This window comes from Pseudomonas sp. SJZ078, from assembly GCF_007828255.1.
In the GTDB taxonomy this organism is placed as follows: domain Bacteria; phylum Pseudomonadota; class Gammaproteobacteria; order Pseudomonadales; family Pseudomonadaceae; genus Aquipseudomonas.
Map to the genome: position 1 here is coordinate 55,696 of NZ_VIUG01000015.1, position 57,671 is coordinate 113,366.

At 61.0% G+C, this 57,671-nt stretch carries 48 protein-coding genes and 2 pseudogenes (2 of these 50 only partly in view); 25 read left to right on the top strand and 25 right to left on the bottom strand.

Going from position 1 to position 57,671, the window contains the following annotated elements:
• A protein-coding gene (locus tag FBY02_RS15180) for a hypothetical protein (protein ID WP_144928853.1) crosses the window boundary here: on the top strand, nt 1-182 show its 3' end. It extends 259 nt beyond the left edge of the window; only the last 182 of its 441 coding nucleotides appear in the window; its start codon lies off the left edge, out of view; the stop codon is at nt 180-182.
• A gap of 473 nt (nt 183-655) precedes the next feature.
• Here FBY02_RS15180 and ntrC read toward each other — a convergent pair whose 3' ends face one another.
• The 6 genes from ntrC to glnA all read right to left on the bottom strand — a co-directional run bounded on the left by ntrC (nt 656) and on the right by glnA (nt 6,830).
• Nucleotides 656-2,092 (bottom strand): nitrogen regulation protein NR(I), encoded by a 1,437-nt coding sequence (ntrC, locus tag FBY02_RS15185; RefSeq protein WP_047699810.1) that lies wholly within the window; start codon nt 2,090-2,092, stop codon nt 656-658.
• Entirely contained in the window at nt 2,089-3,174 is a 1,086-nt protein-coding gene (glnL, locus tag FBY02_RS15190) for a nitrogen regulation protein NR(II) (protein ID WP_024778068.1), read from the bottom strand. The genes ntrC and glnL overlap by 4 nt, the downstream gene beginning before the upstream one ends.
• 256 nt (nt 3,175-3,430) lie before the next feature.
• A complete protein-coding gene (locus tag FBY02_RS15195) occupies nt 3,431-4,051 on the bottom strand; it encodes a DUF4124 domain-containing protein (protein WP_144928855.1) in 621 nt (206 codons plus the stop codon).
• The gene (locus FBY02_RS15200) at nt 4,048-4,563 is read right to left on the bottom strand and encodes a DUF4124 domain-containing protein (protein ID WP_144928857.1); all 516 of its coding nucleotides are present in this window, start codon (nt 4,561-4,563) and stop codon (nt 4,048-4,050) included. Before FBY02_RS15200 ends, FBY02_RS15195 begins: the two co-directional genes overlap by 4 nt.
• 189 nt (nt 4,564-4,752) lie before the next feature.
• Entirely contained in the window at nt 4,753-5,307 is a 555-nt protein-coding gene (locus FBY02_RS15205; RefSeq protein WP_144928859.1) for a chorismate mutase, read from the bottom strand.
• 116 nt (nt 5,308-5,423) lie between these two features.
• The gene (gene glnA, locus FBY02_RS15210; RefSeq protein ID WP_053147846.1) at nt 5,424-6,830 is read right to left on the bottom strand and encodes a glutamate--ammonia ligase; all 1,407 of its coding nucleotides are present in this window, start codon (nt 6,828-6,830) and stop codon (nt 5,424-5,426) included.
• Nucleotides 6,831-7,161: 331 nt separating this feature from the next.
• On the opposite strand from glnA, the gene thiI reads away from it, so the two are divergent.
• Entirely contained in the window at nt 7,162-8,616 is a 1,455-nt protein-coding gene (gene thiI / locus FBY02_RS15220) for a tRNA uracil 4-sulfurtransferase ThiI (RefSeq protein WP_144928861.1), read from the top strand.
• 138 nt (nt 8,617-8,754) lie between these two features.
• Nucleotides 8,755-10,575 (top strand): translational GTPase TypA, encoded by a 1,821-nt coding sequence (gene typA / locus FBY02_RS15225; protein WP_144928863.1) that lies wholly within the window; start codon nt 8,755-8,757, stop codon nt 10,573-10,575.
• A 171-nt stretch (nt 10,576-10,746) separates the two neighbouring features.
• Here typA and FBY02_RS15230 read toward each other — a convergent pair whose 3' ends face one another.
• Nucleotides 10,747-11,184: a YkgJ family cysteine cluster protein gene (locus FBY02_RS15230; protein ID WP_144928865.1), complete on the bottom strand. Its 438-nt coding sequence runs from the start codon at nt 11,182-11,184 to the stop codon at nt 10,747-10,749.
• Nucleotides 11,185-11,438: 254 nt separating this feature from the next.
• On the opposite strand from FBY02_RS15230, the gene FBY02_RS15235 reads away from it, so the two are divergent.
• From FBY02_RS15235 to FBY02_RS15260, 5 genes are all read left to right on the top strand, one after another.
• The gene (locus tag FBY02_RS15235; RefSeq protein ID WP_144928867.1) at nt 11,439-13,889 is read left to right on the top strand and encodes a glycogen/starch/alpha-glucan phosphorylase; all 2,451 of its coding nucleotides are present in this window, start codon (nt 11,439-11,441) and stop codon (nt 13,887-13,889) included.
• A gap of 280 nt (nt 13,890-14,169) precedes the next feature.
• Complete coding sequence (locus tag FBY02_RS15245) at nt 14,170-17,796, top strand: DUF2339 domain-containing protein (protein WP_144928871.1); 3,627 nt, start codon at nt 14,170-14,172, stop codon at nt 17,794-17,796.
• Nucleotides 17,793-19,163, top strand: coding sequence for a DUF3999 domain-containing protein (locus FBY02_RS15250; RefSeq protein WP_144928873.1), 1,371 nt, complete (start codon nt 17,793-17,795; stop codon nt 19,161-19,163). Before FBY02_RS15245 ends, FBY02_RS15250 begins: the two co-directional genes overlap by 4 nt.
• Before the next feature lie 213 nt (nt 19,164-19,376).
• Nucleotides 19,377-20,387 carry a class 1 fructose-bisphosphatase gene (locus tag FBY02_RS15255; RefSeq protein WP_144928875.1) on the top strand — a complete coding sequence of 337 codons (1,011 nt, stop codon included), beginning with the start codon at nt 19,377-19,379 and terminating at the stop codon, nt 20,385-20,387.
• A gap of 3 nt (nt 20,388-20,390) precedes the next feature.
• Nucleotides 20,391-20,987 (top strand): DUF924 family protein, encoded by a 597-nt coding sequence (locus FBY02_RS15260; RefSeq protein ID WP_144928877.1) that lies wholly within the window; start codon nt 20,391-20,393, stop codon nt 20,985-20,987.
• Between the two features lie 7 nt (nt 20,988-20,994).
• On the opposite strand, the gene FBY02_RS15265 is transcribed toward FBY02_RS15260, so the two are convergent.
• The 3 genes from FBY02_RS15265 to FBY02_RS15275 all read right to left on the bottom strand — a co-directional run bounded on the left by FBY02_RS15265 (nt 20,995) and on the right by FBY02_RS15275 (nt 23,622).
• On the bottom strand, nt 20,995-21,327 hold the full coding sequence (locus FBY02_RS15265; protein ID WP_144928879.1) for a type II toxin-antitoxin system RelE/ParE family toxin: 333 nt from the start codon (nt 21,325-21,327) through the stop codon (nt 20,995-20,997).
• Nucleotides 21,324-21,596, bottom strand: a complete 273-nt coding sequence (locus tag FBY02_RS15270; RefSeq protein WP_053147824.1) for a type II toxin-antitoxin system Phd/YefM family antitoxin — start codon at nt 21,594-21,596, stop codon at nt 21,324-21,326. The genes FBY02_RS15265 and FBY02_RS15270 overlap by 4 nt, the downstream gene beginning before the upstream one ends.
• A gap of 133 nt (nt 21,597-21,729) precedes the next feature.
• A complete protein-coding gene (locus FBY02_RS15275) occupies nt 21,730-23,622 on the bottom strand; it encodes a methyl-accepting chemotaxis protein (RefSeq protein WP_218570571.1) in 1,893 nt (630 codons plus the stop codon).
• Nucleotides 23,623-23,905: 283 nt separating this feature from the next.
• On the opposite strand from FBY02_RS15275, the gene bamE reads away from it, so the two are divergent.
• On the top strand, nt 23,906-24,160 hold the full coding sequence (gene bamE / locus FBY02_RS15280) for an outer membrane protein assembly factor BamE (RefSeq protein WP_047699781.1): 255 nt from the start codon (nt 23,906-23,908) through the stop codon (nt 24,158-24,160).
• A gap of 31 nt (nt 24,161-24,191) precedes the next feature.
• Nucleotides 24,192-24,761 carry a lipocalin family protein gene (locus tag FBY02_RS15285; RefSeq protein WP_144928883.1) on the top strand — a complete coding sequence of 190 codons (570 nt, stop codon included), beginning with the start codon at nt 24,192-24,194 and terminating at the stop codon, nt 24,759-24,761.
• Nucleotides 24,762-24,884: 123 nt separating this feature from the next.
• On the opposite strand, the gene FBY02_RS15290 is transcribed toward FBY02_RS15285, so the two are convergent.
• Complete coding sequence (locus tag FBY02_RS15290; RefSeq protein ID WP_144928885.1) at nt 24,885-26,249, bottom strand: formimidoylglutamate deiminase; 1,365 nt, start codon at nt 26,247-26,249, stop codon at nt 24,885-24,887.
• A gap of 105 nt (nt 26,250-26,354) precedes the next feature.
• Here FBY02_RS15290 and hutC point away from each other — a divergent pair, with 105 nt between their 5' ends.
• From hutC to hutG, 11 genes are all read left to right on the top strand, one after another.
• On the top strand, nt 26,355-27,104 hold the full coding sequence (gene hutC / locus FBY02_RS15295) for a histidine utilization repressor (RefSeq protein ID WP_047699776.1): 750 nt from the start codon (nt 26,355-26,357) through the stop codon (nt 27,102-27,104).
• Nucleotides 27,104-27,673, top strand: coding sequence for a HutD family protein (locus FBY02_RS15300; protein WP_144928951.1), 570 nt, complete (start codon nt 27,104-27,106; stop codon nt 27,671-27,673). Before hutC ends, FBY02_RS15300 begins: the two co-directional genes overlap by 1 nt.
• Nucleotides 27,674-28,146: 473 nt before the next feature.
• Complete coding sequence (gene hutU, locus FBY02_RS15305; RefSeq protein WP_047699772.1) at nt 28,147-29,835, top strand: urocanate hydratase; 1,689 nt, start codon at nt 28,147-28,149, stop codon at nt 29,833-29,835.
• Nucleotides 29,836-29,998: 163 nt separating this feature from the next.
• The gene (locus FBY02_RS15310; RefSeq protein WP_144928887.1) at nt 29,999-31,465 is read left to right on the top strand and encodes a cytosine permease; all 1,467 of its coding nucleotides are present in this window, start codon (nt 29,999-30,001) and stop codon (nt 31,463-31,465) included.
• 69 nt (nt 31,466-31,534) lie between these two features.
• Nucleotides 31,535-32,503: an ABC transporter substrate-binding protein gene (locus FBY02_RS15315; RefSeq protein ID WP_144928889.1), complete on the top strand. Its 969-nt coding sequence runs from the start codon at nt 31,535-31,537 to the stop codon at nt 32,501-32,503.
• A 70-nt stretch (nt 32,504-32,573) separates the two neighbouring features.
• Nucleotides 32,574-33,425 (top strand): proline/glycine betaine ABC transporter permease, encoded by an 852-nt coding sequence (locus FBY02_RS15320; RefSeq protein WP_144928891.1) that lies wholly within the window; start codon nt 32,574-32,576, stop codon nt 33,423-33,425.
• On the top strand, nt 33,422-34,252 hold the full coding sequence (locus tag FBY02_RS15325) for a glycine betaine/L-proline ABC transporter ATP-binding protein (RefSeq protein ID WP_052126355.1): 831 nt from the start codon (nt 33,422-33,424) through the stop codon (nt 34,250-34,252). The genes FBY02_RS15320 and FBY02_RS15325 overlap by 4 nt, the downstream gene beginning before the upstream one ends.
• A 140-nt stretch (nt 34,253-34,392) precedes the next feature.
• A complete protein-coding gene (hutH, locus tag FBY02_RS15330) occupies nt 34,393-35,916 on the top strand; it encodes a histidine ammonia-lyase (RefSeq protein WP_144928893.1) in 1,524 nt (507 codons plus the stop codon).
• Nucleotides 35,917-36,046: 130 nt separating this feature from the next.
• Entirely contained in the window at nt 36,047-37,579 is a 1,533-nt protein-coding gene (gene hutH, locus FBY02_RS15335) for a histidine ammonia-lyase (protein WP_144928895.1), read from the top strand.
• Between the two features lie 100 nt (nt 37,580-37,679).
• The gene (gene hutI, locus FBY02_RS15340) at nt 37,680-38,882 is read left to right on the top strand and encodes an imidazolonepropionase (protein WP_144928897.1); all 1,203 of its coding nucleotides are present in this window, start codon (nt 37,680-37,682) and stop codon (nt 38,880-38,882) included.
• 11 nt (nt 38,883-38,893) lie between these two features.
• Complete coding sequence (hutG, locus tag FBY02_RS15345; RefSeq protein WP_144928899.1) at nt 38,894-39,697, top strand: N-formylglutamate deformylase; 804 nt, start codon at nt 38,894-38,896, stop codon at nt 39,695-39,697.
• A 5-nt stretch (nt 39,698-39,702) separates the two neighbouring features.
• On the opposite strand, the gene FBY02_RS15350 is transcribed toward hutG, so the two are convergent.
• On the bottom strand, nt 39,703-40,206 hold the full coding sequence (locus tag FBY02_RS15350) for a hypothetical protein (protein ID WP_144928901.1): 504 nt from the start codon (nt 40,204-40,206) through the stop codon (nt 39,703-39,705).
• A 300-nt stretch (nt 40,207-40,506) separates the two neighbouring features.
• Between FBY02_RS15350 and pip the strand changes: the two genes are divergently transcribed.
• The 4 genes from pip (at nt 40,507) to mdoH (ending at nt 46,568) form a co-directional block, all read left to right on the top strand.
• The gene (gene pip / locus FBY02_RS15355; protein ID WP_139646454.1) at nt 40,507-41,478 is read left to right on the top strand and encodes a prolyl aminopeptidase; all 972 of its coding nucleotides are present in this window, start codon (nt 40,507-40,509) and stop codon (nt 41,476-41,478) included.
• Complete coding sequence (dtd, locus tag FBY02_RS15360; protein ID WP_047699757.1) at nt 41,475-41,912, top strand: D-aminoacyl-tRNA deacylase; 438 nt, start codon at nt 41,475-41,477, stop codon at nt 41,910-41,912. Before pip ends, dtd begins: the two co-directional genes overlap by 4 nt.
• Before the next feature lie 320 nt (nt 41,913-42,232).
• A complete protein-coding gene (locus FBY02_RS15365; protein ID WP_144928903.1) occupies nt 42,233-44,005 on the top strand; it encodes a glucan biosynthesis protein G in 1,773 nt (590 codons plus the stop codon).
• Nucleotides 43,998-46,568, top strand: coding sequence for a glucans biosynthesis glucosyltransferase MdoH (gene mdoH / locus FBY02_RS15370; RefSeq protein ID WP_144928905.1), 2,571 nt, complete (start codon nt 43,998-44,000; stop codon nt 46,566-46,568). Before FBY02_RS15365 ends, mdoH begins: the two co-directional genes overlap by 8 nt.
• A 204-nt stretch (nt 46,569-46,772) precedes the next feature.
• Here the strand turns inward: mdoH and FBY02_RS15375 are convergent, their stop codons facing one another.
• The 13 genes and pseudogenes from FBY02_RS15375 to FBY02_RS15430 all read right to left on the bottom strand — a co-directional run.
• On the bottom strand, nt 46,773-47,144 hold the full coding sequence (locus FBY02_RS15375) for a DUF6124 family protein (RefSeq protein WP_144928907.1): 372 nt from the start codon (nt 47,142-47,144) through the stop codon (nt 46,773-46,775).
• 612 nt (nt 47,145-47,756) lie between these two features.
• A complete protein-coding gene (locus FBY02_RS15380; protein WP_144928909.1) occupies nt 47,757-48,206 on the bottom strand; it encodes a hypothetical protein in 450 nt (149 codons plus the stop codon).
• Between the two features lie 457 nt (nt 48,207-48,663).
• A complete protein-coding gene (locus FBY02_RS28780) occupies nt 48,664-49,527 on the bottom strand; it encodes a methyl-accepting chemotaxis protein (RefSeq protein ID WP_371921423.1) in 864 nt (287 codons plus the stop codon).
• Nucleotides 49,519-50,718, bottom strand: a pseudogene (locus FBY02_RS28785) (methyl-accepting chemotaxis protein); the annotation flags it as partial. The gene FBY02_RS28780 and the pseudogene FBY02_RS28785, both read right to left, overlap by 9 nt.
• A 74-nt stretch (nt 50,719-50,792) precedes the next feature.
• Nucleotides 50,793-52,709 (bottom strand): methyl-accepting chemotaxis protein, encoded by a 1,917-nt coding sequence (locus tag FBY02_RS15390; protein ID WP_144928913.1) that lies wholly within the window; start codon nt 52,707-52,709, stop codon nt 50,793-50,795.
• Between the two features lie 89 nt (nt 52,710-52,798).
• Nucleotides 52,799-53,506 (bottom strand): 16S rRNA (uracil(1498)-N(3))-methyltransferase, encoded by a 708-nt coding sequence (locus tag FBY02_RS15395; protein WP_144928915.1) that lies wholly within the window; start codon nt 53,504-53,506, stop codon nt 52,799-52,801.
• On the bottom strand, nt 53,503-54,297 hold the full coding sequence (tatC, locus tag FBY02_RS15400) for a twin-arginine translocase subunit TatC (RefSeq protein ID WP_144928917.1): 795 nt from the start codon (nt 54,295-54,297) through the stop codon (nt 53,503-53,505). Before tatC ends, FBY02_RS15395 begins: the two co-directional genes overlap by 4 nt.
• Nucleotides 54,294-54,710: a Sec-independent protein translocase protein TatB gene (gene tatB, locus FBY02_RS15405; protein ID WP_144928919.1), complete on the bottom strand. Its 417-nt coding sequence runs from the start codon at nt 54,708-54,710 to the stop codon at nt 54,294-54,296. The genes tatC and tatB overlap by 4 nt, the downstream gene beginning before the upstream one ends.
• A gap of 10 nt (nt 54,711-54,720) precedes the next feature.
• Entirely contained in the window at nt 54,721-55,008 is a 288-nt protein-coding gene (locus tag FBY02_RS15410; protein ID WP_144928921.1) for a twin-arginine translocase TatA/TatE family subunit, read from the bottom strand.
• A 24-nt stretch (nt 55,009-55,032) separates the two neighbouring features.
• Nucleotides 55,033-55,365, bottom strand: coding sequence for a phosphoribosyl-ATP diphosphatase (locus FBY02_RS15415; RefSeq protein WP_047699744.1), 333 nt, complete (start codon nt 55,363-55,365; stop codon nt 55,033-55,035).
• Nucleotides 55,358-55,756: a phosphoribosyl-AMP cyclohydrolase gene (gene hisI, locus FBY02_RS15420; protein WP_144928923.1), complete on the bottom strand. Its 399-nt coding sequence runs from the start codon at nt 55,754-55,756 to the stop codon at nt 55,358-55,360. The genes FBY02_RS15415 and hisI overlap by 8 nt, the downstream gene beginning before the upstream one ends.
• Before the next feature lie 81 nt (nt 55,757-55,837).
• Complete coding sequence (gene ubiB, locus FBY02_RS15425; RefSeq protein WP_144928925.1) at nt 55,838-57,442, bottom strand: ubiquinone biosynthesis regulatory protein kinase UbiB; 1,605 nt, start codon at nt 57,440-57,442, stop codon at nt 55,838-55,840.
• Nucleotides 57,439-57,671, bottom strand: a pseudogene (locus FBY02_RS15430) (SCP2 domain-containing protein) (it continues 392 nt past the right edge of the window). The gene ubiB and the pseudogene FBY02_RS15430 overlap by 4 nt, the downstream one beginning before the upstream one ends.

Consider the following 57,671-nt stretch of genomic DNA (forward strand, 5'->3'; position numbering starts at 1 on the left):
CCGAAGGCTCGGCGCAGAAGGGACAGTTGAAACTCAACGGCAAGGACGTGAACTGGCGGGTGCGCTTGAGTGACAAGGGGTTGCTGCTGACGCTGGTGGCGGCGCGTCCGTTGCGGGGTGAGTGGACCGGCAGCGAGGCGGATGACCGCTGGCGGTTGGAGGTCCGTCTCCAGGAGCAATAAAAGAGGGAAACCTTGACCTGCCTGTATCAAGGCCCCCAAAACGGTGGGCTCGATGAGCCCGGATAAAATGGGGAATCCCCGGCCTGCCTGTACCAAGGTCCCCGAAACTGGGTAGTGATTGGGTTATTGCAGGGGGCGTGCCAATTTTAAATGGCTTGTCACGAAAAACTTTCTGATGTCGCGCAAGGCCCCGTATTCCGGGGCTTTTCGCTTCTCTGGTACAGATTTTTTGTGGTGGCTCGATTGGTTTGGGCCTGAATGAAACGCGCAGTTGCGGTTCGTGGTGCATTGGTGTGGTGCACGGGACTCCAGGGTTTCAACCGGCGCGCTCATGTGGCTGGCGCTGCAGCTTTACTTGTGGGAGCGGGCTTGCCCGCGTATGCGTCATGTCAGCCAACATCAAATTGACTGATATGCCGCTTTCGCGAGCAAGCCCGCTCCCACATGGGTTTTACGCCGGGGTGAAAGGCAATTCAGCCCTCGTCGCTCTCATCATCATCCCCGCCATCGACCTTCATCCCCAATTCCTTGATCTTGCGGGTCAAGGTATTGCGACCCCAGCCCAGCAGCACGGCGGCGTCGCGGCGGCGGCCGGCGGTGTGCTTGAGAGCGGTTTCGATCATGATGCGTTCGAAGCTCGGCACGGCGCTGTCCAGCAGGCTCGACTGGCCACGGGCCAAGGCCTGGTCGGCCCACTGGCGCAGGGCCTGTTCCCAGTTGGTCACCGGGGCCGAATCCTGGGGCAGGCTCAGCAATTCCGGTGGCAGGTCGCCGATATGCACCTCTCGTCCCGAGGCCATGACGGTGATCCAGCGGCAGGTGTTCTCCAGTTGGCGCACGTTGCCGGGCCACGGCAGGTTCTTGAGGTATTCCTCGGTCTCGCTCTTGAGCAGCTTGGGCTCCACCGCCAGTTCCTGAGCGGCACGGCTGAGGAAATGCCTGGCCAGGGTCGGGATGTCTTCGCGACGATCCGCCAGGCGCGGGATATGAATACGGATCACGTTCAGGCGGTGGAACAGGTCTTCCCGGAATTTGCCGGCGTGTACCAGGGTTTCCAGGTTCTGGTGGGTCGCGGCGATGATGCGTACATCGACCTTGACCGGGGTATGGCCGCCCACCCGATAGAACTCGCCGTCCGCCAACACGCGCAACAAACGGGTCTGGGTGTCGGCCGGCATGTCGCCGATCTCGTCGAGGAACAACGTGCCGCCGTCGGCCTGTTCGAAGCGCCCGCGTCGCAGGTTGGCTGCGCCGGTGAATGCGCCTTTCTCGTGACCGAACAGTTCGGACTCCATCAGGTCCTTGGGAATCGCGGCCATGTTCAGCGCAATGAATGGCGACGCTGCCCGTGGACTATGGCGATGCAGGGCATGGGCCACCAGCTCTTTACCGGTGCCGGATTCGCCATTGATCAACACAGTGATATTGGAATGGCTCAGGCGTCCGATGGCGCGAAACACTTCCTGCATCGCCGGCGCTTCGCCGATGATCTCCGGTGTGCGGGCCAGGGCCGGCACTTCTTCCAGGCCCTGTTGTTCCTGGGCGTGCTGGTTGGCGCGCTTGACCAGCGACACCGCTTCATCGACATCGAACGGCTTGGGCAGGTATTCGAAGGCGCCGCCCTGATAGGACGCCACGGCGCTGTCCAGGTCGGAGTGGGCGGTCATGATGATCACCGGCAGCCGGGGATGCTGCTCGCGAATCCGCGCCAGCAGGTCCAGGCCGCTGGCGCCGGGCATGCGGATGTCGGAGATGATGACGTCCGGTTGCTGACGGGCCAGGCGGCTCATCACGCCATCGGCGCTGTCGAAGCTCTGGGTGGTCATGCCTTCCTGTTGCAAGGCTTTTTCCAGGACCCAGCGGATAGAACGGTCGTCATCGACGATCCACACGGTTTCACTACGGCTCATGTCGATGTGGCTCCTTGTTCCAGTGGCAGGAAGATCGAAAAGGTGGTGTGGCCGGGGTGGCTCTCACACTCGATCAGGCCCTGATGCTGACTGATGATGTTCTGGGTAATGGCCAGCCCCAGCCCGGTACCGTCCGGACGGCCGCTGACCATGGGAAAGAAGATGGTTTCCTGCAATTCCGTGGGGATGCCCGGGCCGTTGTCGATGATCTCGATCTTGGTCACCAGGCGATGGCGTACATGGCCGATGGTGAACTGGCGCAAGGCGCGAGTGCGCAGGCTGATGCGGCCCAGGCGCAGCTCGTTCTGGCTGCCGATGGCCTGCATCGCGTTGCGCACGATGTTCAATACGGCCTGGATCATCTGTTCGCGATCGATCAGGACATCGGGAATGCTTGGATCGTAGTCGCGCACCAAGGTGATGCAGCCCTGGCTTTCGGCTTCCACGAGGCTGCCGACGCGCTCCAGTACCTCGTGGACGTTGCATAGAGCCAGGGACGGCAGCTTGTTGGAGCCGAGCATGCGATCCACGAGGTTTCGCAGGCGGTCGGCTTCCTCGATGATGACGTTGGTGTAGTCCTTGAGGCTTTCTTCGGGCAGCTCCCGGGCCAGCAATTGCGCAGCGCCACGGATGCCGCCGAGGGGATTCTTGATTTCATGGGCCAAGCCACGCACCAGCATCTTGCTGGTTTCCTGCTTGGACAATTGCGCCTCTTCCTTGGTGATGCGTAGCAGGCGATCACGAGGGTGGACCTCCAGCAGCAACAGGGTGGCGCCGTTGCTCAGGATCGGGGTTACCGCGTAGTCGACCGTCAGCGTCTGGCCGGTCAGGGCGGTGAGCATCGCTTCACGCTTGGTGAACGGATGAGCCTGCTCCACAGCCTGGCGCAAGGAGTTGAGTGCCTCGGCGGATTCGGTGAACAGCTCGCTGATGAACTGTCCATGGCTGCGCTGGCCGCTGACGGCCAGGAGCATCTCCGCCGCCGGGTTCATGTACTCGAGGCGCAGTTCGGCGTCGAGCAGAATGGTCGCGGTGGTGAGGTTGTCGAGTAGCAAACGGTGTAGTGCGTCGCTGATGGTCATCGGGACCTCTTTTGAAGCGTGGCAATTCGGGGCCGGTCCCAAATTGCGCGCGCGATGTAACGCGCTGATAGAAGGAAAATGCAAAAACCAAACCAAGGCTCCGAAAAGAAGCGTTTAGAGCCTGAAAAGGGCTTCTTTCGCCCGATTGCGTGGCGTTCTGCCAGTTTTTCCGGGTACTTTCGAACCAAAATGGGTTCGCGCCTTGGGTAGAGGTGCAACGATGTGCACCAATATAGTGCGATACCAGGGCGGGGCGTTAGAAGAACGGCAGGATGCTGCTTTCTTCTTCGGGTTTGTCAGCGAGAGGGCATTCGGGGCGCTGGCCGTAGTCAGCCGTGGCGCAAGGCTTGATGCGGCGCTTCTGTGCCAGGGAAATGCGTTGCATGTGGAAGGGCTGGTTGGCGGTGCGTTCGACGATGCGGTCTTGCTCGTCGAGGATTTCTACCGCCAATTGGTGAGTGCCTCGATCGATGTTACTCAAGGCAAACACTGGGCTTGGTCCTGGTTCGCCAGTGGGCCGACCGTCGAGCAGCAGGCGGTAGCGATGACCCTTTTTCAGCCCCGGCTCACTGGTGGCGGTGACGATCAATTCCCCCGCTGTGCTGCGTATCGTCGCGTCCGGTTCCGGGATCAGCAGCCGGAGCATCTCATAATGAAACAGGGGTTTTGGCTGGGCTTCGGCGGTTGGCGCCGCGGTTGCAGCCGCAGGCGGCGTGGACATCCGGTTGCCGGGTGGCAGCTGGACTTTTTTCGCATTGCCGGGGCGCGGTTGATCAGTGAAGACCCGATTGCCCTGGGCGTCGACATAGGTATAGACCTGCGCCATCGCCGGCAAGGCGGCCAGCGACAGGCACAGCGCAAGCACCCGGCGGCTCATGGCTGGTGCACCCGCTGCACGGTAAACGTAACGGTTTCGCTCTGTTGCACAAGGTTTTCCCCATCGATGACCTGAACCGCCAGGCGATGCTCGCCCCGGTCGATGTTAACCAGCTGCAGGCGCGGCACGTTGGAGGGCTGGCCGTAGGGCTGGTCGTCCAGCAGCAGGCGGAACTGATGAGGGCTTTGCAGGCGCGGTTGCGTCCGAACGCCGACGGTGAAGGTGCCATTGTTGGCGCGCAGGGCTTGCTCGGTGGGAATGTCCGTCAGTTCGAGTGTTTCGTAAGCCTTGCGCGGCGCTTCACTGTTGGCGGGAGCTGTCGGCGCATCCGGGCGGGTTGGAGACTGGCGTTCGATGCTGTTGAGCGGCGGCAATTCCACGGTCTGGGCCGGTACGCCTTGGGGCGGCTGGTTGCTATAGGCGGTGTTGCCGTCGGCGTCGGTGTATTTGTAGATCTGGGCTGCTGCGGGCAGCGCCAGTAGCAACAAAACGCCAGGAAAGACACGACCCATAAAAATCGACCGGAAACTGAAAGTGTTGAATGCAGCATAGGACACGGCGGCGATTGGCCCAACCCCAAACGTCCCCACACTGGAATCCCTGTGGGAGCCTGCTCGCGATGGCGACCGCTCAGCAACATGGCTATTGCCTGACACACCGCTATCGCGAGCAGCCTCTCCCACAAGGGGATGTGTATTGCCTCAGTTTTTGGCTATGCACAGCTCTGCAGTCGCCCGGATCAGGGCAAGCCGGTGCACCGGGTGCTGTTTGTTGTTGTGGGTGGCCTGGGCCAGCCATGTCGGGCATTGTGGGTCGGTACGGTAGGGGGTGAAATCGGCCAGTTGTTGCAACAGGCGCTTTTGCAGTCGATCAAGTTGCGGGCGGATTTGTCCCACCAGGTCTGGACGCGGCAGGTCCGGGGCCTTGCCTGCCAGGGCCCAGTCGGACAGGTCGATGTACTGCACCAGTTTGTTGGCTTCTATCTGGGCGCTGAAAAACGCTTCAACGGTTTCACCAGACAACTTGTAGACCGGCGCCTGGGCGACGGCGGCGGCAATGACTTCACGCTCGCGCTGGCGGTCTTCTACCGGTTTATGGCTGTCCCATTTGCTCAGCGCCACTTGATCGGCAAGGGCTATGCGTTCGCCAATGGCGTTCAGCAAAGGCGTCAGAGCGTCGGGAGCCGGTGTGGCTTGGGCGTTGGAGGCCAACAGCGCGACCGAAAGGGCAAGGCCAGATGTGAAGCGCAAGTTCATGGACAGTCTCTTCTTCGGGAGGGGCGGCAGTCATCATGCAGTAACCTGCGCCCATGAAAAAGGCCTCCCGAAGGAGGCCTCTGTTGTTTCACGCCGCGTGTACGAGCGCTACTGGATCAGCAGCTGTAGTACAGCTCATATTCCAGTGGGTGTACGAAGGTGCGAACCTTGATTTCTTCTTCGCTTTTCAGTGCGATGTAGGCGTCGATGAAGTCATCGCTGAATACGCCGCCCTTGGTCAGGAACGCACGGCCCTTGTCCAGCTCTTCCAGGGCTTCTTTCAGGCTGCCGCAAACCTGCGGGATTTCCTTGGCCTCTTCAGGCGGCAGGTCATACAGGTTCTTGTCGGCGGCATCGCCAGGGTGGATCTTGTTCTGGATACCGTCCAGACCGGCCATCATCAGTGCGGCGAAGGCCAGGTATGGGTTGGCAGCCGGATCCGGGAAGCGGGCTTCGATACGGCGGGCTTTAGGGCTGTTCACGTAAGGAATACGGATCGAGGCGGAACGGTTGCGAGCCGAGTAGGCCAGCATCACCGGCGCTTCGAAGCCTGGGACCAGACGCTTGTAGGAGTTGGTCGACGGGTTGGTGAAGCCGTTCAGGGCCTTACCGTGCTTGATGATACCGCCGATGAAGTACAGGGCGGTGTCCGACAGGCCGGCATAGCCTTCGCCTGCGAAAGTGTTCTTGCCGTCCTTGGAGATCGACATGTGAACGTGCATGCCCGAACCGTTGTCGCCGTACAGGGGCTTCGGCATGAAGGTCGCGGTGCGGCCATAGGCATCGGCAACGTTGTGCACGACATACTTCAGGGTCTGCACTTCGTCAGCCTTCTTGACCAGCGTGTTGAACTTCACGCCGATTTCGTTCTGGCCGGCAGTCGCCACTTCGTGGTGGTGAACTTCCACGGTCTGGCCCATTTCTTCCAGTGCGTTGCACATGGAGGTACGGATCTCGTGGTCGAAGTCGAACGGTGGTACTGGGAAGTAGCCGCCTTTCACGCCTGGACGGTGGCCCTTGTTACCACCTTCCACGTCCTGGTCGGACATCCACGAACCTTGTTCGGAGAAGATCTTGAACATGGAGCCGGAGATGTCGGACTTGAACTTGACCGAATCGAAGATGAAGAATTCAGGCTCAGGACCGAAGAAAGCGGTGTCACCGATGCCGGTGGACTTCAGGTATTCCTCGGCGCGGTGGGCGATGGCGCGTGGGTCGCGGTCATAGCCTTGCATGGTGGATGGTTCGATGATGTCGCAGACCAGGATCAGGGTCGGCTCTTCGGTGAACGGATCCAGGACGGCGGTTTCGTCGTCCGGCATCAGGATCATGTCGGATGCTTCGATGCCTTTCCAGCCAGAGATGGAGGAACCGTCGAACATCTTGCCGATTTCGAAGAAATCGTCATCCAGGGCATCACGGGCCGGCATGGTTACGTGATGTTGAGTGCCTTTGGTGTCAGTGAAGCGCAGATCAATCCACTTGACGTCATGATCTTTGATGAGTTGAACCGACTTCGACATATGTCCTCCGGGTGGCTTCGGGCGGGGTAATGGTTTGCCCGTAGATATGAGTGATGCCGGCGCGAATACTCTGCCATGGCAACCTGCCTCACAAGGGAGCAAATTGCATGCCAGTGCCCCAGCTTGGGTTTTTTGCACCAAACCCACGCCTTTTGAAGGCTTGAACGGTAGATTGTCAGACAGTCGCGCACTGTAATGTAGCGTATTGGCCGGCGTGAGACCTGTTTTGGTGCACTGAAAACCAGGCACACATTAATTGGTCAAACCTTGAGCAATTTCCGCTATAATCCGCGCCCCCCTTTTTTCGGCTGGCCGTTCGCGCGCTGTTTTCATGAAACTAATCGTAAAAGTCTTCCCCGAAATCACCATCAAGAGCCGCCCGGTCCGGACGCGTTTCATCCGGCAGTTGGCCAAGAACATCCGTGCCGTGCTCCGTGATCTGGACCCGGTCGTGGTGGTGAATGGCGTGTGGGACAATCTCGAGCTGGAAACCCGCGTCAGCGAACCCAGGATTCTGAAGGAGATGACCGAGCGGCTGACCTGTATGCCGGGCATCGCGCATTTCCTGCAGGTGGATGAATATCCGCTGGGGGATTTCGACGACATCGTCGCTAAGTGCAAGCTGCATTATGGCGATGCGTTGGCCGGCAAGATTTTCTCGGTACGTTGCAAGCGTGCGGGCAAGCATCCGTTCAGTTCGATGGACGTGGACCGCTACGTCGGCAGCCAACTGCGCCGGCAGTGTGGCGCCGCTGGTATTTCGTTGAAAAACCCGCAGGTCGAAGTGCGCATCGAAATTCGCGACCAACGGTTGTTCGTCATCCACAGCCAGCACAACGGCATCGGCGGGTATCCGCTGGGGGCCCTGGAGCAGACACTGGTGCTGATGTCTGGCGGCTTCGACTCCACGGTCGCGGCCTACCAGATCATGCGGCGCGGCCTGATGAGCCATTTCTGCTTCTTCAACCTCGGCGGGCGTGCCCATGAACTGGGCGTGATGGAAGTGGCGCACTTCATCTGGAAGAAGTACGGCAGCTCGCAACGCGTGTTATTTGTGAGTGTGCCGTTCGAAGAAGTCCTGGGGGAAATCCTCGGCAAAGTCGATGACAGTCATATGGGCGTCATTTTGAAGCGTATGATGTTGCGTGCCGCTTCCAGCATCGCCGACCGCCTGCACATCGATGCGCTGGTCACCGGCGAGGCGATCTCCCAGGTATCGAGCCAGACACTGCCGAACCTGTCGGTCATCGACTGCGTCACCGAAAAGCTCGTGCTGCGTCCGCTGATCGCCAGCCACAAGCAGGACATCATCGACACGGCCAACGCGATTGGCACTGCCGAATTTGCCCGGCACATGCCCGAATACTGCGGCGTCATCTCGGTCAACCCGAAGACCGCCGCCAAGCGCGGACGCGTGGAGCACGAAGAGAAAGAATTCGATATGGCGGTGCTCGAGCGTGCGCTCGAAAACGCCAGGCTGGTGCCGATCGATCGGGTGATCGACGAATTGGGCCAGGACATCAAGGTTGAAGAAGTCGGCGAAGCGCTGGCCGGTCAGATCATCATCGACATCCGTCACCCGGACGACGCTGAAGACGACCCGTTGAGCGTCGCCGGTATCGAGGTACAAACGATGCCGTTCTATGCAGTGAACGCGCGTTTCAAGGAACTGGACCCTACTCGCCAGTACCTGCTGTATTGCGACAAAGGCGTGATGAGTCGCCTGCATGTCCACCATCTGCTCAGTGAGGGGCATGCCAATGTGCGCGTTTATCGACCGAGCTAAGTGCCCGGGGCTGTTTGCCTGTGGCCTGCGTCACCGGCCCCCCGACGCCGTCGACAAGCTGTAGCGGCTTTGTCGGACTCAACGTAAATCGCTGCCACGACCTGTCAGCACACCGAATCCTCTGATCGAGATACACAAGTGATCGAAAATCTACGCAACATCGCCATCATTGCCCACGTTGACCATGGTAAAACCACCCTGGTAGACAAACTCTTGCGTCAATCCGGCACCCTGGAGCGCAACGAGCTCAACGACGAGCGCGTGATGGACTCCAACGACCAGGAAAAAGAGCGTGGTATTACCATCCTGGCGAAAAACACCGCCATCAACTGGAACGGCTACCACATCAACATCGTGGATACCCCGGGCCACGCCGACTTCGGTGGTGAAGTAGAGCGCGTGATGTCGATGGTCGACTCCGTGCTGCTGCTGGTCGACGCCCAGGACGGCCCTATGCCGCAAACCCGCTTCGTGACCAAGAAAGCGTTCGAAGCCGGCCTCAAGCCGATCGTCGTGATCAACAAGGTCGACCGTCCGGGCGCGCGTCCTGACTGGGTTCTGGACCAGATCTTCGACCTGTTCGACAACCTCGGTGCCACCGACGAACAACTGGACTTCCAGGTCGTCTACGCCTCGGCCCTGAACGGCATTGCCGGTCTGGACCACACCGACATGGCTGAAGACATGACCCCGCTGTACCAGTCGATCGTCGACAACGTACCCGCACCGGCCGTTGACCGTGACGGTCCGTTCCAGATGCAGATCTCGGCCCTGGACTACAACAGCTTCCTGGGTGTGATCGGTGTTGGCCGTATCGCCCGTGGTCGCGTCAAGCCGAACACCCCGGTCGTCGCCATCGACGTCGACGGCAAGAAACGCAACGGCCGTATCCTGAAGCTGATGGGGCACCACGGTCTGCACCGTGTGGACGTCGAAGAAGCGGCTGCCGGCGACATCGTCTGCATCAGCGGCTTCGAAGAGCTGTTCATCTCCGACACCCTGTGCGACCCGAACGTTGTCGAGGCGATGAAGCCACTGACCGTCGACGAACCGACTGTTTCCATGACCTTCCAGGTCAACGACTCGCCATTCTGCGGTAAGGAAGGCAAGTTCGTGACCTCCCGTAACATCAAGGAGCGTCTGGACAAGGAGCTGCTGTACAACGTGGCACTGCGCGTTGAAGAAGGCGACTCGGCCGACAAGTTCAAGGTCTCCGGCCGTGGTGAGCTGCACCTTTCGGTACTGATCGAAACCATGCGTCGCGAAGGCTTCGAAATGGCGGTAGGTCGTCCGGAAGTGATCATCCGTGTCGTCGACGGCGTGAAGCAGGAACCGTTCGAGAACGTCACCATCGACATCCCTGAAGAATCCCAGGGCAAGGTCATGGAAGAAATGGGCCTGCGTAAGGGCGACCTGACCAACATGTCCCCGGATGGCAAAGGGCGTGTGCGCCTGGAGTACAACATCCCGGCTCGTGGCCTGATCGGTTTCCGTAACCAGTTCCTGACCCTGACCAACGGTGCTGGCATCCTGACCTCGATCTTCGATCGCTACGACACCATGAAATCCGGCCACATGTCCGGCCGTCAGAACGGCGTCCTGGTATCGGTAGAAACCGGCAAGGCGCTGACCTACTCCCTGGAAACCCTCCAGGCGCGTGGCAAGCTGTTCGTCGAGCACGGCCAGGAAATCTACAACGGTCAGATCGTAGGTCTGAACAGCCGTGACAACGACCTGGGCGTCAACCCTACCAAGGGCAAGAAGCTCGACAACATGCGTGCTTCGGGTAAAGACGAAACCATCGCCCTGGTTCCACCTGTTCGCTTCACCCTGGAACAGGCACTGGAGTTCATCCAGGACGACGAATTGTGCGAAGTGACTCCGAAGTCGATTCGCCTGCGCAAGAAGATCCTGGACGAAGGCGAGCGTACCCGCGCTGCCAAGAAAGCCAAGGCTTGATCGTTTAGCCCCGGCTGAATGAAAAACGCCCCCGGTCGTGAGACCGGGGGCGTTTTTTTATGCATGGAGTTTATGCAGTGACCGGCAGGCCGCTTTCGCGAGCAAGCCCGCTCCCACAGGCTCAGCGCTGTCCTTGTGGGAGGCGAAAACGGTAGGTCAGGCGCTAAATAGTCAAAACCGATCCAACGTCCGCGGATTACGCTCGCGCTCCACTTCCTTGGGCTTGTACGCACAGTATCCCGGCCGTGGCCCGACCCGTGGATGATTGCGGCAGGTGTCCGGGCGTTTCTCGTAAATGGTGCACAGCCGGCTCTTGCGGTCCAGATAAAGGCAATTGTTGTTGCTCATGCGCTGGAGCGTGAAGATCTCCGACTTCTGGTTGTAACGCTCGACGATCCCTTCCTTTTGCAGGCGCTTGGCGATGTTTTTCGGCGGGTCGCCCAGTTCGAACTCGTCGACGATGCCGATCCGGATCAGGTCCTTGATCTTGACCTCGACCGGGAGCGTGCAGCAGCTCGACACGCAGGAACCGCACATCGGGGCGGAGTACTTGGCCCAGGTATCGAGTCGGTCGATCTCCGCGGCGGCGATCAGGTTGGGCTTCATCATTCTAGGTATACCGGCATGCATCAGGGCGCGCGATCATACCGGGACTGGTGAAATTTTGAACGACCATCCGCCGGTTTTTTTTCGCTCCGGCAAACCCCCTCCTTGGGCGGCATGGCCCCTGCATTCATTCATCCATTGGCAATTTCCTGGCGGCAATTCTCCGGCATCGGGGGAAAACCACCGAACCAAGAGCCTTCGCCGTCTGTCAGACCGTCTAGGCTCAGACAATTCCATGCTCGTTCGAGGTCTTATTCATGACTCAAGAACCACTTGTTCGCGAAGCTGAAGTGGCCGCATTTCGCGACGCTGTGTTGACCAAACTCACTTATGCCGTCGGCAAGGACCCGGATCATGCGTTTGATCACGATTGGTTCGAAGCCATTGCCCTTGCAGCCCGCGACCACATGGTCGAACACTGGATGGATCACACGCGACAGATCTATCGCAAGGGCCAGAAGCGGGTCTACTACCTCTCCCTGGAATTCCTCATCGGGCGCTTGCTCTACGACAGCCTGAGCAACCTCGGCCTGCTGGACACCGCCCGCGAAGCCCTGACCGAACTGGGCGTCGACCTGGAGCGCATCCGCTTGCTCGAGCCTGACGCGGCGCTGGGCAACGGCGGCCTCGGTCGGTTGGCGGCGTGCTTCATGGAGAGCATGTCCACTCTGGGCATCGCCGGCCACGGCTACGGCATTCGTTACGAGCACGGCCTGTTTCGTCAGGCGATCGTCGATGGCTGGCAACAGGAGCAGACCGAGCACTGGCTGGATTTCGGCAACCCCTGGGAGTTCGAGCGGCCGGAGGTGGTCTACCCGATCGGCTTCGGCGGTAGTGTCGAGACTGTCACCGACGACACCGGCAAGACCCGTCAGGTCTGGTCCCCGGCTGAAACCGTGCGGGCCATTGCCTATGACACCCCAGTGGTGGGCTGGCGGGGTGCCAGTGTGAACACCTTGCGCCTATGGCGTGCGCGAGCCGTGGAAGACCTGCATCTGGAGCGCTTCAATGCCGGCGACCACCTCGGTGCCGTGGCCGAGGTAGCCCGGGCCGAAAGTATTTCCCGTGTGCTCTACCCGGCCGATAGCACCGAAGCCGGCCAGGAACTGCGCCTGCGCCAGGAATATTTCTTCGTTGCCGCCTCGTTGCAGGACCTGCTGCGCCGCCATCGCAACATGCATACCTCGGTCCTGACCCTGGGCGATCACGCGGCGATCCAGCTCAACGACACCCACCCGTCCATCGCCGTGGCCGAGCTGATGCGTCAACTGGTGGACGTCTACGACGTGGCCTGGGACGCCGCCTGGCAGATCACCCAAGACACGCTGTCGTACACCAACCATACGTTGCTGCCCGAAGCCCTGGAAACCTGGCCAGTTGGCTTGATGGAACGCATGCTGCCGCGGCATATGCAGATCATCTATCTGATCAACGCTCAGCACATCGATTCGCTGCGGGCCAAGGGGGTACACGACTTCGACGTGCTGCGCTCGGTGTCGCTGATCGAAGAAGACAACGGCCGCCGGGTGCGCATGGGCAACCTCGCGTTCCTCGGCTCCCATAGCGTCAACGGCGTTTCCGGGTTGCACACGCAGCTGATGCGCAGCACGGTGTTCTCGGAACTGCACAAGCTCTACCCGGAGCGGATCAACAACAAGACCAACGGCGTCACCTTCCGCCGCTGGTTGTTCCAGGCCAACTCGGAATTGACCTCGATGATGGTCGATGCCCTGGGCCCGAGCGTGCTCGACAACCCTGAGGAACGCCTGATCGAGCTGGAGCCGTTCGCCGACAAGCAGGCATTTCGCAAACTGTTCGCCGAGCAGCGCCTGCACAGCAAGAAGGCCCTGGCCTACCTGATCCATGAGCGTTTGGGCATTGCCGTGAACCCGGCGGCGATGTTCGACGTGCAGGTCAAGCGGATCCATGAGTACAAGCGCCAGCTGCTCAACCTGATGCACACCGTGGCGCTGTACCAGGCGATTCGCGCCGAGCCGGAGGTGGACTGGGTGCCGCGGGTGAAGATCTTCGCCGGCAAAGCCGCCGCCAGCTATCACCAGGCCAAGCTGATCATCAAGCTGACCAACGACATCGCCCGGGTGGTGAACAACGACCCGACCGTGCGCGGCCTGCTCAAAGTGGTGTTCCTGCCCAACTACAACGTCAGCCTGGCCGAAAGCATCATCCCGGCGGCAGACCTGTCGGAGCAGATCTCCACGGCCGGTTTCGAAGCGTCGGGCACCAGCAACATGAAGTTCGGCCTCAACGGCGCGTTGACCATCGGCACCATGGACGGCGCCAACGTGGAAATGCATGAGCGGGTGGGAGGTGAGCACATGTTCATCTTCGGCCTGACGGCCGAACAGGTGGAAGCGCGCAAGCGCAACGGTGAATTCAGCGCCGCGCCGGACATCGCCGCGTCCCATCGCCTCAGCGATGTGTTGCAGGCGATCCGTGGCGGGGTATTCTCCCCGGACGATCCGATGCGCTACACCGGCCTGGTGGATGCGCTGGTGGACTATGACCGCTTCCTGGTCTGCGCCGATTTCGACGCCTACTGGAATGCCCAGGCCAAGGTCGAGGAGCGTTGGCACGATTCCAAGCAGTGGTGGCGGTCGGCAGTACTCAACACTGCACGCATGGGCTGGTTCTCCTCTGACCGGACCATCCGCGAATATGCCACCGACATCTGGAAAGCTCTGGAATAGCATCTGTAAGAAATGTGAGCGAAGCCCAACGGCAAGTGGGCTTCGTCGATATACTGAGCGCCAGTTTCGCCGGGCTCCGATGCCATGGCTCAGTCAAAAGTACCCCCTGTGGGAGCGAGCCTGCTCGCGACAACGGTCTGTCAGTTAACGGAAATGTCGACTGATAGGGCGCTATCGCAAGCAGGCTCGCTCCCTCAGGGTGTGGGGTTGTTCCGCTAGACTGAGCCATACACCGCATCACCCGGTTATGCCCGCAATGGGCCGCTCAGGGATATCAACCATGCAATGGATTTTGACGCTGTTGGGCCTGGCAATCGGCTGGGTGGTGGATGAGTCATTCGCCGATGCGCTGATAGGCGCATTGTCGGGGCTCGGCATCGCTCTGGTCTTGCGGCTGCGCCGTCTCGGGGCCCAGGCCAGCAAACAGCAGAGTCTGCTGGAGGCGACCCAGCAAAACCTGCTGACGCTGGAGGCACGTCTTGCCGTGCTTGAGAGCGGCACGGTGTCCGCGCCGGTGTCTGCCCCCGCACCCGAGATCGTAGTGGCCCAGGCCCCGCAGCCCGAAGCTCGCAGCGAAGCAGCACCAGAGCCCGAACTGGATTTGGTCTGGGAGCTACCGCCTGACCTGGCGCCGGCCCCGGCGATGGTCACGCAAGCCAGTCAACCGCTACCCGACGACATCTGGACCCCTGCACCAGCCACCTCCCGCCGCGAGGCCCGCGCAGCCGAGCCGCTGGAGCCGATTGTCACGCCGCCTGCCCCTCGCGGCCCCGGCTTCATCGAGCGTGCCGTGGCCGTTGCGCGCAACTGGCTGTTCGGTGGCAATACCGTATTGCGGGTTGGCGTGTTGCTGTTGTTTCTCGGCCTGGCGTTTCTATTGCGCTATGCCACCGAAGGCATGGTGGTGCCGATCGAACTGCGTTACGCCGGTGTTGCGGCCAGTGCGTTGGGCCTGCTGGGCCTGGGCTGGTGGCTGCGCCAACGCAACAACAGTTATGCGCTGATGCTCCAGGGCACCGGTATCGCCGTGTTGTATCTGACGGTGTTCGCCGCCATGCGCCTGCACCCGCTGCTCGATGCGAAGGCCGCGTTGGGGTTGCTGGTGGCGGTCACGGTGTTCTCGGCGATCCTGGCGGTGACCCAGAACGCCCTGGGGCTGGCGGCTGCCGCGGCCCTGGGCGGCTTTGCCGCGCCGATCCTGACCTCTACCGGCAGCGGTAACCATGTCGCGCTGTTCAGCTATTTCATCCTGCTCAATACCGGCATCCTCGCGATCGCCTGGTTCAAGGCCTGGCGCCTGCTCAACCTGATCGGTTTTGTCGGCACCTTCGGCATCGGTATCGCCTGGGGCCTGCGGTCATATACACCGGCACTGTTTTTCAGTACCGAGCCGTTCCTGATCGTCTTCTTCCTCATGTACTTGGCGATTGGCTTGTTGTTCACCCGGCGCAAACTGCTGGAGATGAGCGACGGCCCCGAGGATGACAGCCGTGAAGCGCTGCTGCGCTGGTCGGCGCGCAAGGGTGATTATGTGGACGGCACAATGCTGTTCGGTCCGCCGTTGGTGGGCTTCGGCTTGCAGCTCACGCTGGTGATGTTCCTGGATCTGGCCGCGGCGTTCAGTGCCCTGGTCCTGGGCATGATCTACATGGGCCTGGCCCGTGTGTTGATGAAGGGGCGCGCCCTGTTGCTGGCCGAAACCTGCCTGGCGCTGGGGGTGATTTTTACCAGCCTGGCGATTCCCCTGGGCCTCGATGCCCGTTGGACCACGGCCGCATGGGCGGTGGAAGGCGCGGGGATTTTCTGGCTGGGCCTGCGTCAGCAGCGACCATTGGCGCGTGCGTTTGCTTTGTTGCTGCAGCTGGGCGCGGCGCGGGCTTTCTTCGGTGAATTGCAGATCGGCCAAAGCAGCCTGCTTCAGGGCGCTCCATTGGGTGCGTTGATGCTTGGCGGGGCCTTGCTGTTCAGCTTCTATCAATTGCGCAAGGCGCCGCCCGAGCACACCGCGAGCTGGGAGCGCCAGGTGCTACCGGCGCTGGCTGTGTTGGGCCTGGGCTCGCTCTATCTGCTGGCGCCGCTGTTTTTCTTCACCCACGGTACCGCTATCGCCTGGGCGCTGGCCGGCCTGGCGACGCTGTTCGTCGGCCTGCGCCTGCAATCTCGCGCCTTCCTGTTCACGGCGTTCGGCGTGCAGCTGCTGGGGGGCGCGCTGTTCTTGATGCGCTTGCGCGGCGCTGAAGGGGATTCGGCGGCGGTGTTCGCTGCCGGCTGGAGCGGCTTGCTCAGTGCTTCGTTGATCGGCCTGGCATTGATTGGCGGCATGTTGCTGGCCGCTCGCGACGAGATGGTGCGCAACGACGTTCGGTTGCTGCGCGGTTTGTCGGTGGTATTGCTGGCGGGGCTGGCGTTGATCAACCTCGCTGTGTTGTTCGTCCTGCCCTGGCAAACGGCGAGCGGCGTGTGGGCCGCCAGTGGCCTGTTGATCATCTGGTTGAGCCTGTACCTGAAACAACGCATGAGCTTCGTGTTCGGCCTGCTCCTGCAATTGCTGGGCGGTGCGGCATTCCTGGTGGCGGGGCCGGCCTTGCTGGGCCCGCTCGACGGCGAGGGGCTGCGGCCCCTGGCCCACAGTGGTTTCTGGACGCCGATGGTGCTGGGGCTGGCGGCGCTGGTGGGTGCGTGGCGACTGCAGCGAGGCCATCCGGCGGCGGTATTCGAGGCCCTGGGCCTGCAGCGTTTGTCCGAGCTGCTGCTGATCTGGGGCGCCGGTTGGTGGGCACTGACCTGGGTCAGCGAAGTGCTGCGCTTCGCACCGGTCCATCTGCAGGGCAGCTTGTTGCTGATTGTCGCGGCGCTCAGTGTCGCGGCGTGGACGATTTTGGCGCTGCGTTTGCGGTGGCCGGCGCTGGGATTGCTGTGCACCTTGCTGATTCCTGCGGGGGGCTGTGTGCTGGTCGCGACCTGGCACAGCCGTTACCACCCGGCGGCGGATTTCGGCTGGCTGGCCTGGCTGATCCTGTTCGGTGTGCATTTCCTGTCGCTCAAGCGCTTGGCTTCGATGCTCCCGGATCCGGTCCGCAGCACCGCCCATGTGCTCGGTTGTTGGTTGTTGATCGGCGTGTTGGCGTTGGAGCTGCGTTATGGCCTGCTACTGTTGTCCGAGCAATACAACGCCTGGCGTTGGCTGGGTTGGGCGATCCTGCCGAGCCTGTACCTGGTGCTGATGGCTGCGCCGCGGGCCTGGCCGTGGCCTGTGTCGGACCAGCCGCGGGAGTACCGCGTCTACGCGGCGGCGCCCCTGGCCGTGTTGATGCTGGGGTGGTTCTGGCTGGCCAACACCTTCAGCAATGGCGTCGCCGAGCCGCTGCCGTATGTGCCGCTGCTCAACCCGTTGGAGCTGGGCTTGCTGTTTGCCTTGTTCGGTGTCTACGTATGGGCGCGCAGTGCGGTGACGCAGTTGGCGATCCGTTGGGCCCATGCCGAACACGTCGCCCAGTTGGTCGCCGGGGTCTCGCTGTTCTCGTTCTTCACCGCCCTGGTGATGCGCAGCGCCCACCATTGGCTGGACGTGCCGTTCGAACTCGATGCGCTGCTCGAATCCATGTTCGTGCAGGCCGGGTTGTCCCTGGTCTGGACCTTGATCGCCCTGGGTCTGATGATCGGCGGACACCTGCGGCATCGCCGCGAGGTATGGCTGATCGGTGCCGCGCTGATTGCCGTGGTGGTGGCCAAGCTGTTCTTTGTCGAATTGAGTAACCGCGGTGGCCTGGCGCGGATCGTGTCGTTTATCGGCGTGGGTGTATTGCTGCTGGTGGTGGGCTACTTCGCACCGCTGCCGCCCAAACGTCCGGAAACGGTTGCGGAGGCCGAACCGTCGATGCCTGTCAGTGAGGGAGTGTCATCTTGAGTCGCAAGTTGAGTCGGATCGGCCTGGGAGTGGTCGGGTTGTGGGTGGCATTGTCGGCTACGGCCCAGGAGAAACCGACGGACTTCGCCCACCAGGTGCCGTTGACCTTGAGTGGTGAAGGACCGTGGTATCGTCTGCCATTGCCGCTGGAGGTCCAGCTGCAGGCGCGGCAGACCGACCTGAGCGACCTGCGGGTCTTCAACGCGGCCGGGCAGCCCCAGGCGTATGCGCTGGTCCGCGAGACAGCGCAGAGCCGGGAACAGCGCACCGTCACCGACGTGAAATGGTTCCCGTTGTACAACGCGGCCGATGACAACGAGCGCGCCCCTAGCGTGCGGGTGCAGTCGAACGCCAACGGCACACTGGTGGAAGTCCAGCCGGCCAGTCGGCTCGAGGCAGGTGAGGAAGAACTGCGCGGCTGGCTGCTGGACGCCAGTGCGATCAAGGCCCCCTTGCAGCAGTTGATCCTCGACTGGACCAGCGAGCGCGACGGCTTCCAGCGTTTTACCATCGAAGCCAGCGACGACCTGCAGAACTGGCAGGCGTGGGGCGAAGGCCAGGTGGCACGCCTGACCTTCGCCGATGAGCGGGTCGAGCAGCATGAAGTCAGCCTGCCGGGACAGTCGGCGCGTTACCTGCGGTTGTTGTGGGATTCGCCGTCTTCCGCGCCGGTGCTGACTTCAGCCCAATTGCAGAGCGCCAGCCGCGAAAGCCTGCCGTTGCCGCTGGCCTGGTCGCAACCATTGGCCGGCAGCACCACGAAGGCCGGCGAATACACCTGGCAGTTGCCCATGGGGTTGAATCTCGAAGAAGTGCAGGTGGAACTGAGCCAGGCCAACAGCCTGGCGCCGGTGACCCTGGCCGGCCGACGTGAGAGCAGTCATCCGTGGCAACCGATGGGCAGTGGTTTGTTGTATCGGCTCACTCAGAATGGTCAGGATGTGGTGCAGAACCAATTGCAGTTGTCCGGTCAGACCGTTCAGCAATTGAAGTTGACGGTGGACGAGCGCGGCGGTGGCCTTGGTACCGAAGCGCCGTCCCTGCGCTTTGCAGTGCGTCCGACCCAAGTGGTGTTCCTCGCGCGTGGCGAAGGGCCCTACAGCCTGGCGCTGGGCAGCGCGACGGTGAAGGCGGCCAGCCTGCCGCTGACGACGCTGGTGCCCGATTACCGTCCATCGCGCCTGGCGACCCTGGGGGCGGCGACAGTGAATGGGCCTACGACTTCAACACCGGCGGCCGAAACCGCGCCGGCCGTCGTCGGGACCAACTGGAAAAAAATCGGTCTGTGGGCGGTGCTGGTGCTCAGCGTGTTGTTCCTTGGCTCGATGGCATTCAGCCTGCTGCGCAAGCCGCCGGTCAAATCCTGAAAGCGGGTGCTTTGCACCCATCGCGAGCAGGCTCGCTCCCACATTGGATTGTGTTTCCCCTGACAGAATCCGATCAAGTGTGGGAGCGAGCCTGCTCGCGATGACGCCACTCTGTGAACTCAATCCTCCATTCCCCGTCTCATAGGAGGAATTAAGTCCCGACACGCGCTAAACTGCGCTGGTTTTTCCGTCCCCTATTCTTCGGAGCCGTCCATGTCTCGCGTTACCTTGAGTCGCTATTTGATTGAGCAGACCCGCAGCAACAATACCCCTGCCGATCTGCGCTTTTTGATCGAAGTGGTAGCGCGTGCCTGCAAGGAAATCAGCCACGCCGTATCCAAAGGCGCGCTGGGTGGTGTCCTGGGCAGCATGGGCACCGAAAACGTGCAAGGCGAAGTGCAGAAGAAACTCGACGTGATCTCCAACGAGATCCTGCTCGAAGCCAACGAATGGGGCGGTCACCTGGCCGGCATGGCGTCCGAGGAAATGGACAATGCCTACCAGATCCCGGGCAAATACCCCAAGGGTGCCTACCTGCTGGTATTCGACCCCCTGGACGGTTCGTCGAACATCGATATCAACGCCCCGGTCGGCACCATCTTCTCGGTATTGCGTTGCCCGAACGAGTACCTGAGCCAGAACGAAGCCCTGAACGAAAAGGCCTTCCTGCAGCCAGGCACCCAGCAAGTGGCCGCCGGCTATGCCATCTACGGTCCGCAGACCATGCTGGTGCTGACCTTGGGCGACGGCGTCAAGGGCTTCACCCTGGACCGTGAAATGGGCAGCTTCGTGCTGACCCACGAGAACATCACCATTCCTGAAACCACCCAGGAATTCGCCATCAACATGTCCAACCAGCGCCACTGGGAAGCCCCGGTACAGCGCTATGTCAGCGAGTTGCTGGCTGGTGAAGAAGGCCCGTTGAAAAAGAACTACAACATGCGCTGGGTGGCCGCGATGGTTGCCGACGTCCACCGCATCCTGAACCGCGGCGGCCTGTTCATGTACCCACGCGACAGCCGCGAGCCGACCAAGCCGGGCAAACTGCGCCTGATGTACGAAGCCAACCCGATGTCGTTCCTGGTGGAACAGGCCGGCGGCGCTTCCACCGATGGTCACCAGCGCATCCTCGACATCAAGCCTGAAGGTCTGCACCAGCGCGTGGCGGTGTTCCTCGGTTCGAAGGAAGAAGTGGCGCGCGCCACGGCCTATCACAAGGAATAAATCATGGCCGAGCCTTGGCAGCTGTTGCTTGATTGGTGGTTCGGTTCAGCCGAGACGCCGGACGAAATAGCGGCTGAAAAGAACAAGCTGTGGTTCGGCAAACACCATGATCGTCAGGCGCGTGAGCGTTTTGGCGATCAGGTCGATCAGGCACTGGCCGGTGGATTGACCGACTGGGCGCAGCACCCGGAAGGTTGGCTGGCCCTGGTGATACTGCTCGACCAGTTCCCGCGGATGATCTTTCGCGACACACCCAAGGCCTTCTCCGGCGATCTCCGCGCCCAAGCGTTGGTGGCCCAGGGGCTGGCGGCGGGTTTCGACCGGCAGCTCAAACCCATCCAGCGCGTATTCATCTACCTGGTGCTCGAGCACTGCGAAAACCTCGCCGTGCAGAACGAGGCCGTGTCCCGGTTTATCGACCTGGTGCGAGAGCAGCCGGAAGCGGATCGGGCGGTGTTCGAAAGCAACCTGGACTATGCCGAACGGCATCAGAAAATCATTGCCCGGTTTGGACGGTTTCCCCATCGCAACGGGGTGTTGGGGCGCGAGTCTACGGCTGAGGAAGTGGAGTTTTTGAACAGGCCTGGGTCGCGTTTTTAGTGGCTGTTTATTGATTGCCTCGAAGCAACCGTTTCATGAGTAGCGCGGGCAGGCTTTTGCGGCTATCGGCAATGATGTGGATGTAGATCGTTTTGCCTCGCACTTCATAAATGATCCTGTTCATTCCTGACAGGACCTGCCGATACTGCCCAAGATTCAGCTTTTCTATTTCGTCTGGGATCGACCCCGCGTAAGGGAGTGTCGCCAAATGACGAATCGCAACCTTAAGACTGGTATGGGTGCTTTGCCAGGTCTGAACAGAAAATCGTTCGATCAGATAAGTGCGCAGTTCTTTGAGATCGGTCTCAGCCGATTGGAGGATTACGATCTTCAAACTCATCGTTCGTCGGCCGCGTCCAGTTCTGCGAAGACATCTTCGACATCTCGGTACTTACCTTCCTCGATTTCCTTATTACCCATAGCCAACAGCTTTAATAGCGCCATGGTGTCTTCTTGCTCTTCGAAGCTTTTCACATCCATGACCACGAGCTTGGCTTCGCCATTTTGAGTGATGACTAATGGCTCCCTGGTTTCTGTGATGCTCTTTACGACTTCGGCGGTATGGCTTTTCAAATAGCTGATAGGTTTGATTTGGGATGACAGCTTCATGATGGGACCTCTCAAAACTGAGTGGACTGAGTTTAGTCCTAATTCAGTCCTGCGTCAGGTCGTGTTGACTAAACGGTCCCCAGCGGGATAGGTCCTACCGCGAGCCGGCTCGCGATAGGACCTATCCCGGCGATTAAATCCGGAAGCTGCCCACCAATTGTTTCAACCGCGCCGCCTGCTGTTCAAGGTCGGTACAGGCCCGCAACGTGGCTTGCAGGTTTTCTACGCCTTCCTGGTTCAGCGTGTTGATTTCATTGATGTCGACGTTGATCGACTCCACCACGGCGGTCTGCTCTTCGGTGGCGGTGGCCACGGACTGGTTCATGCCGTCGATCTCGCCGATGCGCTGGGTCACGCTGCCCAGGCGCTCGCCGGCCTGGTTGGCGATGCCGACGCTGCTTTCACTCTGGCGCTGGCTGTCGGTCATGGTCAGCACCGCTTCCCGTGCGCCGACTTGCAACTCTTCGATCATTTTCTGCACTTGCTGCGCCGAATCCTGGGTACGGTGGGCCAGGTTGCGCACTTCATCGGCCACCACGGCAAATCCGCGCCCGGCTTCACCTGCGCGGGCTGCTTCGATGGCTGCGTTGAGGGCGAGCAGGTTGGTCTGCTGGGAAATGCTGGTGATGACTTCGAGGATCTGGCCGATGTTCACCGTGTTGCTGTTCAGGGTTTCGATATTGCCGCACGAATCGCTGATCTTGGCCGACAGCTGCTGCATGGCAGCGATGGTTTTATCCACCACCTGCTGACCGTCTTCGGCCAGATTACGGGCTTCGCTGGAGTGTTGCGAGGCGAGGGCGGCGTTCTGGGCGATTTCCTGGGCAGCGGCGCCGAGCTGATTGATGGCCGCCGCTACGCTGCTGGTGCGTGAGGCTTGCTGGTCGGAATTGAACATCGACGAGTTGGAGGCGCTGACCACGCGCAGCGCCACTTCGTTGACCTGGCCGGTGGCCGAGGCCACTTCTCGGATCGAGGTGTGGATGCGCTCGACGAAACGGTTGAAGGACGTACCCAGGGCGCCGAATTCATCCTGGCCGTGAATGGTCAGGCGGCGGGTCAGGTCGCCTTCGCCTTCGGCGATGTCATGCATCGCACGGCCCATGGTCAACAGCGGTTGCATCAGCACGCGGATCAACATGCCCAGCAGGGCAATGATGAAGACCACGGCAATGGCCATGGCGATCAGCGCCGAGGTACGGAACTCGCTGAGCATGGCCAGCGCAGTGTCCTTGTCGAGCACCAGTGCCACGTACCAGTCTGCGCCCGGCACGCCATTGACCCGGGTAAAGGAGATGAACTGGGTCTTGCCGTCGAGTTCGACTTCCTTCATGCCCGGGCTGACTTGAGGGGCACCGTTTGGGTAGGCCTCGGCCAGGGTCTTGAGGATGCGGTTGCTGTCGGGATGGATCAGGATCTTGCCATCGGCGCTGACGATGAACGCATGGCCGTGGCCACCGAAGTTCAGCGAGTTGATGATGGCGCTGACGCTCGACAGGTCGATGTCCGCACCCGCCACGCCGATCATCTGGCCCTGACGTTGTACCGGGGTCGCGACGGTAATTACCAGTTTGCCCGACGAGGCGGCAATATAGGGTTCGGTGACAATGGTCTGCTGCGCGCTGTTGGCGGCCTTATACCAGCCACGGGCGCGGGGGTCGTAGTCGGGGGCGCGATTACCGGCCGGCACCGAGAACATCACGCCGTCGACGCCACCGAAGTAGCTGAGCTGGAAGTTGCCGGTATAGGCGGGCAGGTCGATGGCCCGCTTGAGGCTGGCAGCGCTGTTGCCGTCGATGGCGACCTGCTGGGCCAGCGATTGCAGTAACTGGATACGCCCTTCGACCCACGTCTGAATGTTGCGGCTGGTCAGGTTGCCGAGTTCCTGCATGGACGTTTCGGTGCTGTTGTGCAGGCTTTGACGCTGACGGTAGTCGTTGAACAGGATGAAACAGGCGAACGCAACGGCTACCACAAGGGCTGCGGCCAGCAGGATTTTGTGGCTGAATTTCATGTTTCTGGTCATTAAGAGCGCTATCGCATAGGAGCTGGTCAGGAAGGGGCGTCAATTTGCCATACGGCAGGGTTTCGCGCTGTTCTTTTTATCGGCCCGCAACCGCCAGAGTTCAGGCGCCAGAGCGGCAAACCCGACGAAATGCACGACGCTGTCACAAACTGCTTGATTTACCGACGAACTACCCACTTTTACCCCAATAAATACTGGGTTCCCCGGGGAACCAGATAGGGGTTTTCTCTTCTAAGCTTCAGGTTGGCACCCTGCCACCTCCTTTCCGCTCCAGGAGTTCACGATGTCCCTGCGATCTATCGCGATGTTGTCTTTGTGTGTCTTGTTGACCGCATGCAGCAAGGTCAACCAGGAAAACTATTCGAAGCTGTCAGCCGGCATGTCCAAGGCCGAAGTCGAAACGTTACTGGGAAAACCGACCGACTGTTCGGGCGCGCTCGGCATGTCCAGTTGCACTTGGGGCGACCAGAAAAGCTTTATCAGCGTGCAATATGCCGGTGAGAAGGTGTTGATGTTTTCCGGCCAAGGCCTGAAGTAATCCGGGGCGACGTGCCCACGGGAGAAAAATAATGATGCGGTTATTGTTAGTGCTTTTAGCCGGCCTGGTATTGGCTGGCTGTGCCACTTCTGGCGAAGACCCGTTGGCGCCCAAGACCGTCAACAGCGTCAATCTCAAGCGTTACCAAGGGACCTGGTACGAGTTGGCCCGCCTGCCAATGTATTTCCAGCGCAACTGTGCGCAATCGGAAGCCCATTACACCCTCAAGCCTGACGGCAACATGGGTGTGTTCAATCGCTGCCTGACCTCTGACTGGAAGTGGGAAGAAGCCAAGGGCACCGCCACGCCCCAGGTACCGGGCAAGACCGACAAGCTCTGGGTCGAATTCGATACCTGGGCCTCGCGGATCCTGCCGGGTGTGTCGAAGGGACAATATTGGGTGTTGTATGTCAGCGATGACTACAAGACCGCCATCGTTGGCGACCCGAGCCGGCGTTACATGTGGCTGTTGTCCCGTACCCCGACTGTCAATAGTGTGGTGCGCGAAGAACTGCTGAGCAGGGCACGCCAGCAGGGCTATGACACGACTCGGTTGATCTGGCGTGCGTCGGACCGGCAGATGGCCAAGACCTCGGATTGACCGCCACTGAGATCGATAATGTGGGAGCGGGCTTGCTCGCGAAAGCGGTGGGTCAGTTGCATTCATGCTTGCTGACACGCCTCCTTCGCGAGCAAGCCCGCTCCCACATTTTTTTGCTCGGCGTCAGCCCAAGAGTTCGCGCAATACCTGGGTAAACGCCCGGGCGCTGTCCTCTTCTGCGGCGTGATGTCCGTCACGCACCACCCATTTCCCGCCCACCATCACATTCCGCACCTGACGATCCCCACCGGCAAACAACCAGCGATTGAGAATGCCGTCGCCCTGGGCCGTGGTCAGGTAAGGGTCGTTGCCATCGAGTACCAGCCAGTCGGCACGCTTGCCGACTTCGAGGCCGCCGATGGGTTGCCCCAGCGCCTGGGCGCCACCTTCCAGCGCCGCATCGAACAACGTACGACCGACCATCGGCTGATCTGCCCGGTACAGACGGTTACGCCGTTGATCCCGCAGGCGCTGGCCGTATTCCAGCCAACGCAACTCTTCCACCACGCTCAATGACACGTGGCTGTCGGAGCCGATACCCAGGCGTCCGCCTTGGGCGAGATAGTCCACTGCCGGGAAAATACCGTCTCCCAGGTTGGCTTCGGTGGTCAGGCACAGGCCGGCAATCGCCCGACTCCTGGCCATGAGGCTGACTTCCTGGGCGTTGGCGTGGGTGGCGTGGACCAGGCACCAGCGTTGGTCCACTTCGGTGTTTTCATATAGCCATTGCAGTGGACGGGCACCGCTCCAGCTCAGGCAGTCGTCGACTTCCTTCTGCTGCTCGGCAATGTGGATATGCACCGGGCAGTGGGTGTCGCTGGCGGCCAGCACTTCCTGGATCTGTCCGGGCGTCACGGCACGCAGGGAGTGGAAACACAACCCCAGGGCCTGTAGCGGCTGCCCGGCCAGGATCGGTTGCAAGCGAGACTGAAGCTTCAAGTAGTTCTCGGTGCTGTTGATGAAGCGCCGCTGCCCGTCATTGGGCGCCTGCCCACCGAAACCGGAATGGCTGTAGAGCACCGGCAGCAGCGTCAGCCCGATGCCGGCGCTGTTGGCGGCATGGCTGATGCGCAAGGCCAGCTCCGCCGGGTCGGCGTAAGGCGTGCCGTCGGTGTTGTGGTGCACGTAATGGAATTCGGCGACCGAGGTGTAACCGGCCTTGAGCATTTCGATGTACAGCTGTCGGGCGATGATGCCGAGTTGATCGGGGCTGATTTTTCCGACCAGGCGATACATCAGGTCGCGCCAGGTCCAGAAGCTGTCGTTGGGATTGCCCGCCACTTCCGCAAGCCCGGCCATGGCCCGCTGGAACGCGTGGGAGTGCAGGTTCGGCATGCCCGGCAACAGCGGACCGTCCAGCCGTTCGGCGCCGTCTGCCTGGGAGCTGGCCTGGATATGGGTCAGGACGCCTTGGGCGTCGACTTCAAGACGTACATCATTGGCCCATCCACTAGGCAGCAGCGCGCGTTCGGCAAAGAAGGCGGACATGGTTCAACCTCATCGTGCGTAATTTGTATATACATATACAGACGTTTGCCTGCCCGGTAAACTCCGGCAAGCTAGCAATCTTTATAAGCAGAACAGGGAACCGCCGTGCCGACTCCGCCTGCCAAACCGCCGCTGGCCGCAAACCTGGGTGACAGTCCGGCACCCTTGTACGCCCGCGTCAAACAGATGATCACTCAGCAGATCGACAGTGGAAACTGGCCGCCGCATTACCGCGTGCCGTCGGAAAGCGAACTGGTCAGCCAGCTGGGCTTCAGCCGCATGACCATCAACCGTGCCCTGCGGGAAATGACCGCCGATGGCCTGTTGGTGCGCATGCAGGGCGTCGGCACGTTCGTCGCCGAACCCAAGAGCCAGTCCGCGCTGTTCGAAGTACACAACATCGCCGACGAGATCGCCTCCCGTGGTCACCGCCACACGTGCAAGGTCATCACCCTCGAAGAAGAGGCTGCCGGTTCCGAGCGCGCCCTGGCCCTGGACATGCGCGAAGGGCAAAAGGTCTTTCATTCGCTGATCGTGCATTTTGAAAATGATATCCCCGTGCAGATCGAGGACCGTTTCGTCAACGCGCTGGTGGCGCCCGAGTACCTCAAGCAGGACTTCACCCTGCAAACGCCCTACGCCTATTTGAACCAGGTCGCGCCGCTGACTGAGGGTGAGCACGTGGTTGAAGCGATCCTGGCCGAGCCGAGCGAATGCAAGCTGCTACAGATTGAAAGAGGCGAGCCGTGCCTGTTGATCCGTCGTCGGACCTGGTCCGGGCGTCAGCCAGTGACCGCCGCCCGCCTGATCCACCCCGGTTCCCGTCATAGCCTCGAAGGTCGGTTTCATAAATGATGAGTCAGATAAAGGTCCTGCGCGCCGCTGATTACCCACGCATGCCCTGGAAAAATGGTGGCGGCAGCACCGAGGAAATCACCCGCGACGCCGGCACCGGCCTGGAGGGTTTCGGTTGGCGGCTGTCGATTGCCGATATCGGCGAGTCGGGCGGTTTTTCCACCTTCGCCGGTTACGAGCGCGTCATCAGCGTGTTGCAGGGCGATGGCATGACGCTCAATGTCGATGGTCGGACCACGCGGGCGCTGCATCCGCTGGATGCCTTTGCGTTCAGCGGCGAGAGCCATGTGCACTGCACGTTGCTGGGCGGGCCGATTCGCGACTTCAACCTGATCTATGCACCGCAACGTTACCGTGCACGGGTGCAATGGCTGAAGGATGAGCAGCGGTTTTTCAGTGAGGCGGGGACGGTGCTGGTGTTCAGTGCGGCTGCATCGCTACACGCCAAGGTTGGCGAGCCTGACGTGGACCTGGGCCTCTACGACTGTCTGCAATTGAGCGGTAACACAGGACTGTTGGAGATTTCCACGGACGGCCAGTGCTGCGTGATCGAACTGACTGCCCGCTAGTTTCAGCGGTACATCCTTGTGGCGAGGGGATTTATCCCCGCTGGGTCGCGGAGCGACCCAAATCAGTTGGTTCCGAAGCTGTTGAATTGGCACCAAGAGGGGCCGCTTCGCAGCCCAGCGGGGATAAATCCCCTCGCCACAAAAGCACGCCTTACTGTTTCTTCAGCTGCACCAATTTGTTACCGAATGCCCCAGCGTGGCGCAACACCACGCTTCTGTCCCGCCCATCCTCACCTCTGTAACTCCTCCTCCGAAAATTTAATCCCCTTCGCCAGCCCTTCAATTCCGTGCTTTCCAACCGTTTCCAGGAAGATTCCTGAACGAGCTTCCAACAAGTTGGCCGCTTGATTGCATATGCTTGTACATACAAGTAAAGACGTATGCGTATGAGTTACCGAGATTCAACGCAACGTTCGCTAAATCACTGCCCGCTGCCCGGGCTGGTCTGGATTGATCGCTGAGGAGTTTTTGCTGTGACCGACGCTACCCGCAAACCCGAAAAATACCGTGACGTTGAAATTCGCGCCCCTCGCGGTAATACGCTGACCGCCAAAAGCTGGCTGACTGAAGCGCCACTGCGCATGCTGATGAACAACCTCGACCCGCAAGTGGCCGAGAATCCCAAGGAACTGGTGGTCTACGGTGGCATCGGCCGCGCGGCGCGCAACTGGGAGTGCTACGACAAGATCGTCGAAAGCCTGACCAACCTGAACGACGACGAGACCCTGCTGGTGCAATCCGGCAAGCCGGTGGGCGTGTTCAAGACCCACACGAACGCTCCCCGCGTGCTGATCGCCAACTCCAACCTGGTGCCGCACTGGGCCAGTTGGGAACACTTCAACGAACTCGACGCCAAGGGCCTGGCCATGTACGGCCAGATGACCGCCGGCAGCTGGATCTACATCGGCAGCCAGGGCATCGTGCAGGGTACTTATGAAACCTTCGTCGAAGCCGGTCGCCAGCATTACGACTCCAACCTCAAGGGCCGCTGGGTCCTGACCGCCGGCCTGGGCGGCATGGGCGGCGCACAACCGCTGGCCGCGACGCTGGCCGGTGCCTGCTCGCTGAACATCGAGTGCCAGCAGGTCAGTATCGATTTCCGTCTCAAGACCCGTTACGTCGACGAACAGGCCACCGACCTGGACGACGCCTTGGCCCGTATCGAGAAATACACCGCCGAAGGCAAGGCGATTTCCATCGCACTGTGTGGGAACGCTGCCGAAATCCTGCCGGAAATGGTCCGCCGTGGCGTGCGCCCGGACATGGTCACCGACCAGACCAGCGCCCACGATCCGCTCAACGGCTATCTGCCGGCCGGCTGGACCTGGGACGAATACCGTGCCCGCGCCAAGACCGAACCCGCCGCCGTGGTGAAAGCCGCCAAGCAATCGATGGCGGTGCACGTGAAAGCCATGCTGGCCTTCCAGAAAATGGGCGTGCCGACCTTTGACTACGGCAACAACATCCGTCAGATGGCCCAGGAAGAAGGCGTCGAGAATGCCTTCGACTTCCCAGGCTTTGTGCCGGCGTATATCCGTCCACTGTTTTGCCGTGGCATCGGTCCGTTCCGCTGGGCGGCGCTGTCGGGTGACCCGCAGGACATCTACAAGACCGACGCCAAGGTCAAGGAACTGATTCCCGACGACGCTCACCTGCACAACTGGTTGGACATGGCTCGCGAGCGCATCAGCTTCCAGGGTCTGCCGGCGCGTATCTGCTGGGTCGGCCTGGGCCAACGCGCCAAGCTGGGCCTGGCGTTCAACGAAATGGTGCGCAGCGGTGAGCTGTCGGCGCCGATCGTGATCGGTCGCGACCACCTGGACTCCGGTTCCGTGGCCAGCCCCAACCGTGAAACCGAATCCATGCAGGACGGTTCTGACGCGGTCTCCGACTGGCCGTTGCTCAACGCCTTGCTCAACACCGCCAGCGGCGCGACCTGGGTGTCGTTGCACCACGGTGGCGGCGTCGGCATGGGCTTCTCCCAGCACTCGGGCATGGTGATTGTTTGTGACGGTACCGATGAGGCGGCCGAGCGTATCGCCCGCGTACTGCACAACGACCCGGGCACCGGGGTGATGCGTCATGCCGATGCCGGTTACCAGATTGCGATCGATTGCGCCAAGGAACAGGGGCTGAACTTGCCGATGATCACTGGCAAGTAACGCAAATCCCTGTGGGAGCGGGCTTGCTCCGGGCGGCGATCCGACGAATGCGGTGTGTCATTCAACACATGTGTCGAATGTGAAACAGCTTTCGCGAGCAAGCCCGCTCCCACAGGAACGCAGCAGCGCAATGAACTCCAGAACAATCCACAGAGGTTGAACCATGGCCGTCACCAGCACACGCGCAAGCAGCAAACCGTTGATCGAAAAGCGCTCGATCGACTACATCCCGGAAGCGGAGCGGCACGGCCGTTTGTTGAGCCAGTTCACCCTCTGGATGGGGGCCAACCTGCAGATCACTGCCATTGTCACCGGTGCATTGGCGGTGGTGCTGGGCGGTGATGTGTTCTGGTCGTTGATCGGTTTGCTGATCGGCCAAGTGCTCGGCGGTGGCGTCATGGCCTTGCATGCCGCGCAAGGGCCCAAGCTTGGCCTGCCGCAGATGATCTCCAGTCGGGTGCAGTTCGGTGTGTATGGCGCGGCCATCCCGATCGTGCTGGTGTGCCTGATGTACCTGGGGTTCACCGCGACGGGCACCGTGCTTTCCGGCCAGGCGCTGGGCCAGTTGTTTGGCGTCAGCGACAGTGCCGGCATTCTTATCTTCGCCAGTGTCATCGTGCTGGTCACGGTGCTCGGTTATCGGGTGATCCACTTCATTGGCCGTGTCGCCAGCATTATTGGGGTGATTGCCTTCGTTTACCTGTTCGCTCGCCTGATCGGTCAGACGGACGTGGGCGCACTCCTGCAGATCCGGCATTTCAGCTGGAGCAGCTTCCTGCTCGCGGTGTCGCTGGCGGCATCCTGGCAAATCGCCTTCGGCCCCTACGTGGCTGACTATTCGCGTTACCTGCCGAGCAAGACGTCTTCGCTGAAAACCTTCTTTGCCGCGGGCGCCGGTTCGGTCATCGGCGCACAGGTGGCGATGATCCTCGGTGTATTTGCCGCTGCCTCGGCCAATGGGCAGTTCGCGGGTCACGAAGTGGCCTACATCGTTGGCCTGGGTGGCACTGGCGCCACCGCTGCGCTGCTGTACTTCAGCATCGCGTTCGGCAAGGTCACCATTTCCACGCTGAACTCCTACGGCAGCTTCATGTGCATTGCCACCATCATCAGCGGTTTCCGTGGCCAGTTGAACGTCACGCGCTTGCAGCGTCTGCTGTTCGTACTGGTCATTGTCGGCGCGGCGACCCTGATCGCGCTGCTTGGCCAGCACTCGTTCCTCGGTGCGTTCAAGTCTTTCATCCTGTTCTTGCTGGCGTTCTTTACGCCCTGGAGCGCGATCAACCTGGTGGACTACTACTGCATCACTCGCGAGCGCTACGACGTGCCGGCACTGGTTGACCCGAACGGTCGCTACGGTCGTTGGAACGCCCTGGGCATCAGCGTTTATACGCTGGGTGTACTGGTTCAATTGCCGTTCATCTCCACCAAGTTCTATACCGGACCACTGGTGGCAGCGATGGGGGATGTGGATATCTCGTGGATTATCGGCCTGGTGGTGCCGGCGGCGTTGTATTACGTCGCGGCGAAGAAGTGGCACAGCGCTGTACCCGATCAATTGATCCTGCCGCTCGAGCAGGACGCGGTTGACGCACAACCGAGCAGGGCGGGCCGCATCCAAGCGGTCTGATGGGACGTTGACAGGGCTGGATGCCTCTTGACTGCCGTAAGCCAATTCACTGATTAGGAGCGTCACACAATGAAATCGAACAAGACCCTACTGACCACGTTGCTTTCCATGGGCTTGCTGGCCAGCGCCGGCGCCACCCAGGCGGCGGGTTGGTGCGAGTCGGGCAAACCGGTGAAATTCGCCGGCCTGAACTGGGAAAGCGCCATGCTGTTGACCGACGTCCTGCAAGTGGTGTTGGAAAAAGGCTACGACTGCAAGACCGACAACCTGCCGGGCAATTCCATCACCATGGAGAACGCCCTGAGCAGTAATGACATCCAGGTGTTTGCCGAAGAATGGGTCGGCCGCAGCGAGGTCTGGAACAAGGCCGAGAAGGCCGGCAAAGTGGTCGGCGTCGGCGCGCCGGTGGTGGGCGCCATCGAAGGCTGGTACGTGCCGCGCTACGTGGTTGAAGGCGACGCCAAGCGCAAGCTCGAAGCCAAAGCCCCGGGGCTGAAGAACATCGCCGACCTGGGCCAGTACGCCGCCGTGTTCAAGGATCCGGAAGAACCGTCCAAGGGCCGTTTCTATAACTGCCCGGCCGGTTGGACCTGTGAGCTGGACAACAGCGAGATGCTGAAAAGCTACGGCTTGGAAAAAACCTACACCAACTTCCGTCCAGGCACCGGCCCGGCCCTGGATGCCGCAGTGCTGTCGAGCTACAAGCGTGGCGAGCCGATCCTGTTCTACTACTGGTCGCCAACGCCACTGATGGGGCAGGTGGACTTGGTGAAACTGGAAGAAAAACCGGGTGTGGATAAAAGCGTGAGTATCAAGGTCGGCCTGTCCAAGACCTTCCACGACGAAGCCCCGGAACTGGTGGCGGTGCTGGAAAAGGTCAACCTGCCGATCGATATCCTGAACCAGAACCTCGGGCGCATGGCCAAAGAGCGGATCGAGTCGCCGAAACTGGCGAAGATCTTTCTGAAGGAACATCCTGAAGTCTGGCACGCCTGGGTAAGCGCAGACGCTGCCAAGAAAATCGACGCGGCTCTGTAGGTCGAATACTTCCCGGCCAACCTTGAGCTGGCCGGGACATTCACCGCATCCCCCTGATCGAGAGTCCCTTATGTTTCCCGAAAGCTTTACCTTTTCCATCGCCGACTGGGTCAACGGTTGGGTCGACGCCCTGGTGACGAATTATGGCGATGTGTTCCGGCACATCTCCGACACCCTGCTGTGGGCCATCGTCAATCTCGAAGGCCTGCTGCGTATGGCACCCTGGTGGTTGATGCTGGCCATCGTCGGTGGCGTGGCCTGGCACGCGACCCGCAAGGTCGTGGCCACGGCGGTGATCGTCGGCCTGCTGTTTCTGGTGGGCGCGGTGGGCCTGTGGGACAAACTGATGCAGACCCTCGCGCTGATGCTGGTGGCGACGCTGATCTCGGTGTTGATCGGCATCCCGCTGGGCATCCTCTCGGCACGCAGCAATCGCTTGCGTTCGGTGCTGATGCCGTTGCTGGACATCATGCAGACGATGCCGAGCTTCGTGTACCTGATTCCGGTGTTGATGCTGTTCGGCCTGGGCAAGGTCCCGGCGATTTTCGCCACGGTGATCTACGCCGCGCCGCCGTTGATCCGTCTGACCGACCTGGGCATCCGCCAGGTGGATGGCGAAGTGATGGAGGCCATCAATGCTTTCGGTGCGAACCGCTGGCAACAGCTGTTCGGCGTGCAACTGCCCCTGGCCTTGCCGAGCATCATGGCCGGGATCAACCAGACCACCATGATGGCCCTGTCGATGGTGGTCATCGCCTCGATGATCGGCGCCCGTGGCCTGGGCGAGGATGTGCTGGTGGGCATCCAGACCCTCAACGTCGGACGCGGCCTGGAAGCCGGGCTGGCGATCGTGATTCTCGCCGTGGTCATCGACCGCATTACCCAGGCTTATGGTCGTCCTCGGCATGAGGTGAGCAAATGAACAACGCAACTGTCAGCAAAATCGAAGTCAAGAACGTCTTCAAGATTTTCGGCAATCGGTCCAAGGACGCCCTGGATCTGATCCGCCAGAACAAGACCAAGGACCAGGTGCTGGCCGAAACCGGTTGTGTGGTCGGCGTGAACGACCTGTCGCTGAGCATCGGCACCGGCGAGATCTTCGTGATCATGGGCCTGTCCGGCTCGGGCAAATCCACCCTGGTGCGGCACTTCAACCGCCTGATCGACCCCACCAGCGGGGCGATCCTGGTGGACGGCGAAGACATCCTGCAACTGGACATGGACGCCCTGCGTGAATTTCGTCGGCACAAGATCAGCATGGTGTTCCAGAGCTTCGGCCTGCTGCCCCACAAGAGCGTGCTGGACAATGTCGCCTACGGCTTGAAAGTCCGCGGCGAGAGCAAACAGGTGTGCGCCGAGCGCGCGCAGCACTGGATCAACACCGTCGGTCTGAAGGGTTACGAAAACAAATACCCGCATCAGCTTTCCGGCGGCATGCGCCAGCGTGTGGGCCTGGCTCGTGCCTTGGCGGCGGACACCGACATCATCTTGATGGACGAAGCCTTCAGTGCCCTTGACCCGCTGATCCGCGCCGAGATGCAGGACCAGTTGCTGGAGCTGCAGAAGACCCTGCACAAGACGATCGTCTTCATCACCCACGACCTCGACGAGGCCGTGCGCATCGGCAACCGCATTGCGATTCTCAAGGATGGCAAGCTGATCCAGGTCGGCACGCCCCGGGAGATCCTGCACTCGCCGGCGGATGAGTATGTTGATCGGTTTGTGCAGCGCAGGGCTGCGGTGGTTTAGAGAACTCTGGTGACTGGGCGGGCCTCTTCGCGAGCAAGCCCGCTCCCACAGAGGACCGCATTCCAATGTGGGAGCGGGCTTGCTCGCGAAGGCGTCAGTAAAGCTGCATCAATGTTCAAGTTGTAAGCATGAGGTTAAAGATGTCCCAGGCTGAAAAAATCATCATCGCCGACGCCCCCCTGCGTTGGCAGGACGTAGTCGCTGTCGCCCGCTTCGGTGCCGGGCTCGAGCTGTCGGCCCAGGCCTGGGCGCGGATCGACAATGCCCAGGCCATCGTCCAGCGCATCGTCGAAAGCGGCGAGCGCGCCTATGGCGTCAATACCGGCCTGGGGGCCTTGTGCAATGTCTCGCTCAAGGACGAACAACTCAGCCAGCTGTCGCGCAACACGTTGCTCAGCCATGCCTGTGGCGTCGGCACGCCGTTGGCCGATGAGCAGGTTCGGGCGATTCTCTGCGCCGCCATCCTCAACTACAGCCAGGGCAAGTCCGGCATTCATCGCCGGGTGGTCGAGGCCTTGCTGGCGCTGCTCAATCGCGGCATCACCCCGCAAGTGCCGTCCCAGGGCTCGGTGGGTTACCTGACCCACATGGCCCACATCGGCATTGCACTGCTGGGTGTCGGCCAGGTCAGCTATCGCGGCCAGATCGTTGCGGCGCAACAGGCCCTGGCCGCAGAAGGCCTGCAACCGGTTCAATTGGGGGCAAAGGACGGCCTGTGCCTGGTCAACGGCACGCCATGCATGACCGGCCTCAGTTGCCTGGCCCTGGCGGATGCGACGCGGCTGGTGCAATGGGCGGACGTGATCGGTGCCATGAGTTTCGAGGCCCAGCGAGGACAGATCGCGGCGTTCGACGCCGAGATCATCGCGCTCAAACCGCACCCTGGCATGCAACAAGTCGGGGCCAATCTGCGTGCCTTGCTCGACGGCAGCGAAGTCATTGCCTCGAGCCTGGGCATTCGCACCCAGGATGCCTTGAGTATCCGCTCCATTCCCCAGGTGCACGGCGCCGCTCGCGATCAATTGACCCATGCCCGGCAACAGATCGAAACCGAACTCAACGCCGCCACCGATAACCCGCTGCTGCTGGGTACACCGGATAACTTCCGGGTCATGTCCCAGGCCAATCCCCACGGCCAATCGGTGGCTCTGGCGGCGGATCTGCTGGCAATTGCCATGGCGGAAATCGGCTCCATCGCCGAGCGTCGTCTCGACCGGTTGATCAACCCGCATGTCAGCGGACTGCCGGCCTTCCTGGTAGCCAACCCCGGTGTGAACTCGGGGATGATGATCGTGCAGTACGTCGCCGCCTCCTTATGCGCGGAAAATCGCCAATTGGCGCAACCGGCGGTACTCGATAATTACGTGACCTCGGGCTTGCAGGAAGATCACTTGAGCATGGGCACCAACGCGGCCCTGAAGCTGCACAGGGCGTTGGACAACTGCACGCAGATTCTCGCCATCGAATACCTGCTGGCGGCCCAGGCCTTTGAATTTCTCAAGGCGCAGCGCTTCGGCGCCGGCACCGGGCTTGCCTGGAAGCTGCTGCGCGAGCACGTGGCTGCCTATGACCAGGACCGCTGGCTGGCGCCGGACATTGCCAGCGTCGCCGGGCTGCTTAAAGACCCGAACCTGTTGGATAGCGTGTTACCGAATTTGAATTGATCAAAAAAGCGCCAGCGTGCCAAGGCACCTCTTGCCCTAAAGCATCGCTCAAAAAGCGGGGGTGACGGATAACGGAACATTCCGGAGCGACTGGCGAGTTAGAAAACAAAACTCTCAAAAGGAGCAATAAATGACTGCCTTAAACCTGATTCCCGGTCAATTGAGCCTGGCTCAATTGCGTGACATCTATCAGCAACCCGTGACCCTGAGCCTCGACGCCAGTGCCTCGGCGCAGATCGAAGCCAGCGTGGCGTGCGTGGAGCAGATCCTCGCCGAGAACCGCACCGCCTACGGCATCAATACCGGTTTCGGCCTGCTGGCTTCGACCCGTATCGCCAGCGAAGACCTGGAAAACCTGCAGCGCTCCCTGGTGCTGTCCCATGCCGCTGGAGTGGGCGAGCCGATCAGCGATGCGCTGGTGCGCTTGATCATGGTGCTCAAGGTCAACAGCCTGAGCCGGGGCTTTTCCGGTATTCGCCGGCAGGTGATCGATGCGTTGATCGCCCTGGTGAATGCCGAGGTCTATCCGCATATTCCACTCAAGGGTTCGGTCGGGGCTTCCGGCGACCTGGCACCGTTGGCCCACATGTCCCTGGTGCTGCTGGGCGAAGGCAAGGCTCGTTACAAAGGCGAGTGGCTGCCGGCGGTCGACGCGTTGAAAGTCGCCGGCCTCGCGCCGCTGACCCTGGCCGCCAAAGAAGGCCTGGCGCTGCTCAACGGCACCCAGGTGTCCACCGCATTTGCCTTGCGCGGCCTGTTCGAGGGTGAAGACCTGTTTGCCGGTGCCCTGGCCCTGGGCAGCCTCACGGTGGAAGCCGTGCTTGGCTCCCGCTCGCCATTCGATGCGCGTATTCACGCCGCCCGTGGCCAGAAAGGTCAGATCGATGCTGCCGCCGCGTACCGCGATCTGCTGGGCGAGCGCAGCGAAGTGTCCGCTTCGCACCAGAACTGCGACAAGGTTCAGGATCCGTATTCCCTGCGTTGCCAGCCGCAAGTGATGGGCGCCTGCCTGACCCAGTTCCGCCAGGCGGCCGAAGTGCTGGTGATCGAGGCCAACGCCGTGTCGGATAACCCATTGGTGTTCGCCGCCGAAGGTGATGTGATTTCCGGTGGCAACTTCCACGCCGAGCCCGTGGCGATGGCCGCTGACAACATGGCCCTGGCGATTGCCGAAATCGGTTCCCTGAGCGAGCGTCGCATTTCCCTGATGATGGACAAGCACATGTCGCAGTTGCCACCGTTCCTGGTGGGTAACGGCGGGGTCAACTCCGGCTTCATGATCGCCCAGGTCACTGCCGCTGCCCTGGCCAGTGAGAACAAGGCGCTGTCCCATCCTCATTCGGTGGACAGCCTGCCGACCTCCGCCAACCAGGAAGACCACGTGTCCATGGCCCCGGCTGCCGGCAAGCGCCTGTGGGAAATGGCCGAGAACACCCGTGGCATCCTGGCGGTGGAATGGCTGGCGGCGTGTCAGGGCCTGGACCTGCGCGGCGGCTTGAAGACTTCGCCGAAGCTGGAACAGGCTCGCGGTCTCCTGCGTGCCGAAGTGCGGTTCTATGAGAAGGACCGGTTCTTTGCCCCGGACATCAATGCCGCGAGTGAGCTGTTGGCGAGCCGTTGCCTGAACGAGCTGGTCATGGCGAACCTGTTGCCGAGCCTGTGAGGGCCTCATCGCGAGCAGGCTCGCTCCCACATTGGAATGCGTACCCTGTGGGAGCGAGCCTGCTCGCGATTCGATTCTGAATGAGACGAGGAAACCCGGGATGAAAACCCTCTGGCAAAACTGCCACGCCGCCACCATGGCCCAGGGCGTCTACTCGATCATCGAAGACGCCGCCATCATCACCCAGGGCGAACACATCCACTGGATCGGCCCGCGCGCAGAACTGCCGGCCGGTGACTATCCGACAGTCAACGACCTCAAGGGCGCCTGGGTCACCCCAGGCCTGGTCGACTGCCACACCCACGCGGTGTTCGGCGGTAACCGCAGCGGTGAATTCGAACAGCGCCTGCAAGGCGTCAGCTACGCCGAGATCGCTGCAGCGGGTGGCGGTATCGCCAGTACCGTGCGCGCCACCCGAGCCGCCAGTGAAGACGAACTGTTCAGCAGCGCCGCCAAACGCCTGAACAGCCTGATGCGCGACGGCGTGACCACGGTGGAAATCAAGTCCGGTTACGGCCTGGACCTGGCCAACGAACGCAAGATGTTGCGGGTCGCCCGCCGTCTCGCTGCCGAACTGCCGATCAGTGTGCGCAGTACCTGCCTGGCGGCCCACGCCTTGCCACCGGAGTACAAGGATCGCGCCGATGACTACATCGAGCACATCTGCACCGAGATGTTGCCAGCCCTGGCGGCCGAAGGGCTGGTGGATGCGGTGGATGCCTTCTGCGAGTACCTGGCGTTTTCCCCGGCGCAGGTCGAGCGGGTGTTCATCACCGCGCAACGACTGGGGTTGCCGGTGAAGCTGCACGCCGAACAATTGTCGTCTCTGCACGGTTCCAGCCTGGCGGCGCGTTACCAGGCGCTGTCGGCCGATCACCTGGAATTCATGACCGAGGACGACGCCAAGGCCATGGCCGCTTCCGACACCGTGGCGGTATTGCTGCCGGGGGCGTTTTATTTCCTGCGGGAAACTCAACTGCCGCCCATGGATGCCTTGCGCAAGCACGGGGTGAAAATCGCCGTGGCCAGCGACCTCAATCCCGGCACCTCGCCGGCGCTGTCGCTGCGCTTGATGTTGAACATGGCCTGCACCTGTTTCCGCATGACGCCGGAAGAAGCCCTGGCAGGGGCGACGATTCATGCGGCCCAGGCCTTGGGCATGGCGCAAACCCATGGTTCGCTGGAGGTCGGCAAAGTCGCGGATTTTGTCGCTTGGCACATCGACCGCCCGGCCGACCTGGCGTACTGGCTTGGTGGCGATCTGGAAAAACGCGTCGTGCGTCACGGCGTTGAAATCGATTGAGGAGAATGGTTGTGGAGAAGGTCCTGAATTTCAAGCAAGGGAGCGTGCCGCTGCTAGTCAGCATGCCCCACGCCGGCCTGCGCCTGACCCCGGCAGTGAAGGCCGGGTTGATTCCCGAGGCCCAGAGCCTACCGGACACCGACTGGCACATTCCCAAGCTCTATGAATTCGCCAATGAGCTGGGCGCCAGCACCCTGGCCGCCGAATACTCACGGTTCGTCGTCGACCTGAACCGACCCTCCGACGACACACCGATGTACGTCGGCGCCACCACCGGCCTGTACCCGGCGACGCTGTTCGATGGTGTACCGCTGTTTCGCGAAGGGCTGACACCCTCTGCAGAGGAACGGGCGACGTACCTGCAGCAGATATGGATGCCGTATCACCAGGCTTTGCAACAGGAGCTGGCGCGGCTCAAGGCCGAGTTCGGCTACGCCTTGCTGTTCGACGCCCATTCGATTCGTTCGGTAATCCCTCATTTGTTCGACGGCAAGCTGCCGGACTTCAACCTCGGCACCTTCAACGGCGCCAGCTGCGACCCGGTGCTGGCGAGCCAGCTCGAAGCCATCTGCGCCCGTCACGATACCTTCACCCATGTGCTCAACGGGCGCTTCAAGGGCGGACACATCACCCGGCATTACGGCAACCCGGCCGAGAACATCCATGCGGTGCAGCTGGAGCTGTGCCAGAGCACCTACATGGAAGAGTTCGAACCGTTCAACTACCGTGCGGACCTGGCGGAGCCGACCCAGGTAGTACTCCGGGAACTGCTTGAAGGTCTGTTGGCGTGGGGACGACAGACCTACAAGCGCTGAGTCGCTTATCGCAGATCGGTTGGAACAAAGGGGCCGGTCACATCAAACACTCCCTTGATGTTGAAAGTCTCAGCGTTTGGGGCTTTCACATTGAAGTCGAATATGGCGCCCCAGCGTTGAGGGGTTAGAAAAGGTACGAAGAAAATCTTTCCTTGAGTGCAAGGGAACTCATACGCCGCATCCACTTCGTTATCGTCATCGTCAGGGCTGTCTTCCAGCTTGTAGTAGCCAGCACTGTTTGGAGCGATCTGCGGCAGGACCTTGGGCGGTATCAGGTCCAGCATCACGGGACGGTCGGTTTTGCTCAGGTAGAACTGCAGGGTATTGATCTCCGTACTCTGGGTCTCTGGATTGATGGTGTCTTCGAACCCTTTAATGGCCCAGAACGTGCCCGACTGGGTAAGGAACTCCTGCAGTTTTACCCGATTAGCCGAGAAATGTTCCAGGTGGTCCTTGAATGTCAGGGTGGCTGTAAACGTGTTCAGTGGGGCCGTGGCTGCGTTATTCATGGTGCGGTTCCTCTGATGCTCCCCCAGGGAAAGGGGGGCTCAGGCCATTAACAAGGCTTTGCGGAATGTGAACTACTGTCGGAATCGACAGTTTTTTGTAGTTTTTCGCGATAAATAAAAATGTACTGATTCGAAGTCATTTTCGGGCGTCATCCTGTCGTAGCCGATAGAGATTTCTGCAGACAGGTCGTTGGCGTCACAGGGGGGCATGCCCATCAAGGCGATTCGGGTTTATGATGCCGGACGGCAGATTAAATAGAAGTCCCTACAGGGATGACTCGACCCCTTACGGAGCGCCCAATGCAGACTTTGTACCCGCAGATCAAACCCCATGCCCGGCACGATCTGGCTGTCGATGACACCCACACGCTCTATGTCGATGAAAGCGGCTCTCCGGAAGGCCTGCCGGTGGTGTTCATTCATGGTGGTCCGGGTGCGGGTTGCGACGCGCAGAGCCGTCGCTACTTCGATCCGAACCTGTATCGCATTGTTACTTTCGATCAGCGCGGCTGTGGTCGTTCCACGCCCCATGCCAGCCTGGAAAACAACACCACCTGGGATCTGGTCGAAGACCTGGAGCGCATCCGCAAGCATCTGGGCATCGAGAAATGGGTACTGTTCGGCGGCTCCTGGGGCTCGACCCTGGCCCTGGCCTACGCCCAGACCCATCCGGAGCGGGTCCATGGCCTGATCCTGCGTGGGATCTTTCTCTGCCGCCCGCAGGAGATCGAGTGGTTCTATCAGGCTGGCGCCAGTCGCCTGTTCCCCGATTACTGGCAGGATTACATTGCGCCCATTCCCCTGGATGAGCGTGACGATCTGCTCAGCGCCTTCCACAAGCGCCTGACCGGCAATGACCAGATCGCCCAGATGCACGCGGCCAAGGCCTGGTCGATCTGGGAGGGGCGTACAGCGACCCTGCGTCCGAACCCGCTGGTGGTCGACCGCTTCTCCGAGCCGCAGCGTGCGCTGTCGATCGCTCGGATCGAATGCCATTACTTCACCAACAACGCCTTCCTCGAACCCAACCAGTTGATTCGCGACATGGGCAAGATCGCCCATTTGCCGGGCGTCATCGTGCATGGCCGCTATGACGTGATCTGCCCGCTGGACAATGCCTGGGAACTGCATCAGAACTGGCCCAACAGCGAACTGCAGGTGATCCGCGATGCGGGACATGCCGCCTCGGAGCCGGGTATTACCGACGCACTGGTGCGCGCCGCCGGGCAAATGGCCCGGCGCTTGCTCGACCTGCCGCCCGAAGAAGCATGAAAGGGCTGTTGCAACGGGTCCGTGGGGCCCGGGTCGAGGTCGCGGGGGATATCGTGGGGGCCGTGGACCAGGGGTTGCTGGTCCTGGTGGCGGTCGAACCCGAGGATACCCGGGCCAGCGCCGACAAGCTCTTGCACAAGCTGCTTAACTACAGAGTGTTCAGTGATGCCGACGGCAAGATGAACCTGTCGCTGGCGGACGTCGGGGGTGGCTTGTTGCTGGTGTCACAATTCACCCTGGCGGCCGACACCAAAAGTGGCCTGCGCCCGAGTTTTTCGACGGCCGCGCCTCCGGCATTGGGAGAGGAACTGTTCAGCTACCTGGTCGGTCAAGCGAAAGAGGTGCATGGCACTGTGGCATCAGGTAGATTCGGCGCCGACATGCAAGTGCATCTGGTCAATGATGGCCCGGTAACCTTTCTGTTACAGGTCTGAAAGCGTTTGAAACACCTTTTCGGTTCTGTTTCGAGGTTAAACAGGGAGTTTTCTCGATAAATACTTCGTTGCCCCTGATGCGTTGTCACGCGGCCTGCTAGATAATCGCGCGCTACGGGGGATCGGCATTCGCTGGTCCATTTGACTTAGGTAGAGACTTGTCCTGAGCCGTTTGGGGAATCATTTTGCCCCATCGGAGTCGGAACAATGCTCGCCAACTTGGCAAGAGTGCTCCGCAAGGTCGGTTTTTCTATGCCGTTACCAAGCGGATACTTTATCTGGCCGTTGGTTTTTTGATCTGTTTTCGGCGAGGGTTGCTCGTGATTGTTAGTCCCTGTAATGCACCAAAAATGTCTGCCAAACGGTTTAGAAGCGCTCTGGTAGCGGGTTCGGCGCTGCTGTGCCTGCTCGGTGCGGGTCAACTGTGGGCATTCAGCCTGGATGATGTATCGGCGAAGGCTAAAGAACTGGCCGGGCAAAAATTCGAAGCCCCGCGCAGCAATCTGCCGAACGAATTTCGCGACATGAAATTCGGCGACTATCAAAAAATCCGTTTCCGCACTGAAAAAGCCGAGTGGGCCGACCAGAAGACGCCGTTCCGGCTGTCGTTCTATCACCAGGGCATGCACTTCGATACGCCGGTGAAAATCAACGAAATTACCGCGACCAACGTCGAAGAAATCAAATACGACCCGACGCGCTTCGACTTCGGCGACGTGCAGTTCGACCCCAAGGCTACCGAGCAATTGGGCTACGCGGGTTTCCGCGTGCTGTACCCGATCAATAAGGCCGACAAGCAGGACGAAATCATGACCATGCTGGGCGCGAGCTATTTCCGCGTCATCGGCAAGGGCCAGACCTACGGCTTGTCCGCCCGCGGCATGGCGATCGATACCGCGTTGCCGTCCGGTGAAGAATTCCCGCGGTTCCGCGAGTTCTGGATCCAGCGCCCGAAACCGACCGACAAGCACCTGGTGATCTTCGCCCTGCTGGATTCGCCTCGGGCCACCGGCGCCTACCGCCTGACCCTGCGCCCTGGCACCGACACCGTCGTCGACGTGAAGGCGCGCATGTTCCTGCGCGATCGCGTCAACAAGCTGGGCGTCGCCCCGCTGACCAGCATGTTCCTGTTCGGCGCGAACCAGCCGTCCAAGGTGTTGAACTACCGTCGCGAGCTGCACGATTCCAGCGGCCTGTCGATCCATGCCGGCAACGGCGAGTGGATCTGGCGTCCGCTGAACAACCCGAAACACCTGGCCGTGAGCAATTTCTCGGTGGAAAACCCACGTGGTTTCGGCCTGCTGCAACGTGGTCGTGACTTCAGTCACTACGAAGACCTGGACGACCGCTATGACAAGCGTCCGAGCGCCTGGATCGAACCGAAAGGCGACTGGGGCAAGGGTTCTGTCGATCTGGTGGAAATCCCGACCGCCGATGAAACCAACGACAACATCGTTGCCTTCTGGAGCCCGGAAAAACTGCCCGAGCCAGGCCAGCCGCTGGACTTCGGCTACCGCCTGCACTGGACACTCGACGAAGCCAGCCTGCACTCGCCTGACAGCGCCTGGGTCAAGCAGACCCTGCGCTCCACCGGTGACGTGAAGCAGTCCAATCTGATTCGCCAGCCGGACGGCAGTGTGGCCTACCTGGTGGATTTCGAAGGCCCGTCCCTGCAGGCGCTGCCGGAAGACGCCGAAGTGCGTAGCCAGGTGAGCGTCGGCGATAACGCCGAGATCGTCGAGAACAGTGTGCGCTACAACCCTGAAACCAAGGGCTGGCGCCTGACCTTGCGCTTGAAGATCAAGGATGCGAAGCAGGCCACCGAAATGCGTGCCGCGCTGGTCCGTCCGTTGACGCCTGTCGAAGCGCCGGCCGCGTCGCACTCCGTGACCGCCACCTTGGCCAAGGCCGACAAGATCGCCAAGCAACAAGGCGAAAAAGAAGCAGAAAAAGCAAACGAACAAGCCAAAGAAGAAGCCAAGGCCGTCAAGGCATCCGAGGCTGCTGAGGCGACCCCAACCCCGCAGGAACCGGAACCGACTGAACAAGTCCTGACCGAGACCTGGAGCTATCAGTTGCCAGCCGATGAGTAATACGCCAGTACCGCCAGAGACGCTCAGCGAATATCTGGCCCATTTGCCAATGACCGACCAGCAGCGCGCCGAGTTGGCGGGCTGCAAGTCCTTCAGCGAATTGCATGAACGTCTCTCGTCTTCGACCTTCGACGGTCCCACCGAGGCGGCGCAAGCCTCGGTCGGTCGTCGGCTGGTCCTGAGCACTGCCGAAGAGCTCGAAGATGCAGAGATGCTGGGGCTCGACTCCAGCGGTCGTGTGCGCCTGAAAGCCACGCCGCCGATTCGTCGGACCAAAGTCGTGCCGGAGCCATGGCGCACCAACATCCTGGTGCGCGCCTGGCGAAGGATGACCGGCCGCACCAACCCGCCGAAGCCGCCCAAGGATGAGCGGGTGCTGCCCCATGCCCGCTGGCGAACCGTAGGCTCGATCCGCCGCTATATCCTGCTGATTCTCATGCTCGGCCAGACCATCGTCGCCGGCTGGTACATGAAAGGCATCATGCCGTACCAGGGTTGGTCGTTCGTGGACCTGGATGAAGTCCTGCACCAGCCATTGCTGCAGACCGCCACGCAAGTGCTGCCGTATGCCTTGCAAACCAGCATCCTGATCATGTTCGGGATCCTGTTCTGCTGGGTTTCGGCCGGTTTCTGGACCGCGCTGATGGGCTTTCTGGAATTGCTCACCGGTCACGACAAGTACCGCATTTCCGGCGCCAGCGCCGGCAACGAGCCGATCCCCAAGGACGCTCGCACCGCACTGGTGATGCCGATCTGCAACGAAGACGTCCCCCGGGTCTTCGCCGGCTTGCGCGCGACTTTCGAGTCGGTGAAGGCCACCGGTGATCTGGATCGTTTCGACTTCTTCGTGCTCAGCGACAGTAACGAAACCGATATCTGTGTTGCCGAGCAGCAGGCCTGGCTGGACGTCTGCCGCGAAGCCGGCGGCCTGGGCAAGATCTTCTATCGTCGTCGCCGTCGTCGCGTGAAGCGCAAGAGCGGCAACCTCGACGACTTCTGCCGTCGTTGGGGCAGCGATTACAAGTACATGGTCGTGCTCGACGCTGACAGCGTCATGAGTGGCGAATGCCTGACCAGCCTGGTACGCCTGATGGAAGCCACGCCGGACGCGGGGATCATCCAGACCGCGCCAAAGGCCTCGGGCATGGATACGCTGTATGCGCGCATGCAGCAGTTCGCGACCCGGGTGTACGGTCCGTTGTTCACCGCCGGCCTGCACTTCTGGCAGTTGGGGGAATCCCACTACTGGGGCCACAACGCGATCATCCGCATGAAACCGTTCATCGAGCACTGCGCCCTGGCGCCGCTGCCGGGCAAAGGCGCGTTCGCCGGTGCGATCCTGTCCCACGACTTTGTCGAAGCCGCACTGATGCGCCGTGCCGGCTGGGGCGTGTGGATTGCCTATGACCTGCCGGGCAGCTACGAAGAGTTGCCGCCGAACCTGCTGGACGAGCTCAAGCGTGACCGTCGCTGGTGCCACGGCAACCTGATGAACTTCCGGCTGTTCCTGGTCAAGGGCATGCACCCGGTGCACCGTGCGGTGTTCCTGACCGGGGTGATGTCCTACCTGTCGGCGCCCTTGTGGTTCTTCTTCCTGGTGCTGTCCACTGCGCTGCTGGCGGTGAACACACTGATGGAGCCGCAGTACTTCCTCGAGCCGCGCCAGCTGTATCCGCTCTGGCCGCAATGGCATCCGGAGAAGGCCATCGCCCTGTTCTCCACCACCATCGTGCTGCTGTTCCTGCCCAAGCTGTTGAGCGTCATCCTGATCTGGGCCAAGGGTGCGAAGGAGTTCGGTGGCAAGTTCAAGGTAACGGTGTCGATGCTGCTGGAGATGTTGTTCTCCATGTTGCTGGCGCCGGTGCGGATGATTTTCCACACCCGTTTCGTGCTCGCCGCGTTCCTGGGCTGGGCCGCAACCTGGAACTCGCCGCAACGTGACGACGACTCGACGCCCTGGAGCGAAGCGGTCAAGCGTCATGGTCCGCAGACCCTGCTGGGCTTCTTCTGGGCACTGCTGGTGATCTGGTTGAACCCGAGCTTCCTGTGGTGGCTGGTACCGATCGTCGGTTCGCTGATGCTGTCGATTCCGGTGTCGGTGATCTCCAGCCGTGTCGGCCTGGGCTTGAAGTCCCGTGATGAAAGCCTGTTCCTGATCCCTGAGGAATACGCACCACCCCAAGAGCTGGTGTCGACTGACCAGTACACCCACGAGAACCGTTGGCATGCATTGAACGACGGCTTCATTCGCGCGGTGGTCGACCCACAGCAAAACGCCCTGGCGTATGCGTTGGCGACTTCCCGGCACGGCCAGGCCGAGCCGATCGAATGGTTGCGGGTCGAACGTGTTCGTCATGCCTTGAAGGTCGGCCCGGCCGGGCTCAACAACGGCGAGCGACTGGCGCTACTGAGTGATCCGGTGGCCCTGTCCCGACTGCATGAGCAGATCTGGAGTGAAAGCCACCCCGAATGGCTGGCGGCATGGCGTGCATCGGTCAAGGCTGATCCCCATGCACCGCTGCTACCGCTTCAGCCGGTGAGCGGACAGATTCAAGTAGCCTGATGTACAAAAAGCCCCGCTTCCCAAAAGGAAGCGGGGCTTTTTGTTGGGTACGATTCTTGTGGACACCATACCCTGTGGCGAGGGGATTTATCCTCGCTGGACGCGTAGCGTCCCTGAACCTGACAACCCGCAATCCTGATCAGGTGAGTTGAGACTCTGGGGCTGCCAAGCAGCCCAGCGGGGATAAATCCCCTCGCCACAACATCACTCGGCCTCAGCTCGTGGGTCGACCCGATCCAGCGCCCGGTCCGCCAGCAAACCACTCAACTCGATCAACTGCTGAAGGCCCAAGGCAAAATGCCGCCGGGGTCCATCCAGCTCGAACGCCAGGTCGCTGGCCATGACATTGGCCGAAGCCAGGGTCTCGCTGAGGTTGGCCAGCAGGCATTCGGTGTCGATATCGTCTACAACGGTGAAGAGCTGGCCAGGGGGTGGCGCTTTATCGGGTTCGGCGTGTTTCGGTTTCAGGTAGAAATCCAATGCCCGCTCGGTGGCTTCCTGGAGTTTTTCGGGGTCGAGGCTGGTGTAGGAAGAGGTTGGGTCCGTTTCCGGAGGATTGGGTGTGATTTTGAACATGGTGATGCTCCTTGATTGATGGAGCCGCCACGATTCGCTGCGAAACGAAGGGAGGGTGGCAGCTGTACGCAGGTTCGCAGACCGGGAATCAAGGAACCCGGCATACCCGAAGGTATCCCGCGCACAGCCGCCATGACGATCCAGTAGACGAAGCAGCGCCCACTGAAAGGAAACGGTGGCGCAAGGCGCCTTGATAATTCCAGGCTGCGAAACCTGATCGCTACAGGATGCAACGACCCGCAAACGATAGAACCCAGACCCCAAGCGCACAAGCCGGCGGATTCTGGCGCAGTTGTAGGCAATGGCGCAAGACGATGTAGCCCTGCTCACAACTCTCCACAACAGTTCCTCATTCTGTGGGAGCGAGCCTGCTCGCGATGAACGGTAACGGGGCCTGACTGGGGAACGCTGGCATGCTCTTGGTCACTAATCAGCCCGTTCTGAAAATTCACGGACACAAAAAAACCGCCCTAAAGAGGCGGTTTCTTTGACACTTTACTTTCACAGAAGAGGGTATTAGCCATGTCGCCTGGGTAGAGTTCTGCTCTCTTTGCCAGACCATGTATGTGGATGGTATTGGCCGTTGGCGCTGGTGTCAACTCGTCTGGCCTGTTAGATATCCTCGGTTTCGGTCTCATCGGCAGCATCCAGATTCCGCTGGAATTCTAGTTCTTCCTCGAACACAAGCCCCATGTCCACTGCCCACCTTTCGGCCAGATGCTGAACAGGAACAAGTCTTTCCAAGGCCCCGTCTCGGGCTTTCAGATCAGCTTTCAGTTGATCAATGATCTCCTGCAGCTGGTCAACTTTAAGCTGTGTTTGCAGCACATCATTGTAAGGAACATAACCGGAAGCGCCCACTGCATGAATTAGGGAGGCTTTCAGCTGTTTTGTCTCAGTACCACTGAGGGCCACGGTGTACTTTACATTTCTACCCGTATTCTTTCCCTCGCTGAAGTAGCTGACCGGTGGCAGGACTCTTTGGATCGATACACATTCGAGCATGCTGCAAAGTACGTAGCAATCTTTGCCGCTGTTTTGGTACCGCGGCATTCTGTTCAAGGTTGTTCACCGTTTCGAGATAACGAACAATGATCGTCTCCATATGCGTCCTTGTGAGTTGATGAACATCGTGCGTTTGATGCTCAGAAAGCGTAATTAATCGACAGAGCCCTCAAACAATAGAAGCCAGACCCCCAGGCGCACAAGCCGGCGGATTCGGGTGCAGTTGTAGGCAATGGCGCAGGACGCTGTGGCCTCCTGCTCAACTTCCGTTCTGTGGGAGCCGAGCTTGCTCGCGATGGCGACGTGTCAGCTTGCATCTATGTTGGATGTAACGCCGCCATCGCGAGCAGGCTCGCTCCCACAGTTTTTGCGGGGTTCATGGATTGGGTGTTTGTCGCTGGCCTTTTCTGTGGGAGCGAGCCTGCTCGCGAAGCGGTGGGACGGCTTGCAGCGATGTCGACTGTAATGCCGTTATCGCGAGCAAGCTCTGCTCCCACCGGGGAGGGGGTGTTGTCTAGACCTTGAACCGCCCCACCAACGTCTGCAAATGAACGCCGAGACGTGCCAGTTCGGCGCTGGAGGCGGCGGTTTCTTCGCTGGCGGCGGAGGTCTGTTCGGAGACGTCGCGCACGTTCAATACGCTGCGGTTGATCTCTTCAGCCGTGGCGCTCTGCTGTTCGGCCGCGGCGGCGATCTGCTGGTTCATCGACTGGATGGCCGAGACCGTGCGGGTGATGTTTTCCAGCGAACCGCCAGCCCGGCGGGTGAGTTCGACGCTGCTGGCGGTCAGGCCGCGGCTGCTGTCCATGATGCTCGCGACCCTTTCAGTTCCGCTTTGCAGTCCGAGGATGAGTTCCTCGATCTCTTCGGTGGATTTCTGGGTGCGTTGGGCCAGGCTGCGGACCTCGTCGGCCACCACGGCGAAACCACGCCCGGCCTCACCGGCGCGGGCGGCTTCGATAGCGGCGTTGAGCGCCAGCAGGTTGGTTTGCTGGGCCACGGACTTGATTACGTCCAGCACGCTGCCGATCTTGTCGCTCTCGTGCTTCAAGTCACCCATGGCGGCGGTGGAGTTGCTGACTTCGTTGGCCAGGCGCTCGATCTGAGCGATGGCTTCGCCCACCACTCGCTCACCCTCGCGGGCTTGCTGGTCGGCGGCAACGGCAGCCTCGGAGGCTTCCTCGGCGTTGCGCGCCACATCCTGCACCGTGGCGGTCATTTCGTGCATGGCGGTGGCGACCTGATCGGTCTCGATCTTCTGGCTGTTGACCCCGGCACTGGTCTGTTCGGTCACGGCCGACAGCTGTTCAGCGGCGCTGGCGATCTGGGTGACACCTTCGCTGATGCCACCGATCAATTGCCGCAGGCTCACGGTCATGCGTTGCAGGCTACCTTGCAGTTGGCCCATTTCGTCACGGCGGGCGACCACAAGGTCATGGCTGAGGTCACCCGAGGCGACACGTTCGACCGCGCTCAAGGTCTGTTGCAGGGGAGCAACGATCTGCCGGGTGATGATCCATGCCGCCAGCAGACCAAAGGCTAACGCCAGGACGGCGACGATGATCAAGGTTTCCTTGGCTTGTCCGGTTTCCTGATCGCGTTTCTCGATCTGCGAAACTGTCATTCGATTATTGAGCTCACTCAAGTGGCTCTCTTGCTCCAGCATTTTCTTGAAGGCCGAGGCGCTGACCACCTGCGAGTCGCGGAACTGGCTGACAGCGGCACGATAGGCCTTCATCGATTCGGCGGCTTGCTGCAGATTGGCGGTGTGCTGTTCCGGCAATTTGCCGGGCAGGTCTTGAAGGTTCTTCAGGACGTTTTCGATGGCATCCAGGGCGGGTTGTTCGGCGTCGGCCTTGCCGCTGTAGGTGTAGCCGCGCACTTGATAGCGGGCCTGCTGGAGCAGTTTGCTCAGCTCGACCACGTTATTGAATTGCGCGACGCTGTCGCCTTGTCGCAGGGCGTTTTCGACTTCCGTCACCTTCGCCACGGCATTGTCGGCGTTGGCCCCCAGCTTGGATCGGGCCGATTCGCGGTTCTGTGTCGCCTGGGTCAGGTCGCTAAAGCTGCGTTTGTAATCATCGAGGATAGCCAGTTGCTGATTGAGCAGTTCCTGGTCGGTCGGTCGTACAAACCGTTTGAGAGCAGTCTGTATGCTTTCCTGCAGCTTGCCTACCAGGTCGCTGACGGCAGTTGGTCCTTGTTCGCCGCGCCGCATCTCGTAGTCGAGGCTGGCAATTCGTAAATCCTTGGCCAATTCATTGAGACTGGCAATGGACGCCTGTTTGTCCGAGCGACTGATCACGCTGCTCAGGCTGCTCCAGCCGGCGAAGGTGCTCAGGAGAGTCATCAGCAAGACCAGGCCAAAACCGAACCCCAGCTTGCGATTGACACTTACGTTTCCCAGCTTTTCGGTTAGCCAACTGAACATGCTGATACTCCCACGGACCTTTTTGTAGGTCTTATGAGGAGAGTATCGACCATGCCATGCAGATCTGTAGGAAATAGGTGAGGGACTGGACAGGAGGGCGCTTGCTCTTGTTCGGTTACGAATCAGTCGCACGTCCATCCAGGGCGTAGCCGGCTTGCCCAGGCGAGAGCAAGCGCTCCCGCCTCGGGTTTCTTGTAGTCGTTTTTGAGCGCTTAGACCTTGAAGCGCCCCACCAGCGTCTGCAAATGAACGCCGAGACGTGCCAGCTCGGCACTGGAACTGGCGGTCTGTTCGCTGGCGGCGGAGGTTTGTTCGGAGACGTCGCGCACGTTCAATACGCTGCGGTTGATCTCTTCGGCGGTGGCGCTCTGCTGCTCGGCCGCGGCGGCGATCTGCTGGTTCATCGACTGGATGGCCGAGACCGTGCGGGTGATGTTCTCCAGCGAACCACCAGCCCGGCGGGTGAGTTCGACGCTGCTGTCGGTCAGGCCGCGGCTGTTGTCCATGATGGTCGCGACCTGTTCGGTACCGTTTTGCAGGCCAACGATCAGTTCCTCGATCTCCTCGGTGGACTTCTGAGTGCGCTGGGCCAGGCTGCGGACTTCGTCGGCGACCACGGCGAAACCACGCCCGGCTTCACCGGCCCGCGCGGCCTCGATGGCGGCGTTGAGAGCCAACAGGTTGGTCTGCTGGGCGACAGACTTGATCACGTCCAGGACGCTGCCGATTTTGTCACTCTCGCGCTTCAAATCGCTCATGGCGTTGGTGGAGTGGCCCACTTCCTCGGCCAGGCGCTCGATCTGGGCGATGGCTTCGCCAACCACTCGCTCACCCTCGCGGGCCTGCTGGTCGGCGGCAACGGCAGCCTCGGAGGCTTCTTCGGCGTTGCGCGCCACTTCCTGCACCGTGGCGGTCATTTCGTGCATGGCGGTAGCCACTTGATCGGTCTCGACCTTCTGACTGTTGACCCCGGCGCTGGTCTGCTCGGTCACGGCTGAAAGCTGTTCGGCGGCGCTGGCGATCTGGGTGACACCTTCGCTGATGCCACCGATCAATTGCCGCAGGCTCACGGTCATGCTTTGCATGGCGCGTTGCAGTTGGCCCATTTCGTCGCGACGCTCGGAGGTCAGGTTGTGGCTCAGGTCGCCGGCGGCTACCCGTTCGGCGACCTGGAGGGTCTGGCCGAGCGGGACAACGATCTGCCGGGTGATGAGCAGGGCGGCAATGACGCCGAACAACAGGGCCAGCGCGGCGGCAACGATCAGGACGGTCTTGGCCTGGGCGACGTCGTGGTCACGCTTGGCTGTCTGGGACACGGTCAGCTTCTGGCTGGAGTCGATCAGCACCTGGCCTTGCTCGGTCATGCGCTGGAGGGCGGCGCCGTTCTCGATCTGCGAGTCACGGAACTGGGCGACCGCCGCGCGGTACAGATTGAACGAATCGCTAGCCTGTTGCAGATTGGCGGCATGTTCCTGGGGCAGTTGGTCCGGCAGGCGTGCCAGCAGCTTGAGCACGGTATCGATGGCTTCCAGGGCTGGCTGCTGGGCTTCGCTCTTGCCGCTATAGGTGTAGCCGCGAACCTGGTAACGCGCTTGCTGAACTGCTTTGCTCAGGGTTACCGCGCTGTTGAACAGGGTGACGTCGCCGCCTTGCAACAGTGACTGTTCTACCTCGGCGACCCGGGCCACGGCGTTGTCGGCGCTGGCGCCGAGTTTACTGCGGGCATCTTCGCGGTTGACGGTGGCGCGGGTCATTCCGGCAAAGGCGCTTTTGTATTCGGTCACGGCGGCCAATTGCTTGTCGATCATGGCCACATCGGCCGGCTGTTCGAGCAACTGGCGAGCATCCTTCAGCCCGGCCTCAAGCTTGCCCAGCAGATCGTTGACCTGTTGTGGCCCTTTCTCGCCCCGCGTGGCGTTGTAGTCGATGCTGGCCAGGCTCAAGTCCTTGCTCAAGTCGTTCAGGCTGGCAATGAATCCCAGCTTGTCGCCCCGACTGATGACGTTGCCCAAGCCGGACCAACCGGTGAAGGCGATCATCAAAGTGAGAAACAGCACCAGGCCGAAGCCGAAGCCGAGTTTGCGATTGACGCTTACGTTTCCCAGAGCCTGGGCAAACCACCGGAACATGCTGATACTCCCTTGAGGGACCAATTGGTTTTATGGGGAGCTATATCGGCAGCTTGGGCAGAATCTGAAGGACTTTTGCGGCGAGGGGATCAGAACAGCCTTGCGAGCAATGCCGTAACGGCGGTCTCGACCCGCAGGATTCGTTCGCCAAGCTGCACCGGTTGCAGGCCGGCCTTGCCCAGCAGGTCGATCTCGTAGGGAATCCAACCGCCTTCGGGGCCAATCGCCAGGGTGACCGGTTCCGTCAATGCCCGTGGGCAGGGCGGGTGGTCGCCAGGGTGACCGACCAGGCCCAGGGTGCCACTGACGATGGCCGGCAAGCGATCTTCAACGAAGGGCTTGAAGCGTTTTTCGATGATGATCTCCGGCAGCACACTGTCCCGCGCCTGTTCCAGGCCGAGGATCAGTTGTTCGCGAATGGCCTCGGGCTCAAGGAAGGGTGTCTGCCAGAAGCTCTTCTCGACGCGATAGCTGTTGACCAGTACCACACGGGGCACGCCCATGGTGGCGATGGTCTGGAACACCCGCCGGAGCATCTTCGGCCGCGGCAGGGCCAGTACCAGTGTCAGCGGCAGCTTGGCCGGTGGCGGCTGGTCGAGGGTTACTTGCAGTTCGGCTTCGCGAGCTTCCAGGCGCAGTACCTGGGCCGTGCCCATCAATCCGCCGACGCACCCGACCCGCAGGCTGTCGCCGACGGCGCTGCGGTGGACTTCCTGCATATGGGTCAGCCGGCGATCGCTCAGGACGACCCGGTCAGGACCAACGAAATCGGCCTCTTCGAGCAGCAGCAGGTTCACGGTTGGGTCGCAGGCGGCTGGTCGTTGTGATCGTCGGCCGTTTCAGCTTCCGGCTCTTCGCTACGTTTACGCACCAGGCCGCCGAACAGCACGCCGATCTCGAACAGCAACCACATCGGTACCGCCAGCAGGGTCTGGGAGAAGATGTCCGGCGGGGTGAGGATCATGCCGACCACGAAGCAACCGATGATCACGTACGGACGGATCTTCTTCAGGTATGCGACATCGACCACACCGATCCACACCAGCAACACCACCGCCACGGGAATTTCGAATGCCACGCCGAAGGCGAAGAACAGCGTCATGACGAAATCCAGGTAGCTGGTGATGTCGGTCATCATCTCCACGCCGGCCGGGGTGGCGGCGGCGAAGAACTTGAAGATCAGCGGGAACACCAGGAAATAGGCGAAGGCCATGCCGGTGTAGAACAGCAGGATGCTGGAAACCAGCAGCGGCACGGCGATGCGTTTTTCATGCTTGTACAGGCCCGGTGCGATGAAGCCCCAGATCTGGTGCAGGATCACCGGAATCGCCAGGAACAGCGAGACCATCATCGTCAGCTTCAGCGGGGTCAGGAACGGCGACGACACGTCGGTGGCGATCATGGTCGCGCCCGCCGGCAGATATTGGCGCAGGGGCGTGGAGACGAAGGTGTAGATCTGCTGGGTGAAGGCGAACAGCCCGGCGAAGATGATGAAAATCGCCGCCACGCAACGCAGCAGGCGGGTGCGCAACTCGGTGAGGTGCGATACCAGCGGCATCGGCTGATCGTTCTCTGGGATATTGCTCATGATGCTCGCGGTGGCTGTGTTGGGTCGTGGGGGGCTGGTGTCGGCGCCGTTGGGGCTGTCGCTGCCGGTTTGACTGACTCGGCCGGTACCGCTGCGGGTTCGTCCACCGGTACCGGGGACGCCGTTGCCTGTTCGGCCGGGGGCTGGACCGGCGTCGGCTCCTGCTGGGTCGGTGCGAGGATTTTCCGCGCCTCCTGCTCCAGGGACAGGATGTGTTCGTTGTGAAGTTGCCGACGGATCTCGTCGGCACCGATTTCACGCTCGACTTCCTGTTTGATCGCATTGAAGCTGCGCTTCAGGCGCCCGATCCAGAGACCGGCGGTGCGCGCAGCACCCGGCAGGCGCTCGGGGCCCAGCACCAGCAGGGCGACGAGGCCGACGAGCAGCAGTTCAGTGAAGCTGATCCCAAACATTAGTCAGTGCTCACGGGTCTTTACGGGTCGGCTCTTCGACTTTCTGTGCCTGCACATCGATGGTGTGCGGTGTACTCACAGGCTGCGTGGCCTGAGGCTGTACGGGTGGGGCCGGTTGCGCAGGCTGGGCAGGGGCTGCCGTCGGATCGGCCGGTTTCTCGTCGTCATTCATGGCCTTGCGAAAGCCCTTGATCGATTCGCCGACATCGGTACCCAGGTTCTTCAACTTCTTGGTCCCGAATACCAGCACCACGACAACCAGGATGACGATCCAGTGTTTCCAGTCAAAAATACCCATGTGGCTATTCCTCTCGATAATTGATCAGGCGGACGGGCGCGAGGCTTTCTCGACATGCCCGGACAGACCGAAGCGACGGTCCAGTTCATCCAGTACAGCCTGCGGGTGCTGCCCCAGTTGAGCCAGCATGACCAGGCTGTGGAACCACAGATCGGCGGTCTCGTAGATCACGTCGCTGCAGTCACCGCTGACAGCGGCGTCCTTGGCGGCGATGATGGTCTCGACCGATTCCTCGCCGACTTTCTCCAGAATCTTGTTCAGGCCCTTGTGGTACAGGCTCGCGACATAGGAACTGTCGGCCGCTGCGCCTTTGCGCTCTTCCAGCACCTGGGCCAGGCGGGTCAGGGTATCACTCATGGGTATGTCCTGAATAAATGGCATGCGGGTCCTTGAGCACCGGATCGACGGTTTTCCAGTCGCCGTTCTCGAAGACGCGATAGAAGCAGCTTTGACGGCCGGTGTGACAGGCGATTTCTCCGATCTGTTCGACCATCAGGATGATGACGTCGCCATCGCAGTCCAGGCGCATTTCATGCAGATGCTGCACGTGGCCGGACTCTTCGCCCTTGCGCCACAGCTTGCCACGGGAACGTGACCAATAGATGGCGCGGTTCTCGCTGGCGGTCAGGGCCAGGGCTTCGCGGTTCATCCAGGCCATCATCAGCACGCGCCCGGTTTTGTGATCCTGGGCGATGGCCGGCACCAGGCCTTCAGCGTCCCATTTGATTTCGTCCTGCCAGTTTTTCATCTTCGACTCCGACCATGGGCCTTGCACCTCAAGTCGGTGGGCCCAGCGTTGAAACAGTGTGCCAGTGCGAACCGGTGCTGGCTATCGACGAACGACCAGATACAAACCGACGATCACCATCACGGCGGCGGGCCAATGCCCCAGTTCGCTCAACGGTCCGCCGGCCGCCAGTACCGCGCCGCCACCCAGATGCGCAGCGCCGAGCAGGCGCAGCAACCAGTCGTCATTGCGGCGTTTCCATGGCGGTGCGGGGTCCTGGGCGTGGGGCTGGGACATGCGTTCGAGCAGGTCCCGGGTCATATTGGCCAGGTGCGGGATCTGCTCGAACTGGCTCTGCACATTGCCCAGCAGGGCCTTGGGGCTGACGCGCTCGCGCATCCAGCGTTCGAGGAAGGGCTGGGCGGTGTTCCACAGGTCCAGGTCCGGGTACAACTGGCGACCCAGGCCCTCGATGTTCAGCAGGGTTTTCTGCAACAGCACCAGCTGCGGCTGAACCTCCATGTTGAAGCGACGCGCGGTCTGGAACAGGCGCATCAGCACCTGGCCGAAGGAAATATCTTTTAACGGTTTTTCGAAGATCGGCTCGCACACGGTGCGGATCGCCGCTTCGAATTCGTTGAGCTTGGTCTCGGCCGGCACCCAGCCTGAATCGATGTGCAGTTGCGCGACGCGACGGTAGTCGCGCTTGAAGAACGCGAACAGGTTGCGGGCCAGGTAATCCTGGTCTTCGGGCGTCAGGCTGCCGACGATGCCACAGTCGATAGCGATGTATTGCGGGCTCCACGGCTGCACGGTGCTGACGAAGATGTTGCCGGGGTGCATGTCGGCGTGGAAGAAGCTGTCGCGGAACACCTGGGTGAAAAAGATTTCCACTCCGCGCTCGGCGAGCATCTTCATGTCGGTACGCTGGTCGGCCAGGGTTGCCAGGTCGGTGACCTGGATGCCGTAGATGCGCTCCATCACCAGGACCTTGGGCCGGCACCAGTCCCAATAGACCTGCGGCACATACAGCAACGGCGAGCCTTCGAAGTTGCGGCGCAACTGGCTGGCGTTGGCGGCCTCGCGCAGCAGGTCGAGTTCGTCGTAGATGGTCTTCTCGTAATCCAGCACCACGTCGACCGGGTGCAGCAGGCGTGCATCGGCGGACAGTCGCTCGGCGGCGCGGGCAAGGATGAACAGCCACGCCAGGTCCTGGGCGATGACCGGCTTGAGGCCTGGGCGAATGACCTTGACCACCACTTCTTCGCCACTCTTGAGCTGTGCGGCGTGAACCTGAGCCACGGAGGCCGAAGCCAGGGGCTCGACATCGAAACGGCTGAAGACTTCGTTGATCTTCCTGCCCAGTTGTTCCTCGATCAAGGCCACAGACAGTCTGGAGTCGAACGGTGGCACACGGTCCTGCAGCAGCATCAACTCATCGGCGATGTCTTCGGGCAGCAGATCGCGGCGGGTCGAGAGGATCTGCCCGAACTTGATGAAGATCGGCCCCAGGTCCTGCAAGGCCAGGCGCAGGCGGGCGCCGCGACTCAGGTCCAGCGTTCGCCGGGGGAACCAGCGCCACGGCAGCGCGAAGCGCAGTGCCAGCAGAAACCAGGGCAGTGGCAGGGCGAACAGCAGGTCATCGAGGCGGTAACGGATCACGACGCGCTGGATGCGCAACAAACGGCGGACGGCAAGCAGCTTCATGCGTTATCGCTTGGTTTCAAGGGATCGGGAAAGGCGCTCGAAACGCGCCTCGAGACGTTCCAGATCAAGTTTGATCCGGTCCAGTTCACTAAAACGGGCTTCGGCTTCGCGTTTGCCTACGAGCGTACGCGATTCTTCGGCCAGGTATTCACTCAGATTCTGCCCCAGGGTGGCGAACCCCTGCCGATACCAGCGCGTATGACTGCGCAAATGGCCGCTGATCAACTGG

Coding starts and splice junctions, on each gene's coding strand:
- dtd (WP_047699757.1), top strand. CDS start 41,475: ATGAAAGGGCTGTTGCAACGGGTCCGTGGGGCCCGGGTCGAGGTCGCG.
- glnA (WP_053147846.1), bottom strand. CDS start 6,830: ATGTCGAAGTCGGTTCAACTCATCAAAGATCATGACGTCAAGTGGATT.
- tatC (WP_144928917.1), bottom strand. CDS start 54,297: ATGAGCAATATCCCAGAGAACGATCAGCCGATGCCGCTGGTATCGCAC.
- pip (WP_139646454.1), top strand. CDS start 40,507: ATGCAGACTTTGTACCCGCAGATCAAACCCCATGCCCGGCACGATCTG.
- FBY02_RS15290 (WP_144928885.1), bottom strand. CDS start 26,249: ATGTCCGCCTTCTTTGCCGAACGCGCGCTGCTGCCTAGTGGATGGGCC.
- FBY02_RS15375 (WP_144928907.1), bottom strand. CDS start 47,144: ATGTTCAAAATCACACCCAATCCTCCGGAAACGGACCCAACCTCTTCC.
- FBY02_RS15255 (WP_144928875.1), top strand. CDS start 19,377: ATGTCTCGCGTTACCTTGAGTCGCTATTTGATTGAGCAGACCCGCAGC.
- FBY02_RS28780 (WP_371921423.1), bottom strand. CDS start 49,527: ATGACCGTGAGCCTGCGGCAATTGATCGGTGGCATCAGCGAAGGTGTC.
- FBY02_RS15245 (WP_144928871.1), top strand. CDS start 14,170: ATGCAATGGATTTTGACGCTGTTGGGCCTGGCAATCGGCTGGGTGGTG.
- glnL (WP_024778068.1), bottom strand. CDS start 3,174: ATGACCATCAGCGACGCACTACACCGTTTGCTACTCGACAACCTCACC.
- FBY02_RS15260 (WP_144928877.1), top strand. CDS start 20,391: ATGGCCGAGCCTTGGCAGCTGTTGCTTGATTGGTGGTTCGGTTCAGCC.
- FBY02_RS15285 (WP_144928883.1), top strand. CDS start 24,192: ATGATGCGGTTATTGTTAGTGCTTTTAGCCGGCCTGGTATTGGCTGGC.
- FBY02_RS15350 (WP_144928901.1), bottom strand. CDS start 40,206: ATGAATAACGCAGCCACGGCCCCACTGAACACGTTTACAGCCACCCTG.
- FBY02_RS15415 (WP_047699744.1), bottom strand. CDS start 55,365: ATGAGTGATACCCTGACCCGCCTGGCCCAGGTGCTGGAAGAGCGCAAA.
- bamE (WP_047699781.1), top strand. CDS start 23,906: ATGTCCCTGCGATCTATCGCGATGTTGTCTTTGTGTGTCTTGTTGACC.
- FBY02_RS15265 (WP_144928879.1), bottom strand. CDS start 21,327: ATGAGTTTGAAGATCGTAATCCTCCAATCGGCTGAGACCGATCTCAAA.
- FBY02_RS15275 (WP_218570571.1), bottom strand. CDS start 23,622: ATGACCAGAAACATGAAATTCAGCCACAAAATCCTGCTGGCCGCAGCC.
- FBY02_RS15235 (WP_144928867.1), top strand. CDS start 11,439: ATGACTCAAGAACCACTTGTTCGCGAAGCTGAAGTGGCCGCATTTCGC.
- thiI (WP_144928861.1), top strand. CDS start 7,162: ATGAAACTAATCGTAAAAGTCTTCCCCGAAATCACCATCAAGAGCCGC.
- FBY02_RS15325 (WP_052126355.1), top strand. CDS start 33,422: ATGAACAACGCAACTGTCAGCAAAATCGAAGTCAAGAACGTCTTCAAG.
- FBY02_RS15200 (WP_144928857.1), bottom strand. CDS start 4,563: ATGGGTCGTGTCTTTCCTGGCGTTTTGTTGCTACTGGCGCTGCCCGCA.
- FBY02_RS15320 (WP_144928891.1), top strand. CDS start 32,574: ATGTTTCCCGAAAGCTTTACCTTTTCCATCGCCGACTGGGTCAACGGT.
- FBY02_RS15310 (WP_144928887.1), top strand. CDS start 29,999: ATGGCCGTCACCAGCACACGCGCAAGCAGCAAACCGTTGATCGAAAAG.
- ubiB (WP_144928925.1), bottom strand. CDS start 57,442: ATGAAGCTGCTTGCCGTCCGCCGTTTGTTGCGCATCCAGCGCGTCGTG.
- hutH (WP_144928895.1), top strand. CDS start 36,047: ATGACTGCCTTAAACCTGATTCCCGGTCAATTGAGCCTGGCTCAATTG.
- FBY02_RS15410 (WP_144928921.1), bottom strand. CDS start 55,008: ATGGGTATTTTTGACTGGAAACACTGGATCGTCATCCTGGTTGTCGTG.
- ntrC (WP_047699810.1), bottom strand. CDS start 2,092: ATGAGCCGTAGTGAAACCGTGTGGATCGTCGATGACGACCGTTCTATC.
- tatB (WP_144928919.1), bottom strand. CDS start 54,710: ATGTTTGGGATCAGCTTCACTGAACTGCTGCTCGTCGGCCTCGTCGCC.
- FBY02_RS15390 (WP_144928913.1), bottom strand. CDS start 52,709: ATGTTCCGGTGGTTTGCCCAGGCTCTGGGAAACGTAAGCGTCAATCGC.
- FBY02_RS15300 (WP_144928951.1), top strand. CDS start 27,104: ATGAGTCAGATAAAGGTCCTGCGCGCCGCTGATTACCCACGCATGCCC.
- FBY02_RS15270 (WP_053147824.1), bottom strand. CDS start 21,596: ATGAAGCTGTCATCCCAAATCAAACCTATCAGCTATTTGAAAAGCCAT.
- FBY02_RS15205 (WP_144928859.1), bottom strand. CDS start 5,307: ATGAACTTGCGCTTCACATCTGGCCTTGCCCTTTCGGTCGCGCTGTTG.
- FBY02_RS15230 (WP_144928865.1), bottom strand. CDS start 11,184: ATGATGAAGCCCAACCTGATCGCCGCCGCGGAGATCGACCGACTCGAT.
- hutI (WP_144928897.1), top strand. CDS start 37,680: ATGAAAACCCTCTGGCAAAACTGCCACGCCGCCACCATGGCCCAGGGC.
- mdoH (WP_144928905.1), top strand. CDS start 43,998: ATGAGTAATACGCCAGTACCGCCAGAGACGCTCAGCGAATATCTGGCC.
- FBY02_RS15195 (WP_144928855.1), bottom strand. CDS start 4,051: ATGAGCCGCCGGGTGCTTGCGCTGTGCCTGTCGCTGGCCGCCTTGCCG.
- hutH (WP_144928893.1), top strand. CDS start 34,393: ATGTCCCAGGCTGAAAAAATCATCATCGCCGACGCCCCCCTGCGTTGG.
- hisI (WP_144928923.1), bottom strand. CDS start 55,756: ATGAAAAACTGGCAGGACGAAATCAAATGGGACGCTGAAGGCCTGGTG.
- FBY02_RS15315 (WP_144928889.1), top strand. CDS start 31,535: ATGAAATCGAACAAGACCCTACTGACCACGTTGCTTTCCATGGGCTTG.